Source organism: Arthrobacter sp. B055-34 (genome assembly GCF_059090425.1).
The window spans coordinates 1-56,137 of sequence record NZ_JBNHFQ010000003.1 but is presented as its reverse complement, the minus strand read 5'-3'; the positions used below and the strand labels follow the sequence as shown (position 1 = coordinate 56,137).

Genomic DNA, 56,137 nt, shown 5'->3' with positions numbered 1-56,137 from the left:
CCCGCATCGATAAGGACTTGTGTGCTGATCCGAAGACGCTGCACGGGTGCGGGGACAAACAGATCGGCGCGATGGCGAAGCAGGCCGCGCTGCGGCTGGACCCCCTGTCGGTGGTCCGCCGGGCGGCGAAAGCCGAAACCGAGCGCCATGTCTCCTGCCGTCCGGCGCCGGACACCATGGCCCAGGTGTCCTGCCTTGTGCCGGCGGGGCAGGGCGTGGCCGTCCTCGCCGCCCTGACGAAGGAAGCCGACCGGTTGAAGGCGCAGGGCGATGAACGCTCCCGGGGACAGCTCATGGCCGACATCTTCGTGGAACGCGTCACCGGCCAGCCCGCGCAGAACCCCGCGAAAATCGAAGTCCAGCTGGTCATGACCGACCGCACCCTGTTCCAAGGCGACTCCGAACCGGCCCACCTGAGCGGGTACGGCATCGTCCCCGCGCAATGGGCCCGGGACCTGCTCCGCACCGGCGACACCGACCACGAGGTCGAGGGAACGGGCGGCAACGCGGACGGGACCGGCATCGACGGCGGCCCCACTAACGGCACCGCAACGAAGCTCAAAGCGACAGACGAACCAGTACCGGCCAACGGTGCCGGTGCTGGCACCGGAGACACCGGAAAGGCAGGGGACAGCGACGCCGGCAAGACAGGAGAAGCCGGCACGGCGACCGGGCCCCCTGGCTTCAAACGAAACGCCCCCGGCGATTCGGAAGAGGTGGAAGTGTGGGTGCGCCGGCTGTACACCGCGCCGGGCACCGGGCAGTTGCTCGGAATGGATTCGCGGGCGCGGTTGATGCCCGCCGGAATGCAGCGGGTCATCCAGGCCAGGGACCAGCTCTGCCGTACCCCGTGGTGCGACGCGCCGATCCGCCACCACGACCACGTCGTGCCCTGGCGCGACGCCGGAGAGACCAGCGAGATCAACGGGCAAGGCCTATGTGAAGCGTGCAACCTCGCGAAAGAAGCCGACGGCTGGCACGCCCAAACCATCCCCGGACCACGGCACACCGTCGAAACGACAACGCCGACCGGGCACACCTACCAATCCACCGCACCGGCACTGCCCGGCACACCACCGGCAACAGAGCAACCGGACGAGACACTCGAGTCGGTGTCAATCTTCGAACAGGCACTCGGCCGCATCGACTTCCTCTACCGCCCCGCCGCCTGATAGTCGTGACATCCGAAGCTACCAAGGTGAAGGTGTTCACACTGATACTTACCAGGTAAGGAACGGCATCAGTGGCCTGCGCCAGTCAACTCATTCGGAACATGCGGTAGCTTTGCGCTCTCAATCACGACGCCTGATTCCAGATCGGCTACATGGATGGACGAGCTGCCCGGCTCTGTCACATACGGTGTGTGGCCCTGGACTGCCAAAGTGGCCCGCGGCTGCTGCCATTCCACCGGCTCCTCCCATTCGTCAATCACAGAGATACAGGCGGTGACGGCTCCGCTAGATGGATCGATAACGTGGAGTGATCCATCCGTACCCAGTACTAAGGCTTCGCCGTGCGGACCCTGGCCGAGCGATCTGAAGGAGTAGCTCGTGCCCAGCTCGACCAGGTCCACGGTGTTGTTGCTGGTATCGATCAGGGCGATCCGCTCGGGCCGTTCCAGTTCAGCGTCGGGGTCCGTTTTGTAATCCGCAAGCACGACGGCGGACTCCTCCGAGTCCTTCTGGTTCCCCATCCGGCCGTAGGCATCCGGACTGTCCACCTTGGTGATCTTGCCGTCCCGGTAGACCAAGGCGCCGTCCTCGCACCCAACGGTGACCGCTTCGTCTGCAGCCGCTGCCTCGCCGTGCACGCCGGGGCATTGCTCGTTGCGGGTAATCTCGCGGCGATCCTTATCCAGCAGCGCAAGTCCCGAGCGGGAAGTGCTGTTGCCTGCAGTCAGCAACATGTTGCCGTTTTTCAGTTCGACGGCGACACCGTGATGAGCTTCGGCAGCGGTGTAGGTGTCGGTTCTCGGCTGCCCGTCGGCAAGCTGGGCAGAGTCGAAGGATTCGATGACTCCCGAGCCGTCGCTGAACAGGACAGTCCGTCCGGCATGGCTGACCACATGGCCCGGTTCGTCCGCCACGAACTGGATGTCCGTCAACGAGGGCGTTGTGGCGTAATGATGTGCATAGTCACCGTGGGCCTCGCTCCAACTGCCGGTGTCAAGGACTTTGAAGGCGCTGCCCGTCGCGATCAGGACGTGCCGGCCGTCCCCGGCCGGACTGAGCCGGTTGAAGCCGTCCAGCTCCACAGTTTCCAGCAGTTCAAGGCTTGCGCCGTCGAGAACCATGACGCCGCCGTCGTACGTCAGGGTCAACCGCGGTGTTGCCTCACCCAGTTCGACGACGTCGGACTTCGGGATGGGGTCAGCAGCAGGGGAGTCGGCAGGACCCGGTCCTGCGGCGGCTGCCCCACAGGAGGTCAGGAGTGTGAGGGCAAGAGGTGCGGTGAGCCAAGTGAGCCAACGGGAAGGTGGTGTCAGTGAATGCATGCATTGAAGTTAAAATTAAATGAGAATCATTTGCGTTAGGGGGAATTGCAGCTTGGTTTGGGCTTGAGAACAGAAAGTGGCGCACTAGGTCTAACGTTTCAACAGATTTGGCCGCATAATGTCGTTGGGGGAGCGGCAGCGACGTCGTGGACCCCCATTCGGAACGAATCATGGGGGTACATCATTAAGGGTCTCAGCCTTTTCCGGCCACGTCTGGCTGGACGAGTTGCCGTAGCAACACTTGCATCGTTGGCGCTGCTGGCCTCTGGCTTGCCGGCGCAAGCCTCGGGCCTGCCGGAAGTGCCCGGCGCGTCCGCGACGCAGCGGCCGGCCGGTGAAGTGAGGGCAACGGACACCGCTACGCCGTCGACGACGTCTCCGTCGTCAGCATCGGAACCGGTTGGGTCCTCCTCCGGGGTGCCGTCGGACGCCTCGGCTGATCCCACGTCGGAGGATGCAGGGACGGCGGCGGGGACTGAAACGCCAGGGGAGACGACGACGGGCGGGACCGAAGCGCCCGCGGGATCGACTGTGCCGACCGAAACTGCGGATCCAATGGAAACCAGTGTCCCGGTCGAGCCCTCCACGCCAGCGGAAACTTCCGCTCCGGCTGAAACGCAGACGCCCGATGGGCGGTTGACTCCCGATCGCGGCCAAACGGACCAGGCGGAATCTACGGAGGAGGCAGCCGAGGCCGAAGCGGCCGCCGAGGAGGCTATCGCTGCGAAGGCCGATGAGCTGAAACTCGTGCCGCACAACGACCTTAATTGCGCCCTGGTCGGCGAGGGTTGTGTGCAGACCTTCACGTCCGCCGAGCGTCCCACGGAGCGCATTGCCATCTACTGGAGCCCGCAAACCGGGGCGCACAGCGTGGATCTGTTGCACTACATCGGCAAAAAGTACCGGAGCGAAAAGTACGAAGCAGGCAAGTACGGTTACCCCACTTCGGACGCGCCGGATTCCAACGCAGCCGGAACTGTTTCCCAGACGTTCGAGCACGGGTCGATCGACAATTCCTACGTCGCCAGCGGCCAGGAGGCCATCACGGCCAAGGCCGCGGCGATGAACTACACGCAGGCCGCGAACGACTTCAACTGCCTGTTGGCAAGCGATGGCTGCGTGCGTACATACAAGTCGGGCGCCAAACTCGTCGCGATCTACTGGACCGCCGCCACCGGCGCACACACCGTGGACCTGACCCACGCCGTCGGCAAGGCCTACCGCAGCGCGGGGTGGGAAGAGGGCAAGTACGGCTATCCGACGTCGGACATGTCCGGCGTGCCGAACACCAAGGTTTCGGTGCAGTCCTTCGAGGGCGGCAAAATCGTCGATACGTCAACCCACTATGCCGCTGGCAGGAAGGCGCTGGCGGACCGGGCCTCGAAACTGAAGCTCACCGCGGTCAACGGCTACGCCTGCGAACTACGCGGATACGGCTGCGTGCGTACGTACAAACCGGCCGGCAGCAGCAAGCGCATCGCGATCTACTGGACCCAGGCCACCGGTGCGCGGACCGTGGAACTGACCCACGCCGTCGGAAAAGCGTACCGGGCGTCCGGCTACGAGAAGGGCAAGTACGGCTACCCGACCTCGGATCTGAGCGTGAATTCGAGGACCTTGGTGGCAACGCAGAGTTTCCAGAAGGGCAAGATTGTCCACACGCCGGCGCATGTAACGGCCGGCCGGAAGGCCCTGGATGCCCGGGCCAAGCAACTAAGTTACACGGCGGTCAACGACTATAACTGTCGCCTGGCCGGCAACGGCTGCGTGCGCACCTATAAGCCCTCGCTCTCGAGCAAGCGGCGCATGGCTATCTACTGGACCGCCAAGACCGGTGCCCGCGCCGTCGAACTGACCCACGCCGTCGGTAAGAAATTCACGGCGGCCAAATACGAGCGCGGCGTCCTGGGTTACCCCACCGGGGACATGAAGTGCGGGCTGAAATCCAGGGGCTGCGTGCAGGTCTTCCAGAAGGGGCAGATCGCGTACTCGCCGGCCACCGGAGCCCGGACGCTCACCTCCCAGATCAACTCCAGCTGGAAGGCGCGCAGCAGCCAGAACGGGACGCTGGGCTACCCGCTGCAGGACGCCGTGACGCGCAGCGGTAAAACCACGCAGGTCTTCCAAGGCGGCTCGCTGATCGCGGCGAAGGTCGGCGCCAGCTACCTGCCGAAGAACGAGTGCTGGGCCATCGGCGCGCACAAGACCCGCTACTACCACGGCTGGGCCAACCGCGTCTCGTTCACCATCTCGGAGAAGTACGGCACGTACAAGGCCAGCTTCATCAACTGCGTGCGGATCGGCTCTGTCTACAAGCAGGAATGGAAAACGTCCAGGGCCACGGTAGGTCTCAAGGGCTTCAAGAAGCCCGGCGTCGCTTCTGGTCACACGATGTACCGCTGGTCGCCGCAGGGCAGCTTCACCGTCACGGATGCGTTCGGTGAAGGCAACCCGGGCACCGGGCTCAACTACCAGAAGCTGAACCCCCGGTCGCAGTGGTCCGGCACGCCGGGCAGCGGGTACAACAAGTACTTCGAGTCCTCCTTCAACCGCTGGCCGGACGAGCAGATGTGGCAGATCATGCGCGCTCCCACCGGCGACTACCGCCAGGGCGCGGTGATCGACTACAACCGCGGGCCGGGGCAGAAGATCAAGCAGGGGGCAGGTTTCGCCATCTTCCTGCACGCGAATGCGGTTCCCACTTACGGCTGCATCGCGCTGGATCTGTCCAACGTAACGAGATACCTGAAGACGGCGGACAAGGGCGACCGGATTGTGATGGGCGTCCGGGCCGACATCTTCAAATAGGCCCGCAGGCAGTATCCCGCCGGTTCGGCCAGTAGCAGATGACGGGCGCCGACAAGGGGCTTTGGGCCATTGTGCGCGCATTCGTTATGGTTTTGTGAGCTAACGACGGCGGCGCCCCACCTAAGTGGAACGCCGCCGTCGTTATGACCCTCCCCAAGGAAAAACAGGATAAAGACAGTGTCGAAACTTAAAGCATTAATGTCCCTCGCTCTTGGCGCCTCCGTGGCGGCCGCGGCCGTTGTGGGGCCCGCACCGGCCGCCCTGGCCGCTGTGCAGCCGAACCAAGGTGCCGGCGTCGTTGTTCCGCAGGCCGCGGGCGACAGGCTCAACACCGCGAACAAGCAGCAGATCATCGACGTGTTCAACGGGATCAACAAGTTCCGGGCGAGCAAGGGCCTCAAGCCGGTCAAGTTCAATGCCACTGTCTCCGAGCTGTCCGAGGACTGGTCGGACAAGATGGCCAGTACCGGCGACTTCAAGCACAACCCCGGCTACACCCAAGATCCCCGCGTTGCAGACCGCTGGTCCAATGCCGGCGAAATCATCGCCTACCGGACGGATACCAGGGGCCAGGGGCTGGTGGACCAGTGGATCGGCTCTCCCGGCCACAACCGGATCATGAGCGACCCGGCGTACGACACGATCGGCGTGGGTATTTCCATCAAGAAGGACGCGAACGGGCGCGTGAAGATGTACGGCACGGTGAACTTCTTCAAGTTCCGTACGCCTCCGGCCGGGCAGTACAACACGGCCTCGGCGTTCTTCGGCTCCACCGCGCCCTCGCCGGCGCCCGCCCCGGCTCCTGCCGTTGTTTCTGCTCCGGCGGGAGCGTCCATCCAGTCCGCCGGGGACGTCGTGGCAGTGGACCAGGCAGGCGTGCTGTGGAACTACGGGACCGGCAAGAACAACGCGAGTTCCTCCGCGTGGAAGATTGGTTCCGGCTTTGGCAACGCGAAGGAAGTCCACGTCACAGACTGGAACGCGGACAAGACGATGGACATCGTGGCCCAGTGGGAGAGCGGCAAGCTCAGCGTCTACCCGGGCAGGCCCGGCGGCGGTTTCTCCAGCGCCATCACCATCGGCGCCAGCGGCTGGGCCGGCTACGAGGTCACGGTCGGGAAGTGGAAGAAAACGGACCGCTACTCCTCCGTGGTCGCCAAGAGCGGTTCGGGCATTCTATACCACTACCCGAACCTCTCCGGCGGCAAACTCTCCGCACGGAGCCAGGTGGACACCGGCTGGAAATCCCTGACTATCAACCAGCTCGACTGGGACAAGGACGGAAACGCCGACATCGTGGCCCGCACGTCGGCCGGACAGCTGAAGCTCTACCGCACCAACGGCAACGGGAAGTTTGTTGCGGAGAGCCGCAGGATCATCGGCAACGGCGGGTGGAACTCGATGACCGCGCTGACCTCGATCCGCGGGTACAACGGTCCGGGAACCCAGGGGCTGCTGGCCCGCTCCACTGCCGGCGTCCTCTATTACTACCAGGCGAATGATTCCAGATGGGCCGGCCGGGTCACCGTGGGGACCGGTTGGAACGGCATGGAGCTCGCCGGCCACTGATATGGAGGCTTCTCCTGCCTGCCGTGCCTTCCCTCTACTCAGCCAGCGTGAGGACGCCTAGGGTTGAGTCATGGAAGACGTTGTACTTGTGGGCTATGACGGATCGCCGCCCAGCAGCCGCGCCTTGGACTGGGCCATCGACGAGGCCAGGCTCCGCGGTTGGCCGCTGCGGCTGGTGACTGCGTTCTCGCCGGCCCAGAACATTGCCGATCCTATGGTGGAGGGCAAATACGTCGAGCTTGAGACCCGCCGGGGCGAGTCCATGCTGCAGGAAGCCCTCGAGCGGGCCAAGAACCACGGCGTGACGGTGGAGTCCCGCGTGGTGGCGGGGAATCCCGGCGGCGTGCTCGTGGACCTCTCGAAGTCCGCCGCCCTGGCGGTGGTCGGCAAGCGGGGCCGCGGCGGGTTCGCCGGCCGGCTGATGGGCAGTGTTTCCTCGGGGCTGGCGGCGCACTCGAAATGCCCCACCGTGGTGATTCCCGAAGCGGCCGATGCAGGCCGGAACGCCGGAGGCACTGCAGCGGAGCGCAGCGAAGTACCTGCCCGCAGGACGGAGACGGCACCGGTTCCATGGCTGGTATCGGCCCCGGATGGCATGAGCGCCGAGGGCGTGCACCCCGACGACGAGAGCCAGTCCTGGAGCTACTCAGGCCAGATTGTCATGGCCATGGATGCCCTCGGAACGAAGAATCCGGCCCTTTGGGCTGCGGCGGAAGCGGCGCAGTTCCATGCCAAGGCGCTGACCCTGGTTTCCACCCGCGCGCCGTACTACAGGGACTCGGTCTGGCTGGACCATGCCGAAGGCGCCAGCCGGTTCCGACAGGAAGTCGCCCATGACCTGGACACTGTCCTGGCGGAAGTCCGCTCCCGGTATCCCGACGTCAAGGCCAGCTGGCAGTTCTACATCGCCAAGCCTGCAGAGATCCTGGTCCAAGCCACGCAGACCGCGGATCTGCTGGTGCTCGGAACCCGCGGATACGGCGGCTTTCCCGGGCTGCTGCTGGGGTCCGTCAGCCAGGCCGTCCTTCAGCACGGAGCTTCGCCCATGATGGTGGTACCGAGGTCCAGACAGCAGCCGGAGCAGCAGTAGGCCTGCTCTGGCGAGGACGGCGTGTAGGATATACATGTGTTTGCATGTAAGGATGGGCAGGGAAAGGGCGTTGGGCAATGAGTAACCTAGAGCCGCATCCGCAGGAAATGCTCTGCGGGAACGAGGCCGAAGTGGGCGTAGCCCGGTCGCGCGTGGAACTGCTGGAGCCGCGCGAGGTGCCGCTCGGCGGCCCGCGCGCCATGAACGTCCGGCGCACTTTGCCGCAGCGGCAGCGTTCCCTGATCGGGGCCTGGTGCTTTGTAGACCACTACGGTCCGGACGAGGTGTCCGAAACCGGCGGCATGCGCGTTCCGCCGCACCCGCACACCGGCCTGCAGACGGTGAGCTGGCTCTTCACCGGCGAGATTGAACACCGCGACAGCGCTGGATTCCACGCGTTTGTCCGCCCCGGGGAACTGAATCTGATGACGGCGGGCCGGGGTATCTGCCACTCCGAGGTTTCCACTGCCGAAACAACGGTCCTGCACGGCGCCCAGCTCTGGGTGGCGCTGCCGGATCATGCCCGTTTCACCGATCCCGGATTCGACCACTACGCGCCGGAGCCGGTCAGCACCGATGCCTACGAGCTGCGCGTCTTTATGGGGTCGCTCGCCGGCAGCGTATCTCCGGTGGCACTTCACTCGCCGCTGCTCGGAGCGGAACTTCTGCTCAAGCCGGGGCAGAGCGCCGTCTTCGACGTCGAGGAATCCTTCGAATACGGCGTCCTGGTAGACAGCGGTACCGTCCGCTTCAACGGGGCCACGGCCACCGCCGACCAGCTGGCCTACCTGCCCACCGGGCACCGGGAAATCGAGCTGACCTCGGAGACGGACGAGCCCGTCCGGCTGCTGCTGATCGGCGGCGAGCCGATGGGCGAAGCAATCGTCATGTGGTGGAACTTCGTCGGACGCGACCACGACGAGGTCGTCGAATTCCGCGCCAACTGGCAGGCCGAGATCGGCGCCGAACCGCATCCGGCCGCAGCCGTGGCAACCAATCAGTTCGGCACGGTGGTGGGCAACACTCTGGCTCCGCTTCCCGCCCCGACGCTGCCCAATGCGCGCATCCGCCCGCGCCGCTAGCAGCAACGCCAGCCCTGCCCTCCGGGCGCGCCACTTATCCATCGAGGAGAGGAACACATGTCCAACGAAACTGCCGCCGAGGCCCGGGAGATCACCGTGGTCCACGCGCCCGAGCGCCACCGCTATGAACTGCGCGACGGCGATGCCACCATCGGCTTTACCATCTACCGGCGGCTGCAGCCCGGACAGGACCAGGTGGTGTTCGTGCACACCGAAGTCGACGATGCCTATGCTGGCCAGGGGCTGGGCTCGAAGCTGGCACGTTTCGCCCTCGACGACGTGAAATCCAGCGGCCGCCGGATCCTCCCTCTCTGCCCCTACATCGCCGCGTTCGTTCGTAAACACCACGAGTACGACGACGTCGTGGACGTCCCCGCGCAGGGCGAGGCTGAAACCGAGGAGGCCCGGTGGAGCAAGTGACACGGGAGCGGATTTTCATCGACAAGCAGCACCCGGCGGCCTACCGGGCGCTGAACGGTCTGGGGCTCAAGGCCCGCGAAGCTGCGGATGCTGCCGGGATCGACCGTATGGTCACGGAACTAATCAACATCCGGGTTTCCCAGATCAACGGTTGTGCCTACTGTCTGAACATGCACGTCACGGATGCCTTGGCCAACGGGGAAACCATCCAGCGGATCGTGGTCCTGCCGGCGTGGCGGGATACCCAGCTGTTCACCGCCCAGGAACAGGGCGCCCTGGCCCTCGCCGAATCGCTGACCGAACTGCCGGACCATGAGAGTCAGGACCGGGCCTACGCCTTTGCGCGCAAATGCCTCACCGAGGATCAGCTCTCCGCTGTCAGCTGGATCACGCTGACCATGAATGCCTTCAACCGGCTCTCCATCGTCAGTGAGCACCCGGTGCGGCCTGCCAAGTTCTGAGCAACTGCCGGTCCTCCCTCCGACGCGGCAGGCCATGGAAGCAATGCCTCCCGCTCCAGCCGAAAAGGCACTGGCCGCCTCGGGCTCACCGTGCCATCGCGGCGGAGAACGTCGAGACGGCGCTGACCGGCAGGGACTCGGCCGCGACAAAACCGTCGGGCCGGACCAGGTAGAAATACCCCGGCTGCAGCTTCGTGTTGCCGTTCAGCGGCAGGACCTGGACGTCCAGACCCAGCGCGGAGCGGACGTGGTGGACGGCGACGTCGTCGATCCCGCCGTAGGCGTGGACCTGCCAGGTGAGCGAGCGGAGCGTCTCGAAGTTTGAACCGGTGTACGGCAGCCGGCGCCCGACCACCTTGCCGCGGCGGCCCTTGGCTGCCTGCTTGGCTTCATCGCTCATCCAGTAGTGGATCCGCACCTGGGACACGTACTCGAACAGGCGCGGAGCACCCCTGAGCCGGGGCAGGATGTTCGTCGCCACCGGTGCGAGCACGGGAAGGATCAGCCTGCGGAGGGTCCGGGGCACCGGACGGGCCGAGGTGATGATGCCGAACAGCCGGTCCGTGGTCGAGATCAGCCGTCGCGCAACGGGACGCCGTTCGGCCTCGTAGCGGTCGAGGTAGCGTTCCGACGCCCGGCCCTGCAATACGTCTGCGAGTTTGAAGGCAAGGTTGTGTGCATCCTGCAACCCGGTGTTCATTCCCTGGGCGCCAACTGGGGAGTGTACGTGTGCGGCGTCGCCGGCCAGGAACACCGGCCCGTCGCGGAAGACTGCCGCGGTGCGGTGGTGCACCTTATAGGTGGAATACCAGCGGGACGGTCCATAGCTGACGGAGTAGATCCGCTGCAGGCGCCGGCGTACCGTGTCCTCGGAGAGTTCGTCGCCGGCGATGTAGGAGTTCCGCACCGTGCCGATCAGCCGCACGTCGGAGTCGCCGCCCATCGGAAAACCGAGCAGGAAGTCCTCGGTGCCCGGCCGGATATTGACCGCATCAAGGGCGAGCCCCCGGACCTCGGTCGCATCCGAGACGTAGAAGGTGTGCGCGTTGGTGACTCCTACGAACGCGATGCCGCGCGCCGAACGCACCGTGGAGGAACCGCCGTCGGCACCCACGCAGTACCGTGCGCGGATCCGCACCACGCCGTCGTCGGTAGCCAGCGTTGCCGTCACCGGCAGTGAGTCGGACAGGTCCACGTCCAGGGCAGTCAGCCTGTGCTGCCAGAACACATCGGAGCCGAGCGCCTTGAGATTGTCCACCAGGAGCTGCTCGTTCCGGCTTTGCTCGAGGAAGGTGACGCCGGGATACGGTGTCACGCCGCGGCCCAGCCGCCCGATGGGAACCCGTCCCAGCTCGCGCGCTTCGTAGCCGAAGACCAGCTTTTGCGCGACGGTGCTCTCGGCGAGAACCTTGTCGATCACGCCGAGCTGGTGGTAGATCTCCATGCTTCTGGCCTGCAGGCCCAGGGCGCGGGACTCCCGCGTCGGCTCCGATTTGCCGTCGGCCACCAGCATGGGCACGCCGAGCTTGGCCAGCCAGTTGGCCAGCATCAGCCCGGTCGGTCCCGCGCCGACCACCAGGACATCGGTCTGGATCTCCCGCTCCGCCATGTCAGTCCGCACCCCGTAATCGAGCGATTTTTGCCCGGGCAGCGGCGCCGCCGGGTCCTCACCTCAGCGTGCGGTACCCAGCCGGAAACGGTCAAGGGGAGGGGCGGGTGACAGTTGCGGAACGATCGCATAACAGAGGGGCCGCAAGACGGATATAACGGCGCCGGAGGGGACTATGATGCTCTCATAACTCCGAGAGGATGGTGGCGTCATGAGCGATGCGCTGGATGTAGGGTCCACGGCAGCCACGGCGGATAAAGGAATGTACCGGCAGTTGCTGGAGGAGAAGATCGCCGAGGCCCGCCTGCAGATCGAGCGGCTGACGGCTGACATTCACGAGGCGACACTGGCCGCGCACGACATTCCGGCCGACGACGAGCACGACCCGGAGGGTTCCACGCTCACGCTCGAACGCGCGCGCGAGGTTGCGCTGCTCGACGGCACCGAGAAGTCGCTCGCCGAACTGCTGGAAGCCGAGGACCGCCTCGAGAAGGGCACCTACGGCACGTGCGAGAACTGCGGGCGCGAGATACCGCGCGAGCGGCTCGAAGTCCGGCCTGAAGCGCGGTTCTGCGTGCAGTGCGCCAGCGCCCGACGACGGTAAAGACCGCCGCCAAGCCTGGGCTTGCTTATACGTCGGTGTCCGGATCGTCCCTCAGTCCGCGCTGGGCACGATCGGCCTCATCGGAGGCTTCCTCAGGCAGTGGATCTGCTGCCGGCGGCACCTGGCCCGGCGCGTAGTCCTGCAGCCGCGCGGCCACGCGCTCCTGTTCAGCGGCGGCCTGCAGATCGTCGTCGTCCACGGTTTCGGGCATTTTGCCGTGGCCGGTCCGTGTCGACTGGGGCAACGCGTCTTCCTGCGGGTCGATGACGTCGTCGAGGTTGGAGGAGTTTTCTTCGCGTGGGGTAGACATGGTCGCTCCTTCGCTTGGGGGTCTTTCCACCCTATGAGCCCTGCCGGCCGGCTGCAATGGGGCGGTCCAGATCCGGGCGGCTCGCAGGCGCTCAGGCGCGCTGTAGTTGACCACAACAATGCGGCGGGCCGCTGTGCACTCGCCCACTGACGTTCCCCGTTCGTCCTTATAGCCTCAGGAAGGCAGCTATCCGCCATCCAGATAAATAAGGATCGAACGTCAATGACGACAACTGTTTTATCACCGCACCCCTCAAGCAATTCCGGCCAGGACCCGGCCGCGGCCGGCACAGACGCGGGCCCTTGGGAGAGCGCACAAAGTCAGCTGGCCTCGGCCGTCCGCACCCTCGGCTACAGTTCCGGGCTGCACCAGATGCTGGCCCGGCCGCGCCGCGAGCTCTCTGTCAGCATCCCGTTGCGCAGGGACGATGGCAGCGTGGAAATCCTCACCGGTTACCGCGTCCAGCACAACTTCTCCCGCGGGCCGGCCAAGGGCGGTCTTCGTTACAGCCCGGAGGTTTCGCTTGACGAGGTCCGGGCGCTGGCGATGTGGATGACCTGGAAGTGCGCCCTCCTTGACGTGCCCTACGGCGGGGCCAAGGGCGGGATCACGATTGATCCGCGCAACTACTCGCAGCAGGAACTTGAGCGCGTGACGCGCCGGTACACCAGCGAAATCCTGCCGGTGATCGGCCCCGAAAAGGACATCCCGGCTCCGGACATCGGAACCGACGAACAGACCATGGCGTGGATGATGGACACCTACTCCGTCAACGTCGGCTACACGGTGCCCGGCGTGGTGACCGGCAAGCCGGTCAGCGTGGGCGGCTCCCTTGGCCGGGCCAGCGCGACCTCCCGCGGTGTGATCCACGTGGCCTTGGCCGCCCTCCGGCAGGCTGGCATCGCCCCGGCCGGGAGCACCGCCGCCGTGCAGGGCTTCGGCAAGGTTGGTGCCGGTGCCGCGGAATTCCTCGCCGAAGCCGGCGTCGCCGTCGTCGCTGTTGGAGACCAGTACGGCGCGATTTACAACGCAGCCGGGCTGGAGATCAAAGCGCTCACCGAGCATGTCCGCGAAACGGGCAGCGTGGTCGGATTCATGGGCTCTGAGGCCATCGGCTCCGAAGAATTGCTCGAACTGGAGGTCGACCTGCTGGTGCCGGCCGCCGTCGAAGGTGTCCTGCATGGCGGGAATGCCGGGCGGGTACGGGCAAAGGTCATCGTGGAAGGCGCCAACGGACCCACCACGGCTGCCGCGGATGCTGTTTTCCGCGAGAACGGCGTGCTGGTAGTGCCCGATATCCTTGCGAATGCCGGTGGCGTGATCGTGTCCTACTTCGAGTGGGTGCAGGGCAACCAGGCCTACTGGTGGACCGCGGCCGAGGTCGAGGAGCGGCTGGAACAGCGTATGCTCGCCGCGTGGGAGAACGTGCTGGCCGTTGCGGCCCGGCGTGGCCTCAGCTTGCGCGAGGCGGCAACCGTGACCGCTGTTGAGCGCGTGGCGGAAGCCCACCTCACCCGCGGACTCTACCCCTAAGCCCGGAGTCTAAGCCCGGAGCCTAGGCACAGGTACAGCAAAGGGTGCTGCCGCAGATTGCGGCAGCACCCTTTTATCGAGGTGAGTGCGCAGGAACTACTCCGGCACCACCAGGGCCGGCGAATCCTGCTCAAGCGTCTCGCCGCGGAAGAATCCCGGGTTCCGCCGGTAGAACAGCAGCATCGCCACCAGGCCCAGCGCGATGATGCCCACGCCGATGATGAACACCAGCCCGATCCCGAAGACCTCCGAGCCGCTGCCGAATGCCGGATCCCAGCTGTCCACCGCCGTCTGGAGGAAGACGACCACCAGTGCCAGACCGCCGAGCAGCGGGAACAGGAACCGGAACAGGAAGCTGCGCGCGTTCACGAACGCAGTCCGGCGGAAATACCAGACGCAGGCCAGCGCGGTCAGTCCGTAGTAGAAGCAGATCATCAGGCCCAGCGCCATGATCGTGTCGTTGAGGACGTTGTCGCTGACAAAGCGCATCAGCGTGTAGAAGCCCGCCGATACGGCACCGGCCACCACAGTGGCGTACACCGGCGACTGGAAACGCGGGTTGATCCTCGCGAACCGCTCCGGCAGGGCCTTGTAGTAGCCCATGGCCAGCAAGCTGCGGGCGGGGGAGATCATGGTGGACTGCAGCGAGGACGCGCAGCTGGAGAGCACGGCCAGCGAGAGCAGGATGGCGAAGGGTCCCATGACCGGGCCGGCGATGGCCGTGAAGACGTTCTCGGAGATGTCCGGATTGTTCAGCCCCAGTCCGGTGTCCCCGATGCCGGCGAACATGATGGTCGCAACGGAGCCCAGCAGGTAGATGACCAGAACGGCGACGGCGGTAACCGCGGCGGCGATGCCGGAGGTTCGCTTGCCGTTGGTGGTTTCCTCGTTCATGGTCAGGCAGACGTCCCAGCCCCAGAAGGCGAAGATGGACAGCGACAGGCCGGCGGCGAAGGCGGAGAAGCTCTCGATGCCGAACGGGTTGAACCACTCCCAGTCGAACGCCAGCGGCTGCGCCTCCGGGACGGTGCCGATCTTGGCCAGCGCGCCGAGCACAAACCAGGCCAGCACGCCCAGCTGGAAGATCACCAGTACGTACTGCACGGTCTTGGTGGTCTTCATGCCGCGGCACGAAACCCACACCGCCAGCGCCACAAACACCAGGCAGGTCAGCACGTTGACTACCTTGTTCGCGGCCAGATCGGCAATGGCCTGGGAACCGGTGAGCTGGGAGAGGAAGAGGTAGAAGAAGTCCACCGCCACGCCGGCCAGGTTGGAGAGCACAATGATGTTCGCGGCGAGCAGCCCCCAGCCGCCCATCCAGCCCACAAACGGTCCGAACGCCTTGGTCACCCAGGTGAACGTGGTGCCGCTGTCCGGCGAGTCCGCATTCAGCTCGCGGTAGCCCAGCGCCACCAGGAACATCGGCACGAAACCAACAATGAAGATGGCCGGCAGATAGGTGCCGATGGCCTGCACAGTGGGACCCAGCGTGGAGGTCAGCACGTAGGCCGGGGCGATGGTGGAAATACCAATAACGACGACGGCGAGCAGGCCGAGCTGTCCGCTGGCGAGCCCCTTGCCGGTCCGGGCCGCCGGGGCGGTGCGTGTTGTCTGGCTCATGTCATGGCCTTTCGGGAAGTGCGGGGCTGCTGCTGCGTGATGCAGTGGATGCCGCCGCCGCGGGCAAAGAGTTCGCGGGCATCCACGCCGACAACGCGGCGGCCGGGATAGACGTCGGCGAGAATGGCCAGCGCCTTTTCATCCGACGGGTCCGCGAAGGTGCAGGCGATGACGCCGCCGTTGACCACCAGATGGTTGACGTAGCTGTAGTCCACGAAGTCCTCGTCGTCCCGCAGCGTTTCCGGCGCGGGCACCTCGACGATGTTCCAGCTCCGGCCGGCGGCATCGGTGGTGCCGTGGAGGAACGCGATGATCTCGCGGCTGACCTCATAGTCCGGATGCTCCGGGTTGTTCTGCGCGTGGACCAGCAGCGTCCCGGGGGAGGGGATCGCGGCCACGATGTCCACATGGCCGCGCGTGCCGTAGCGCTGGGAATCGCGGGTCAGCCCGCGCGGCAGCCAGATGACCTTGGTGGCGCCGATGGTACGGGCCAGCTCGGCCTCGATCTGCGCCTTGGTGGCCCCGGGATTCCGGCCCGGGTCCAGCTGGACGGTCTCGGTGACCAGGACGGTGCCTTCGCCGTCCACTTGGATCCCGCCGCCCTCGTTGACCAGCGCGGAGGAAATACGTTCGACGCCGGCCAGTTCGGCCACGCGGGCGGCGATCTTTTCGTCCTTGTCCCAGCTGGCCCAGTCCTGCTGGCCCCAGCCATTGAACACCCAGTCGACCGCAGCCAGCCCGCCGTCGTCGTTCGTGACGAAGGTGGGGCCGATGTCCCTCATCCACGCGTCGTTCAGCGGGGCCGAGACCGTTTCGACGGCGGGGGAGAGGTAGTCCCGCGCGGTGGCGGTGTCGGCCGGGTCCACCACCATGGTGACCGGTTCAAACTCGGCGGCGGCGTTGGCAACGGCCGCCCAGGTGGAGCGGGCGGCATGGGCCTGTTCCTCGGTGTCGCCCAGCGTGTAGCCGCCGGGCGGGAACGCCATCCAGATGCGGGACTGTTCGGCCGTTTCGGCGGGCATCTTCCAGGCCATGGTCAGGCCACCGTTCCTGCGGTGGCTGCTGCCACGGATCCTGCTGCCGGCTGCGCCGAGCCAGGCGTGCCGAAGGGCTGGTCCGGACGGACCGGTTCCGTCAGCCGGGCGTAGGTGTCCGGGCGGCGGGTGGTCAGGAACGGGAAGAGCGTCAGCCAGTCCTTGCGCTGGTCCAGGTCGAGGTCCGCCACCAGCACGGCCGACTCGTCCCGCGGAGCCTGCACCAGAATGCGGCCGTAGGGATCGGAGATGAAGGAGGAGCCGTAGAAGGTGTTGGTGCCCTCGTTGCCCCAGCGGTTCGGGGCCACCATGAACAGGCCGTTGGCGATGCCGTTGCCCACGATGACCTGCTGCCAGAGCGGCTGGGTGTCGAAGTCCGGGTGGTCCGGCTCCGAGCCGATGGCCGTCGGGTAGACCAAGAGTTCCGCGCCGCCGAGGGAGTACATCCGCGCGAGTTCGGGGAACCACTCGTCCCAGCAGGTCGGCATGCCCAGCCGGAGACCGCCCAGTTCCGCCGGCTCGTGCACTGTGTAGGCGTCCTCGCCGGCGGGCCCCTGGCGGAAATACTTGTCTTCGTAGTAGCCGGCAGTGACCGGAATGTGGAGTTTGTGGGTGGTGGCCAGCAGCTCACCCTGCGGCGAGACCAGGATCGCGGTGTTCAGGCCGAGCTCGTCGGCCGGGTCATCGGCGCGCTGGTACAGCGAGGCGTGCACGCACACGTTGTTGGCGCGGGCAGCCTCGGCGGCGAAGGTGAAGGTGGGGCCGGTCAGGAGGTCTTCGGCCAGTTCCGCGGCGCGGCCTTCGGGCAACTTGTCCGCCGGGTACTTGGACAACGTGAGTTCAGGCAGGAAAACGACGGCGGCGCCGAGGGCTGCCGCACGCGCGATCCCTTCGGCGAGCTCGGCTTTTGTCTGCTCCGGGTCGGCATGCCAGCGGTGCTGGACCAGGCCGACGCGCAGCGGAGTGCGGTCGCTCCGCTCGGTACGGGCAAAGGAGACAGGCGGATCCAGTTGAGTCAGTTCAATCATTGGGAGAAACACTTCCGTGGGATGCGGGTCACATCAAATGAATTTGATTCATTTATTATGCAGGTGTGAGCCGCCCAACACAAGAGCAAAATGAATCCCGTTCGTTATTCATCTGGCCGCGGATCAAATAGCATGGGTCAGCCCTTGCCGCGGAAGACGGTGTTTTGCCAGTCCTTGTGGGCTGTCTTGTCACGGCTGAGCATGACGTGTTTGGTGTTGGTGTAGTCCTCGAGCGAGTAGGCGGACATGTCTTTGCCGAAGCCGGACGCCTTGTAGCCGCCGTGGGGCATTTCGGAGACGATCGGGATGTGGTCGTTGATCCAGACGCAGCCGGCCTGGATTTCGGCGCTGGCGCGCAGGGAGCGGTTCAGGTCGTTGGTCCAGGCGGAGGCGGCGAGGCCGTACGGGGTGTCGTTGGCCAGGGCGAGGGCTTCGTCGTCGCTGTCGAAGGGCAGCGCGGTGAGCACGGGACCGAAGACCTCCTCCTGCACGATTTCGGAATCCTGCGCGGCACCGGCCACGAGCGTGGGTCGGTAGTAGGCGCCGGCGGCAAGGTCGCCGCCGGGCGCGTGGCCGCCGGCGAGGATGGTGGCGCCGTCGGCGCGGGCGCGGTCGACGAAGCCGGCGACCTTGTCGCGGTGGGCGTGGCTGATCAGCGAGCCGAGGTCCGTGGCGTCGTCGGTGGGGTCGCCGAGGATCACCTGGTCCATGAGTTCGGCGACGCGGGCGGTGAAGGCGTCGAAGAGCGGGCGCTGGATGTAGGCGCGGGTGGCGGCGGTGCAGTCCTGGCCGGCGTTGATGATAGCTGCGGCGACGGCGCCGTGGGCGGCGGCTTCGACGTCGGCGTCGTCGAAGACCACGAACGGGGCCTTGCCGCCGAGTTCCAGGTGCACGCGTTTGGCGGTTTCGCTGGCCAGGGCCATGATCTTGCGTCCGACGGCGGTGGAGCCAGTGAAGGAGGTCATGGCCACATCGGGGTGCCTGACCAGGTGTTCGCCGGCCACGGCTCCGGTGCCGGTAACGATGTTGATCACGCCGTCCGGGATGCCCGCGGCGGTGGCGGCTTCGGCGAAGAGCAGGGCGGTGCCGGGGGTGAGTTCGGAGGGTTTGAGCACGATGGTGTTGCCGGCGGCGATGGCGGGCAGGATTTTCCAGCCGGCCATCTGGAAGGGGTAGTTCCAGGGGGCGATGGAGCCGATCACGCCGACAGGTTCGCGGCGGATCAGCGACGTGCCGCCCGCGCCGTATTCGCCGGCGGCCAGGCCCTGCAACTGCCGGGCGGCGCCGGCGAAGAAGGAGACGTTGTCGATGGTGCCCGGGACGTCGAACTCCGTGGCCAGGCGGATGGCCTTGCCGGTCTGGGCAGTTTCGACGGCCGCTATTTCCTCCGCGCGGCGGCCCAGCTCGGCGGCGAGGGCGAGCAGGGCGTCGGAGCGCTCGGCCGGGGTGCAGCGCGACCACGTGCCGAAGGCGCGCGTGGCGGCGGCGACCGCGTCGTCGACGTCGTTCGTAGTCGCGTAGCGGATGGTCTCGGCGGGCTCGCCGGTGGCGGGGTTGATCCGTTTGGCCTCGTCGCCGCGGCCTTCGCGGTACCGGCCGTCAATAAACTGGTGCATTGGTCCTCCTGGTGCAGGGAAGCTGGTGAGGGCGGGGGTGTAGTGGTGGAGTTGGTGGGCGTGGGCCGTGGCGGTGGCGCGGGTCAGGAATCGAAGCCCATTCCGACGGCGTCCATCAGTTTCAGCCAATGGCCGCGCCTGCCTTGGCGGCGGTCCGCGCGGATCATGGCGGCCGTGGTGATTTTGACGCCGAGCCAGGCGAGCGGCTCGGGCGGGAACGGGAGCGGCTTCTTGGCCACCAACTGCAGCCGGGTGCGTTCTGTCGGTCTGCCGGCGAGCAGGTCCAGCAGCACATTCGCCCCGAAACGGGTGGCGCCCACACCCAGCCCCGTGTAACCGGCGGCGTAGGCAACCCGGCCGGCGTATGCCGTCGTAAAGAAGGAGAAGAAGCGGCTGCACGTGTCGATGGCGCCGCCCCACTTGTGCGTGAACTTCACCGACTCCAGCTGCGGGAACGTGGCGTAGAAGTGGGTGGCCAGGCGGGCGAAGGTCTCCTCGCGCTGGTCGTATTCGGCCTTCACTCGCCGGCCGTAGTGGTAGACCGCGTCGTAGCCGCCGAAGAGGATGCGCTGGTGCCCCTGCGGGTCGGTGGCCAGCCGGTAGTAGTGGAAGCGGTTGTTCAGATCGCTCAGTCCCTGCCGGTTGTGCCAGCCGATGGCCCGCAGCTGTTCGGGCGTCAGCGGTTCGGTCATCAGGACGTAGTCGTAGACCGGCACGGTGTGCAGCCGCGTGCGCTTGAGCAGGGAGGGGAACACATTGGTGGCCAGCGCGACCTTCGCCGAGGTGACCGTGCCGCCGTCGGTAGTTAACCGGACCGGACCACTGCCACCTTTCGCGGCACTGATCCCGCGGACCGGTGTGTGCTCGTAAATTTCGACGCCGGAGGCCAGGCAGGCGCGCTGCAATCCCCACGCAAGGCGGGCCGGGTGGAGCATGGCCGTGCTCTTCTTGTCCCAGAGGCCGGCGCGGTAGAGCGGGGAGTTCAGTTCCTTGCGGACGGCGTCCCGGTCCAGGAACACCACGTCCGGATCCTTGCCCTCGTCCTCGCGCAGCCATTCCACCTGGTGGTCCTCGGTGGCGACGCTGAGCGTGCCCGTCCATTCGAAGCCGCAGTCGATTCCGTACTTCTCCACGGCGTCAGCGATCTGCTGCAGGTTCTCCAGGCCGAGTTCCTGAAGGCGTGCGGTTTCCTGTGGCAGGTGCTTCTCGCCGTTGGCCTCGCCGTGCGTCAGGCTGGCCTCGCAGAAACCGCCGTTGCGCCCGGATGCCGCCCAGCCGATCCGCTTGCCTTCCAACAGCACCACGCGCCGGTCCGGGTCCCGTTCCTTGGCCATCAGCGCCGTCCACAACCCGGTATAGCCGCCGCCGACGACGGCCAGATCCGTGGCGGTATCCCCGTCCAGCGGCGGGAGCGGGTCCGGCCGGGCCGGATCGTCGAGCCAGTACGGAGTGGTGGAAGCACCGGCCAGCGCCGCTTGGATTCGGGATTGCGAGATGCAGTGTTCGGCGTCGTCGTAGGTGGTGGGCCGGCTCATGCCTTCGCCTCCTGTGGCTGTCCGGTGTAGACCGGGACGCCCGCGAGCATGGTGAAGTCCGTGCCGACGGTGTGCAGCTCGCCCGGGTCCAGCCGGAAGGGATCCGCGTTCAGCACCACAAGATCGGCGGCCTTGCCCACCGCGATGGCACCGCCGTCGTCGTTGCGGTTCAGCCACGCCGAGCCGGCTGTGTAGGACGAGAGGGCGGTCTGCAGGGAAATGGCCTGTTCCGGCAGCAGGGGCGGTGCGTCCGGGTAGGCGGGGTAGGTGCGGTTCACTGCCACATGGATGGCCTGCCAAGGATCGGGCGTGGACACCGGCCAGTCCGAGCCCATGGCCATGGTGGCCCCGGCGGCCAGCAGCGAGCCGAAGGGATACTGCCAGGCGGCGCGTTCCGCACCGATGAGCGGCACGGTCAGCTGCAGCATCTGGTCGTCGTTGCACGCCCAGAGCGCCTGGGCGTTGACGGTCACGTCGAGGGCGGCGAAACGGGCGATGTCCTCCGGGTGGATGATCTGCAGGTGCGCCATGTGGTGGCGTCCGCGGGTGTGCGGGTTGCTGCGGCGTGCGTGCTCGACGGCGTCGAGGCCGTCCCGGACGGCGCGGTCGCCGATCACGTGCAGGTGCAGGTCGAATCCGGCCGCATCCAGGGCAACCGCGGTCTCGGTCAGCACGTCCTTGGGCAGGTACAGCAGCCCCCGGTCGTCCCCGTCCGCGTCCTGGTCCGCGGCGCCGTGGCCGGCGCTGTCGCCGCTGCCATCCCAGCCGTCCGGGTTTCCGCAGCGGCAGGGACGCAGATAGGGATCCAGCATTGCGGCTGTGCGGTTCTCGGGCACACCGTCCACCATGATCTTGGCGCTCGTGGTGACGAATCCGGCGGCACTGTTGGCCCGGCGTCGTTCTTCGAAGTCGGCAAGCAGTTCGGCGATGTTGTCCGAAGTGGTGGTGCGCGGCACCCAGAGCGCACCGGTTGCCCTGCCGGTCAGCAGGCCGCGGCCGGCCAGAGTGCGGTAGGCACTGCTGGCGTCCGGGTAGCCCGCGTAGCTGCCGAGGATCGCTTCCTGCCAGCCGGTCACGCCGACCGAATGCAGGTAGCGCTGGGCCTCCAGCAGACCGCCGCAGAGATCCTCGTCCGTCAGCGGCGGGAGGTACTTGTTGACCAGGTCCATCGCGCCCTCGTGCAGCGTACCGGTAGGGAAGCCGTCCGTGCCGCGTTCGGTCCAGCCGTCCGCTGGGTCCGGCGTTGCCGCATCCACCCCGGCGAGTTCCAGCGCGCGGGTATTGACCCAGGCACTGTGGTGGTCAGCGTTGATGAGGTAGACCGGCCGGTCCGGCACGATTCCGTCCAGCAGCTCGCGCGTGGGGTAGCCGCCCGGGAAGTCCGCCTTGTGCCAGCCGCCGCCGGTGATCCAAGGCTTCTCGGTTGAGGCAGCGTAGGTGCCGACGCAGGCCAGAACGGCGTCCAGCCCGGAGATGTCGGAGAGATCGCAGCCGAGCCGCTCGACGCCGCCATAGACGGCGTGGACATGCGTGTCCGTGAAGCCAGGCGTGAGGAGCCGGCCGGCGAGGTCTACCGTTTCCGCTGTGGTTCCGGCAGCTTCGCGCACCTGTGCTTCCGTGCCTGCCGCGGTGATCCGGCCGTCGGTGACCGCTACCGCAGTCGCCGTCGGATGGACCTGCTGCCCGTCGAAGATCCGACCGGAGTGGAAGATCCAGTCTGCGCTCACAATGCCTGCTTTCCTGATGCTGCTGTTGATGGGTGTCTCTTATCGAACTGAAAGCAGGCCGAATTGTCAACGGTGTTGACTTCACGATTAGAGTGGGGTCAAAACCGGCCGGCGAAAGGTGAAGGGATGGCGGCGGCAGAAACCGGGATCCAGCGGGAGCGTGCCAAGGGGCTCTCGCGCGAGGTCATCGTCGACGCCTGCCTCCGGCTGGCCGACGAGGAGGGCAGCTCGGCATTGACCTTCCGCCGCATCGGGCGGCTGCTCGGCGCGGATCCGACCGCGCTCTACCGGCACTTCAAGGACAAGGACGAACTGCTGCTGGCCGTCGCAGACCGGCTGATCGGCGAGGCCCTGAAGGACTTCGAACCGGCGCCGTCCTGGCGGGTCACCATCAAGGAGCTCGTGGTGCGCGGCCGCCGGGCCTACCTGGCCCATCCGCAGGTGGCGGCGCTCGCGGCCGTGCGGGTGACCCGGCAGGAGTCGGAGATGCAGTTCGTCGAGACCATGCTCGCCACATTCCGGCGGGCCGGCTTCGGGGTGGAGGACGCCGTGCGGACCTACCGGGCCTGCGCCGACTTCATGCTCGCCTGGACCGGATTCGATGCCGCCCTGAAGTCGCTGGGGGAGAAGTCCGAGGCGGACAACCGGGCGTGGGCCGAGGCCTATGCCCAGGCTCCGGCCGAACGCTTTCCGAACGCAACGGCCTCGGCGGCGGCGATGGCCGGCATCAGCGACGAGGACAACTTCGACTTCGCGCTCGAACTGCTGCTCGATGGCATCGAGGCCCGGCTCCACGCTTGCGGAGTTGCCCGGCCTGACGCTTCGCCGGCCGCTCCACCGGCCAACCGAAAGGAACCGCAACCATGACCGTCAACGGAAACGTCTCGTTCTGGTACGCCGCGGAGGGCATCCCCGCGCCGCGCCCCGCCTTGGCTCAAAGCACGACGGCGGACATTGCCATCGTGGGCGCCGGCTATACCGGGTTGTGGACCGCCTACTACCTGAAGCAAGCGCGGCCCGAGCTGGACGTGGTGGTGTTGGAGAGCCGTTTCTCCGGCTTCGGCGCCTCCGGGCGGAATGGCGGCTGGCTGACCAACAGCATCACCGGCGGCCGGGACCAGTACGTCAAGACCCATGGCCGCGCCGTCGTCGGGCGCTTCCAGCAGTTGCTCAACGAGACGGTGGACGAAGTCATCGCCGTGGCCGGTGCTGAGGGAATCGACGCGCACGTCTACAAGGGCGGGGAGCTCAACGTGGCGCGCAACCATGCCCAGCTTGAACGCCTGCGGGCCTGGGCCCGGGAAGAAGCACTCTGGCCGGAGGCCGGGACGCAGCTGCTCTCTGCCGGCGGGACCGCGGAGCGTGTGAAGATTGCCGGTGCCCTCGGCGGGCTGTGGCAGCCGCACTGCGCGCGGATCCATCCGGCGAAGCTCGCGCGCGGACTGGCGGCCGCCGTCGAACGTTTGGGAGTCAGGCTTTACGAAGGCACCACCGTGACGGAAATAGCGCCGGGTCTGGCCCGGACCGCGCACGGAGATGTCACGGCCAGGTACGTACTCCGGGCCACCGAGGGATTCAGCGCGAATTTGAAGGGCGCGCACCGGGACTGGCTGCCGATGAACTCGTCCATGATCGCTACCGGACCGCTGCCCGAGGCGGTCTGGGCGGAAATCGGCTGGGAGCACCGGGACACCGTGGGCGACATGGCGCACGCCTACATGTATGCCCAGCGCACCGCGGACGGCCGGATCGCGCTCGGCGGCAGGGGAGTGCCGTACCGCTTCGGCTCCCGAACGGACACCGACGGCGCCACGCAGCAGCGGACCATCAAATTGCTGTCCGCGATCCTGCACGACATGTTCCCGGCCGCCCGGGATGCCGCCGTCGACCATGCCTGGGCGGGTGTGCTGGGCGTGCCCCGGGACTGGAAGGCCACCGTGGGCCTCGACCCGGCGACTGGACTCGGCTGGGCCGGTGGCTACGTGGGCACCGGCGTCGCGGCCACCAACCTCGCGGCCCGCACCCTGCGCGACCTGATCCTGGAACCGGACAGCGAGCTGACCACCATGCCGTGGGTCAACCGCAAGGTCCGGCGCTGGGAAATCGAACCGTTGCGCTGGATCGCCGTGCAGGCCATGTACAAGGCGTACTACGCCGCTGACAAGGCGGAGAACCGCAGGCAAGGGCCGACATCGTTTATCGCCAAAGCGGCGGACAAAAGTCTCCGGGCGCTAAGCCAGCGAGTTGACGGGCGACTCCCGCTGGTAGGGTCAAGCCATGACCGAGGGCCTGGGGAAGTTCATGGACGATTTCGCCGCGCTGGTGCAGTTGGCGCAGGCGCGGCAGCAGCGGTTTCCCCGGGGCGAGCAGCTGCTGGACACACTGTCGGAGCACCTCGGGCTGCCTGGGAATGAAGTCCCGGTGGTGGTGGAGGAAATTTCCGCACACCGCTTTGCGGATGTGGACATCCTGCTCGCCGAGCTGGCCGGGCAGGATCCGGAACAGCGGCTGGTCGGCATCGGCGGCGGGGACCAGCGCCACCACTCTTCCCTGAGCGACATGCTGCAGCAGGCCCAGATGTTCCCGCAGTTTCCGCTCGCCCAGCCGGACTACACCAACCTTGCCATCGGCCCCAGCGAGCAGCGCCAGGTGGTGGCCCTGGGGATCCGCCTGATCACCCGTTCCGGTGTTCCCCTCGCCGTGCTGCAGCGGGAAGCAAGCCCCCGTTTCGGCCGGCCGACCGCTCTGTTGGAGGTCCTGTCGCCCGAACCGGGCGCGGCCGCGGAGTTCCTGTCCGTGCTGCGCACCCAGTTGCAGACGCGCAGCGTCCTTAAGGGCCAGGTGGTCTCGCTGACCATGGACGAGTACGGCTCCAGCGGCGCCGGCGTGACCTTCCACGAACGGCCCTCGCTCACGGCCTCGGACGTCATCCTGCCGGAGGGCCTGCTCGAGAAAGTATCAGATCACGCCGTCGGCATGGCTGAGCACCGGGAGCAGCTCGAGGCGCTCGGCCAGCACCTCAAACGGGGCATCCTGCTCTACGGTCCACCCGGTACCGGCAAGACCCACACGGTGCGCTACCTGCTGGGCCGTAGCAATGGAACGACGGCGATCATCCTCTCCGGCGGCTCGCTGGCTTATATCGCCGAGGCGGCCAGAATGGCCCGGGCACTGCAACCGTCGATGGTCATTCTGGAGGACTGCGATCTCATCGCCGAAGACCGCAGTTTTGGCCACGGCCCGCAGCCACTGCTATTCGAAGTGCTGGACGCCATGGACGGGCTCGACGACGACGCGGACGTGGCCTTTATCCTCACCACGAACCGGGTGGACATGCTCGAGCGTGCCCTGGCGCAGCGGCCGGGCCGGGTGGACCTGGCCGTGGAGATTCCCCTGCCGGAAGTTCATGAACGCGCGGCGCTGCTGAAACTTTATGCACGGGAAATCGCCTTCAGCACGGAGGCCATCAGCGTGACCGCGGAACGGACCGCGGGGACAACCGCCTCTTTGGCCAAGGAACTTGTCCGCCGCGCTGTTGTCGCCGCGGCGCTCACGGGAGCCGACGTGACCGACGAGCACCTGTTCTCCGCCGTCGACGACCTGATGGCGGACAGCGCGGTGCTCACCCGCAGCCTGCTCGGCAGCGGCGGAAACCGGCATGGGCTGGACATCGCGGAATGACGGAGAACCGGCTGGGGGAGCGGGTCCGCTCTGACCGCGCTGTTCTCAGGGCGGGAACAGTCGCGCTCGCCGTCCTGCTCGTAGGCTGCGCATCCTCGCCGACGACCACTTACCAGGCGGAGAGCCGTCAGCAGATCACCGTTGACTGGGCGGAGTACCCCGGCCACGCCTACACCGCTGCCGAAGATGTGCTGCAGGCTCCGCCGGCCGAAGAGCTGGAGGCCGTTTCAACGAAGCTGCTCGGCGAGATCGAGGCGCGGCTGACGGGCGAGTTCGGGCTCGCCTGGGAGGACGGACCGGACGACGGCGAGAAATTCTTCGCGCAGGAGGGCAACGGCTACGGCGGCGATTCGCTCTACGTCTCCTTCAACTCGCTGACGCGCGAAAGCCTGGCCGTCCCCGAAGATCCCCGGGGCTGGCACCGGGCCGTGGACATTGTCTCCGAGGTGACCGAGTCGTACGGCCTCGGCAAGCTTGAACTGGGGAACCTGGATCCTGACCTTGCCGAAGAGACAGCCGAGCGCCTCGGCTCGGCTGAGCTGGAAGAACAGTGGCAGTGGTTCGGCGACGCCTACGGCCAATCCCAGTGGGTGGGCCTCACGCTGACCGATGTTCAGCGGGACCCGACCGGCGAGGCCGCCGAGGAGATGAAGGGCAGCATCGAGTACGGCTGGAATCCGCGTTCCATCACCATTTCCTATGGCGCTACCACGATCCGCAATGAAGACCGGGAAAAGTTCCTGGCGGCGCTGGAACCGTTCGAGGGCCTGAACCGCCCGGAAGCGACCACCTCCGACTGACCGGGGATCTCTGACTGACTGGCCAACGACGACGGCGAGCGGCAAATGTTGCCGCACACCGCCGTCGTAAATCCTGGCTAGAGGTGGTTCAGCCCCTCGACCAGGACGGAGCGCAGGATCTGCTCGATCTGGTCGAACTCGGGTTGCCCGATGGTCAGCGGCGGGGCGAGCTGGACCACGGGGTCGCCGCGGTCATCGGCGCGGCAGTAGAGGCCGGCATCGAGCAGCGCATTGGAGAGGAAACCGCGGAGCAAGTGTTCGGATTCCTCGGCGTTGAACGTCTCCTTGGTGGCCTTGTCCTTGACCAGCTCGATGCCGTAGAAGTAGCCCTCGCCGCGGACGTCGCCGACGATCGGCAGGTCCAGCAGTTTCTCGAGCGTGGCGCGGAAGGCCGGGGCGTTCTGCTTCACGTTGGCGTTGAGCCCCTCGCGTTCGAAGATGTCCAGGTTGGCCATGGCGACGGCGGCGGAAACCGGATGCCCGCCGAAGGTATAACCGTGGTAGAACGTGGTGTCACCGTGCTTGAACGGCTCGAACAGCTTGTCCGAGGCGATCATGGCGCCGATGGGGGAGTACCCGCTGGTCAGGCCCTTGGCGCAGGTGATCATGTCCGGAATGTAGCCGAAGTCGTCGCAGGCGAACATCGAACCGATCCGGCCGAACGCGCAGATGACCTCGTCCGAGACCAGCAGGACATCGTACTCGTCGCAGATTTCGCGCACGCGCTGGAAGTAACCCGGGGGCGGTGGGAAGCAGCCGCCGGAATTTTGCACCGGCTCCAGGAAGACCGCGGCAACCGTATCCGGGCCCTCGAATTCGATCGCCTCGCCGATCCGGTCCGCGGCCCAGCGGCCGAAGGCCTCCGGATCTTCCAAGCCCGACGGCGCCCGGTACTGATTTGTGTTCGGCACCCGGAAGGCGCCGGGCACCAATGGTTCGAAGGGTGCCTTCATATCCGGGATGCCGGTGATGGACAGGGCGCCCTGCGGGGTGCCGTGGTAGGCGACGGCGCGGGAGATGACCTTGGTTTTGTTCGGCTTGCCCTTGAGTTTGAAGTACTGCTTGGCCAGCTTCCACGCCGTTTCCACTGCCTCGCCGCCGCCGGTAGTGAAGAAGACCCGGTTCAGGTCGCCCGGAGCGTAGTGCGCCAGCCGCTCCGAGAGATCGATGGCCGCCGGGTGGGCATAGGACCACAGCGGCATGAAGGCGAGTTCCTTCGCCTGCCGGGCAGCGGCCTGCGCCAGTTCTTCACGGCCGTGGCCGACCTGGACCACGAAGAGACCGGACAACCCGTCGATGTATTCGTTGCCCTGGTCGTCGAAGATCAGGTGCCCCTCGCCCCGGCTGATCACCGGGACCGAGCCACCACCGGCCAGATTCGAGTGGCGGGCCATGTGCATCCAGAGGTGGTCGCGCGCGGCTTGCTGGCGGTCGGTGCCGCGGGGTGTTGTATAGGTGCGGGTGGTGGATGTTTGAGTCATCGTGTTCCCCAGTTGTAGGCCTGCTTCCGCAGGGACAGATACATCAATGTTTCGGTGTTCAGGACACCGGGAATGCTGCGGATCTGGTTGACCAGCAGCAGCAGATCGTTGTCGTTTTCGCAGATGATTTCGGCGAGGATGTCGAAGGTGCCGGCGGTAGCCACGCAATAGTCCACTTTGTCCAGGGCGGCCACCTGGTCGGACACCTTCAGCACGTCATTGTTGGCCTTGATGCCCAGCATGGCTTGGCGGGAAAATCCCATCTGCATGGGGTCCGTGACCGCGACAATCTGGACGATACCGCTGTCTATCAGCTTCTGCACCCGCTGGCGGACCGCGGCTTCCGAGAGTCCAACGGCTTTGCCGATGGCAGCGTAGGAGCGCCGGCCGTCTTCCTGCAGTTGTTCGATGATGGCCTTGGACACCGTGTCCACCGGGCCGTGGGCGTGCCCGCTGCCCGTGTGCGTCGATCCGTTGTTGTTCGCAGTGCTCTCGGGCTGGGCCGTCAAAATATCACCACCTCCGGCGGGGGATGCGCCGGGTGGGGACCGGCCGCGTGAATGTTTATGCCATTGAAGCCGCTGGCCGGTCGGCGCGCAAGCCCCTTGGCTACGAAATAAGTTGAGAAAAGAGAATTTGGTGCAGGGATCCGTCGGACAACGAAAAATTTACAACTGAATCCCTTGTCCGGCGCCGCGGGGTCTGGCATGATCTTCGTCACAGTGTCCATCACCTCAGGGAGCCTCACATGCCAAACCGCCTGCCCGACGATCCCCGACTCCGCCGCTTGGTCGGCGCGCAGCTGTCCCGCCGGAACATCCTGATGGGCGCGGGTGGCTTAAGCCTCGCCGGACTGCTGGCCGCGTGCGGCACCGGCGGTACCGGCACGGCGTCGAACGGCCAAGCCGGAGAGGCGGCGGCGGCGGAAGATCTTTCGGCGTCGGAAAAGGAGGTCAATTGGGCCAACTGGACGCTCTACCTCGACTATGACGACAAGTCCCAGAGCTATCCGTCCCTGGAAGCCTTCACCGCCGCCACCGGGATCGCGGCGAACTATTCCGAAGACATTGACGGCAACGACACTTACTTCGGGAAGGTCCAGGCGCAGTTGGCGGCCGGCCAGGACATTGGGCAGGACATCATCACCTTGACGGACTGGATGGCGGCGCGGTTGATCCGCCTCGGCTACACGCAGGAACTGGATCATGCCAACATTCCGAACGCTGCTAACTTGCTCCAGACCCTGAAGAACGTCGACTTCGACCCCGGCCGGAAGAACTCGCTGACCTGGCAGTCCGGATTCGCCGGCATCGCCTGGAACAAGGAAGCAGTGCCCGGTGGCCTCAAGACTGTCTCCGATCTGTGGAAGCCGGAGCTCAAGGGCCGCGTGGAGGTGCTGGATGAGATGCGCGACACGATGGGCCTGATGATGCTGGAGAACGGCGTCGACATTTCCGCTGACTGGGGTGCGGATGAATTCTCGAACGCACTGGATGACCTGACGAAGCGGATTTCGGACGGCCAGATCCGCCAGGTGAAGGGCAACTCCTACAAGGAGGATCTGATCTCCGGCGACGCACTTGCCGTGATCTGCTGGTCCGGCGACATCACGCAGTTGAACTTCGAGAACGGCGACAAGTGGGAGTTCGCCCTCCCCGATGCAGGCGGGACGCTGTGGTCGGACAACCTGATGGTTCCCATCGGAGCGACGCACAAAGCGAATGCGGAAGCCCTGATGGACTTCTACTACGACCCGGAGAATGCGGCGACGGTGGCAGCCTACGTGAACTACATCTGCCCGGTCCAAGGCGCCCGGGAAGCGATGGAGAAGATCGATCCGGAACTGGTGGAGAACCCCCTGATCTTCCCCAGCGACGACTATCTGGCGAAGGCACATGTGTTCCGCTCGCTCAGCGCTGACGAGGAAACCGACTTCACCAACCGATTCCAGAAAGCGATCGGCAACTAATGACGATGGTTCAGACCAAACCGGAAAAGCACGACGCCGGCGCCGAGAACCAGGGTGCCGACCTGCGGCTCGCTGCCATCACCAAACGGTTCGGCGGCTTCCTGGCCGTGGACAACCTGGATCTGGAAATCCCGGCCGGATCCTTCTTCGCGCTGCTGGGCCCGTCCGGTTGCGGAAAGACCACCACCCTGCGGATGATCGCGGGCCTGGAGCAGCCGACGTCGGGAAGCCTCAGCATCGGCGGCAAAGGCATCACCGGAACCAGCGCCCATGAGCGGCCGGTCAACACGGTGTTCCAGAACTATGCGCTCTTTCCGCACATGAGCGTGCTGGACAACGTGGCTTTCGGGCTCAAGCGCCGGAAAATCCGGGACCACCAGGCCAGGGCCAAACAGGCATTGGAGCTGGTCGAACTGGCGCACCTTTCGGCCCGGCGGCCGGCGCAGCTGTCCGGCGGGCAGCAGCAACGGGTCGCCCTGGCCCGGGCGATCGTGAACGAGCCCGCGCTGCTCCTGCTGGATGAACCGCTGGGGGCGCTGGACATGAAGCTGCGCCGGCAGATGCAGGTGGAGCTGAAACGGATCCAGACCGATGTCGGCCTGACCTTTGTCCATGTCACCCACGACCAGGAGGAGGCCATGACCATGGCGGACACCGTGGCAGTGATGAACCAGGGCCAGGTGGAGCAGCTGGGCGCGCCGCGCGAGCTCTACGAACTGCCGCGGACCGCTTTTGTGGCGAACTTCCTCGGCAAGTCCAACCTGGTGGCGGGTGAAATTATCGAGGACCGCGGCGACGCCGTCGTTATTAATGCCGGCGGAAACCGGTTGGCCGTGCGCAAGGACCGCTCCACCACGCACCACGGCAAGGCGCTGATCGGGATCCGGCCGGAGAAGCTGCGGATGATGTGGCCCGCCGAAGCTCCCGCCGACGGGTCGAACATCCTGCGGGGCCGCGTACTGGACTCTTCCTTCACCGGGGTCAGCACCGAGTACCTCGTGGAGGTGGCGGGGATCGGGCCGGTGGGTGTGTTCAGCCAGAATCACGGCCAGCAATTGGCGGCTCCCGGCGATGACGTTGTGCTGACCTGGGATACCGCGCATGCCTTCGGCCTGGACGGCGATGAAGACACCCAGGCCGGGGCCAGGGAAGCGGAAGCGGCGGCGACATGAGTTTGTTGACGGCCCCGCGCGGCACCAAGTCCAAGCCGGAGGAGACGCGCAGTGCGTCGGAGATCCGGGCGGACAAGCGCCGCGGACGAGTGGGCTATCTGCTGATCCTGCCCGGCTTCATCTTCATGCTGCTCTTCTTCGTGCTGCCGGTTTTCTCCCTGCTGGCCACCTCGCTCTACACCAAGCCTCCCGGCGCGGATATCGGCCAGTTTGCGCCGGCGCTGCAGTTCAGCAACTACAGCGCAGTGCTAAGCAGCTATTGGCCGGAACTGGTCCGATCCTTCGCGTTTGCGCTGATTGCCACGGTGGCGGCGCTGGCGATCGGGTACCCCATGGCGTACCTGGTGGCAGTGCGGCTGCGCGGCAGGAAACTGCTCCAAGGCATCCTGCTGGTGCTGATTATCGCGCCGTTCTTTACCAGCTTCATCCTGCGGACCCAGGCCTGGAAGCAGATCCTGGCGGACGAGGGACCGGTGGTTGCGGTGCTGCGGGCAGTGGCTCTGCTGCCAGAGGACGGGCGGCTGACCGCCACGGCCTTCGCCGTCGTCTGCGGCCTGACCTATAACTTCCTGCCGTTCATGACGCTGCCGATCTACGCCAACCTGGAGCGGCTGGACACCCGGCTGATCGAAGCGGGCGGCGATCTGTATGCCAACTCCTTCACTACGTTCCGCACGGTCACGCTGCCGCTGTCGATGCCGGGCGTCATCGCCGGCACGCTGCTGACCTTCATCCCGGCCTCGGGCGACTACATCAACGCGGCGCTGCTGGGCAATAACCAGAACACCACCATGATCGGGCAGGTCATCGATTCGAGGTTCTTCCGCGTGGTGGACTACCCGGGCGCCTCGGCCCTGTCCTTCGTGCTGATGCTGGCCATCCTGTTCCTGGTGATCCTGTATGTCCGCCGTTTCGGTACCAAAGAGCTGCTCTAAGGAGGCCTCATGAGAAGAAGAATCAGCCCATGGCTGGTACCGGTTTTCGGCGGACTGGCCTTCCTGTTCCTGCTGGTCCCCATTGCCTACGTGTTCGCCTTTTCGTTCAACGACGCCGGCCGGACCAACCTCACCTGGCGCGGCTTCACGCTGGATAACTGGCGCAATCCCTGCGGTGCACCGGCGGTATGCGAGGCGCTGGCCAACAGCCTGCAGATCAGCTCGATTGTCACCATCATCGCCACCATCCTGGGCACGGCCATCGCCATTGGACTGGTGCGTTACCGGTTCAAGTTCAATGCCACGGCCAACATGCTGATCTTCCTGCCGCTGGCGACGCCGGAAGTGGTGCTCGGCGCATCACTGCTGGCCCAGTTCCTGAACATCGGTGTGGATCTGGGGGTGGGGACGATCATCATCGCCCACAGTATGTTCTGCATTTCCTTTGTGGTGGTTGCGGTGAAGGCCCGTGTGGCTAGTCTGGACCCCAAGCTGGAGGAAGCCGCGGCGGACCTGTACGCGTCGCCGATTCAGGCCTTCTGGCGGGTCACTTTCCCGCTGCTGCTGCCGGGCATCGTGGCGGCGGCGCTGCTGGCCTTCGCCATGAGTTTCGACGACTTCATCATCACCAACTTCAACTCAGGCAACGTGGACACGTTCCCGAAGTTCATCTACGTCGCCGCAACCCGTGGCATTCCGGCACAGGCGAACGTGATCGGTTCGGCCATGTTCATCATCGCGCTGCTGATTGTGATCGGCGGGCAGATCCTGTCCAACCGGCGGGCGAAGCTGCTGGCCGCCCGCTGAGTTACCCGGCGGTGCTGGCGGCGTCAGCCCATTCCCGACGCTGGGCGTCCAGCCCGGAGATGAGACCGTCGAGCCCCAGTCGGAAGGCCGCGTCGGCGGGAGCTCCGTCCGCCGGCAGCTGGCGCGCCCGCACAGCGGAGGTGAAGTGCGGGCTGGAATCGGCCAGCTCCCCGGTTTCGAAAATGTCCTCCGGGGCGGCCACGTCGAAGGCGGAGCCGAAGATGAAGGACTCCAGTGCAACGATCGCCGGGACCACCAAAGGCTCGGGCCAGCCGGCGTCGAGAAAGCCGCGGGTGAGTTCCTCGTACATCTGCAGGGTGCGCGGTGCGCCGGTTACTGGCAGCACGGCGATGACCGGAATCAGCGGGGAGTGCTGGGTGAAAACGTCGCGGTAGGACCAGGCCCAGTTGCGCACTGCCTCGGGCCAGGGCAGCGTGCCGAAGCCGCTGACGTCCACGCGGTTTATCAGATGGTCCTGCAGGAGCAGGAGGACATCGTGCTTGGACTTCACGTGGTTGTACAGCGCAGACGGCGCAACGCCCAGGCGCCGGGCAAGGGCTGACATGGTCAGGGCGTCATAGCCGCTGGCCTCGATCAGCTTCAGGGCCGCCGACGTGATGAGCTCCTTGGACAGGACCTTCTGTGCCGGGCGTCCGGCAGAGCGGTGCGTCCCCGATGCTGAAACCGCGATGGCGGGCCTCCTTGTGGCTCGTTTCCTCAACGGCCCGTACGGGCCGCTAAAAATATCCTACGTTCCGCTTCCCATCCGTCCGGCCACCGGTTACAGTTAAAGTAAATGAACGTTATTCATTTATGTCGGACACACACGGGAGTGAAAGAGTGAACACCATGGAACGCGACGTCGTCATTATCGGCGCAGGGCCCTCCGGGCTGACGGCCGCCTGGGAGCTGAAGAAGGCCGGTCTGAGCGTTGCCGTGCTGGAAGCCCGCGACCGCGTCGGCGGCCGCACCTGGACGGACACCATCGACGGGGCAATGCTGGAAATCGGCGGCCAGTGGGTCTCGCCGGACCAGACTGCGCTGCTGGGGCTGCTGGACGAACTCGGCCTGGAAACGTTCCCGCGCTACCGCCACGGTGAATCCATTTACATTGGTCCGGACGCTAAGCGGAAGCGCTACACGGGCGAGCTGTTCCCGGTCAGCGAGCGGACGCAGGCCGAAATGAACCGCCTGATCGGCATCCTGGACACGCTCGCCGCGGAGGCCGGTCCCGACGCGCCGTGGACCCACCCGATGGCGCGCGAACTGGACACCATTTCCTTCCACCACTGGCTCCGCAAGCAGTCCAGCGACGAGGACGCCTGCAACAACATCGGCCTCTTCATCGCCGGCGGCATGCTGACCAAGCCCGCGCACTCCTTCTCCGCGCTGCAGGCCGTGCTGATGGCCGCCTCCGCCGGATCCTTCAGCAACCTGGTCGATGACAACTTCATCCTGGACAAGCGCGTCATCGGCGGCATGCAGCAGGTGTCGGAACGCCTCGCCGCAAAGCTGGGGGACGACGTCGTGCTCAACAGCCCGGTGCGCACGCTGCGGTGGGCGGGGCAGGCGCCGGACGCCGCCACCGCCATCGCTGCCGCGGATTCAATGCACGACGGCGTGACCGCCATTTCGGATTCCGTCACGGTGCGTGCCCGCTTCGCCATCATGGCTGTGCCGCCGAACCTGTACTCGCGGGTCTCCTTTGAGCCGCCGCTGCCGCGCCGCCAGCACCAGATGCACCAGCACCAGTCGCTGGGCCTGGTCATCAAGATCCATGCCGTCTATGAGACGCCGTTCTGGCGTGAAGACGGCCTCTCCGGCACCTGTTTCAGCCCGGCCTCCGTGGTGCAGGAAGTCTACGACAACACGAACTACCAGGATCCGCGCGGCACCTTGGTCGGCTTCATCTCCGATGAAAAGGCCGATGCCATGTTCGAGCTCAGCGCGGAGGACCGCAAGGCCGCTGTGCTGGGTGCGGTGGCGGAATACCTTGGTCCGAAGGCGCTGGATCCCGTGGTCTACTACGAATCCGACTGGGGTTCGGAGGAATGGACCCGCGGAGCCTATGCGGCCAGCTACGACCTGGGCGGGCTGCACCGTTACGGCAAAGACCAGCTCACGCCGGTCGGCCCGATCTACTGGTCCTGCTCGGATTTGGCGGCCGAGGGCTACCAGCATGTGGACGGGGCCGTGAGGATGGGACAGCAAACCGCCGCCCGGATTCTCGGCGCCGCTGCCGGTGCCGGGGAGCCTGCCGGGACCGCGCGCCACGGGGCGTGAGCAGCATGCGCAGGTACGTCGTCGGTTACACGGCCACCGAGAACGGGAGGGACGCGGTCAATCTGGCCGTGGCCCTGGCCCGCAGCCAGCAGGCCTCGCTGGACCTGGTCATGGTCCAATCGCCGGACTCGCCCTATGCCGGCACCTACCCGCCGTCGGACCGGGGCTACGAACGGATTCTTGCGGAGCAGCTCGATCAGTGGCTGGCAGAGGGCTTGGCGCTGGTGCCCCATGACGTGACAGCGAAGGCCCATGTGCTCCAGGCCGAGTCAACCGCCGAGGGCCTGATCGAGGCCGCGCGCGAGTTCTCCGCCGCGGTGATCGTGGTGGGCGCCGCCCGCAGAAGTCTGCTGCGCCGGTTCAGCATCGGGAGCGTCGCCTCGGCGCTGCTGCACGCCGCCGACGTGCCGGTGGCACTGGCGCCCAAGGGCTACCAGCGGCAGGAACCGATCACGCGCCTGACCTGCGGGATCGGAACCAGGCCCGGCGCCGACGACGTTCTGCAGGCAGCGGTAGGGGCGGCATCGTGGCGGTCGCTGCCGTTGCGGCTGGTGTCCCTGGTGGCCTTGGACCCGGATAATCCGGAAGCCGTCCGGGCCGCGGAAGCGAACATGGCCGAGCGTTTTGCCGCGGCTGCAGCACAGCTCCCGGGCAAGGTGACCCGGACCGTTGCCCCCGGCAAGACCATCGAGGATGCCATCGAAGGACTGGACTGGGACGAGGGCGAGCTGATGATGATCGGCTCCAGCCGGCTGGCCCGGAACAACCGCCTGTTCCTGGGGGCCACGGCCAACAAGGTGCTCCGGGCACTGCCGGTGCCGATGGTCGTCGTGCCGCGCAACTACCGGTCGGACCGGGCTGCACTGGCGGACACAAACAAGGATGGCTAGCCATGAGTGAATCTACCGGCACCCGTAGGGCATCCGGGCTGAGCCGCAAGGGCCTGCAGGGCGGCTCGGTCGGGCTGCTTGGCGCCGTCGTTATTGGGGTTTCCTGCATCGCCCCGGCCTACACGTTGACCGCATCGCTGGGCCCTACCATTGCCGAGGTGGGGGTGCAGTTGCCGGCGATTTTCCTGGTCGGCTTCATCCCGATGCTCCTGGTGGCGCTGGGCTACCGGGAACTGAACAACGCGATGCCGGATTCCGGCACCTCGTTCACGTGGGCCACCCGCGCCTTCGGGCCGTGGGTGGGCTGGATGGGCGGCTGGGGGCTGGTCGCGGCGACGATCATCGTGCTCTCGAACCTGGCCGCCGTTGCGGTGGAGTTCTTCTACCTGATGCTGGCGCAGGTCACCGGGAATGCTTCGCTGGCTGCGCTGGCCGAGAACGTTCCGCTGAACATCGCCACCACCCTGGTGTTCATCGCGCTGGCGTGCTGGGTGTCGTACCGCGGCATGGAAACCACCAAGAAGCTGCAGTACATCCTGGTCGGCTTCCAGTTGCTGGTGCTCGCCTGGTTCGCCGTCGCTGCCTTTGTCCATGTGGGCAACGGGACGGCCTTCGACGCATCGGCCATCAGCGCCGAGTGGTTCAATCCGTTCGCGGTGGATTCGTTCTCGACCTTCGCGGCCGGCGTCTCGCTGTCCATCTTCATCTACTGGGGCTGGGACGTCACCCTGACCATGAACGAGGAGACCAAGGACCCGGAGAAAACCCCTGGCCGCGCCGCTGCCGCCACCATTTTCGTGATCGTGGTGCTCTACATGCTCATGGCGCTGGCCGTGCTGAGCTACGCCGGGATCGGAACCGAGGGTCTCGGCGCCGGCAACCCGGAGAACCAGGAAAGCATCTTTGCCGCCCTGGCGGGACCGGTGATGGGACCGTTTGCCATCCTGATGTCACTCGCCGTGCTGAGCAGCTCGGCGGCGTCCCTGCAGTCGACGTTCGTATCCCCGGCGCGCACCATGCTCGCCATGGGCCACTACCGCGCACTGCCGGCGAGCTACGGGCGGATCAGCCCGCGCTTCAAGTCCCCGGGCTACGCCACGGTGGCCGCGGCCATCGCTTCCGGTGCTTTCTACACGGTCACGCGGGTGCTGTCCGAGAACGCGCTCTGGGACACCATCACGGCGCTGGGCATGATGATCTGCTTCTACTACGGCGTCACCGCGCTGGCCTGCGTCTGGTACTTCCGGGCCGAAGCATTCGCCGGCGCCCGGAACTTTTTCTTCAAGTTCCTCTCGCCGCTGCTCGGCGGGATCATCCTGCTGGTGATGTTCTTCCAGACCGCCAAGGACTCGCTGGATCCGGCCTACGGCTCCGGCTCATCGGTGGGCGGCGTCGGTCTGGTCTTCATCCTCGGCTGCGGCGTGATCCTGCTCGGCGCGGTCCTGATGTTCGTGATGTACAAGCGGCACCCGGGCTTCTTCCGGGGCGAGACGCTGCGCCGTGGAACCGCCGCCGATGACGTCGACGCCTGACCGCCGGGACAACCGCAAACAAGACAACGACGGCGGCGCCTCCTTGGGCTCGATTGCTCAGCGTACGTCCGCCCATCCACCCACAATGGCGCAGGCCATCGGTTCGACGTGATTAAGCTGGCCGTATGAGTAGTTCTCCTTCAGGACGTTTCGAACGGATTGTGCTGATCTACAACCCGGATGCCGTCAAGTTCCCGTTCTACCTGGCCGAGCAGCTGCGCGAGGACCTGGCCCTGCGGCTGCCCGCTGTACCGGTCCAGCTGCGGCACACGAAGTCGGCCGGCCATGCCCGTGAACTGGCGCGCGCCGCAGCCGGGGAGGGCCGGCCGCTGATCGTCTCCATCAGTGGCGACGGCGGCTTCAATGAAGTGGTCAACGGCGTCATGGACGTCCCGGAAACGCAGGCCGTCTGCGCCGTCATGGCCGGCGGCAATGCCAACGACCACCGCCGCAGCACCCGCACACAGGCCCTGATCGAGGCGATCGTGGACGGCGAGGTCAGGCAGCTCGATCTGCTCAGGCTGCGCGTTGGCGATGGGCCACAGGCATGGTCGCGCTACGCCCACTCCTATATCGGGTTCGGCCTGACGCCGCTGATGGCCATCGGTATCGAAGGGGGCCAGAAGGGCGTCATCAAGGAGCTGATCTCCGTAGCACGCACGGTTGCCGGACTGCGGCCCTTCGAAATTGCCCGGGCCGACGGCGCCCGGGCCAGGCTGGACAGCCTGGTGCTGGCCAACATCCCGGAGATGGCCAAGTACGGCCGGGTGAGCGAAGCCGGCGATCCAGCGGACGGAAGATTCGAAGTGGTGATGCTGCCGCACGCCAGTAAATGGCGCATTGCGCTCATGACCCTCCGCGCCGTCACGGTGGGCCTGGGCGAACAGCCCAGCGTCAGCAGCTACGCCTTCACTACAACGGAAAGCATCCCGGTCCAGACCGACGGCGAAGTCATGACCGTCGGCGCCGAAACGGATGTGGTCGTGGAGTCGGTGCCCAGGGCCTTGACCGTCATCGGCTGAGGCTAGCCGGGTGTTCGTTCAGCGGGTCTGATTCCGCTTCCGCTTCCGGTCCTTGTGCGCAACGGCCCGAAGCTGGATGATGCGGGCGGCACCGGCAATGGCGGTCAAGAGTCCGCCGCCCACTGCCGCAATAAACAGGGCCAGACCCAGATTGACTCTGCCTTCCAAGGCGAAGTAGCGCAGCGTGACCTGGTCCTGGTTCTGGGCGATGAAGATGATCAGCAGCACCAGCAGAATCAGGCCCGCTACCGTGGCGGTCCAGATCATGCCGGCCCGGGTTATGCGGGGCTTCTCCTCAACGTCCCTATCCGCCGGCTCGGGCCGCTTGGGCTCTTCCGTCCCGGCCCTGCCCTTCTCTTTCCCCTTCGGCGCCACTGCGCCGCCGGAAGCACCGGGAACAGTGCCGCGGCCGGAAGTGCCTGAAGCGCCGGGCTTGCCGGGTTCCTCGTGCCCCGGCTCGTCACGGGCGGGATCGTTATCGGGCGTGCGCGGATCGGAGGCCATGGTTTCTCTCTTCTCTTGGCAGCAGTCTCGTGGCAAAGGGCCGGTTGCCCTTCAGCATAGGCCCGCCCGCACTCCCGCGTCAGGACCGGCAGGCAGGTCGGCAGCGTTAATCTGAAGGAGACGGCACGGCTCGGAACGCCGGGATCATCCCAGCGCTCCCTGCCAAAGGTGAGCGCAGGCCAGCGCTATGACGTGTTGCTACAACCCCATTGAAGCTTGAGCGCCGTCGCTGGAGTAGCGGAGCAAAACAACGCCGTTGCCGAACGCCCGTGTCTCCTCGAGCCTGAGGTCCATCCGGATATCGGGGGACTCGAACAGTGGCCGCCCCTGCCCCAGAACTACGGGGTGGACGCGGATTTGAAACTCGTCGATCAGGCCAAGCCGTATGAAAGTGGAGGCCAAATTGGCGCCGCTCAGGGCGACGTCGCCCCGGAGTTGAGCTTTCAGATCCGATATTTGTTCAGGCACGACGTCGTGAATCACCGTGGTGTTCCAGTCGGCCTGCGTGAGGGTCCGCGAAAAGACGAACTTGGGCATCTTGCGCCAGATTCCGGCGAACTCAACGAGTTCAGCCGAGAGGTCCGGATCCTGGTCGGCTGTGGCCCAGTAATCGGCCAACAGCTGATGGGTGACGCGCCCGAACATGAAGGCTGCCATCGTCCGGAACTGCTCGTTCAAGTGGCGGTGAAGTTCTTCATCCACCAGCTGCCAGCTGATGCCTCGGTCGAGCCCCTCGAAGAACCCGTCCAAAGACACCGACTGCACAAGGATGATCTTGCCCATTCGAATACCTCCAGTGGGAGCGAAAGGGGGCTTGGCCGCCGTCGTACCTTCCAGTGAAGCACTCCGGGATCCGGCGGAACAGGACCTGAGGCTTGGCAACACGCACTGGGGCGCCGCACACCAGCACGTCATGGACCTGAGCCCGGAGACATTAGGCTAATGCCATGTCCTCGACCGAGTCCTCCAGTGGTAACAGAATGCTTGAGCGGATTGCCGCGATCCTGGATGCTGTGGACGGCACCGCAGCTTCTGCCAGCGAACTCGCCCGCAGAACCGGACTTTCGGTTTCAACGTCCCACCGGTTGGCGCTGTCCATGGTTGAATACGGCTTCCTGCGCCGCAACGAAAGCGGTGGATTCCAGCTGGGCCATCGCTTTGTCCGTACCGCACTGGAGAATGCAGCGCTGCCGGTCTTGACCGAACTACGCGATGCCACGGGGGAGACCGCCCAGCTCTGGATCCGCCGCGGCGATGAGCGTATTTGCCAGCTCAGCGTTGACAGCGAGCATGAGCTGAAGGCGACCCTGCCGGAAGGCTCCCGCCTGACGCTGCCGGCTGGATCGAGCGGACGCCTCCTGGCGAGGGAGTCGGAGGCGCTGGAGGAACTGGCCGAAAACGGCTGGGTCGAATCCTCCGGGAGAAGAACGCCCGGTCTTGGCTCCGTGAGTGCACCGGTGCTGTCACGAAACCAGATGATTGCCACGATCTGCCTCGCCATGCCGCTGAGCCGGGTCAAAGAATCGCCCGGTTCGGACTTCGGGACCGCGGTTGTGCAGGCTGCCCGCCGGGTTGAAGCGGACCTTGCACAAGCCCAGGAACAGTAACCCGCGCACCAGCCGTTCGTCAGTACGCAGCAGCCCCCTGGAAATTTTTCTTCAGGGGGCTTGTGTGTGGCGCCGATCACTTGCTACGCTCTTCCCGCCAGGCAGTAGTTCTTTCCCGCGTAATGGGAATGTGGGCCGGTGAGTTCGAAGAACCGGTTAGTCGAAGAAAGCAGGCATTGTGACTGAAAATCTGCGGATCGAGGGCAACTCCCTCCCGCTCGAAGGCATTCGGGTACTGGAGCTGGGCAGCTTTATTGCCGCTCCTTTTGCGGCCCGGCTATTCGGTGATTTCGGCGCCGAAGTTATCAAGATCGAACGCCCCAACGGCGGAGACGAACTGCGCGACTGGCGCAAGACCCGCGGCGAGACCTCCATGCTGTTCCGCACTCTCGGACGGAACAAGAAGTCCGTGACCTTGGACTTGCGTTCCGAAGCAGGGCAGGAGGCCGTCAAGAAGATCGCGGCGCAGTGCGACGTGGTCATCGAAAACTTCCGGCCGGGAACGCTGGAAAAGTGGGGACTGGGACCGGACGTGCTCACCGCGCTCAATCCGGACGTGGTGATGGTACGGATTTCCGGCTATGGCCAGACCGGCCCCTACAAGGACCGGGCCGGTTTCGGCAGCTCGGCCGAATCCTTTGCCGGCCTGCGCTACATCACCGGCGAGCCGGACCGGCCGGCTGGCCGCGCCGCGGCCAGCATGGGGGATACCGTTGCCGGGCTCTACGGCGTGATCGGCGCGCTGATGCTGATGCTGCAGAAGGCCAAAGGCGTCCGCCACAGCGGTCCGCAGACAGTTGACGTCGCACTCTATGAAGGTGTCTTCAGCCTGCTCGAATCCCTCGTGCCGGACTACGACGCGTACGGAATGGTGCGCAAGCGGACCGGCGGAGCGCTACCCGGCGTGGTTCCGACCGGTTCCTATCTGTGCGGCGACGGCCTCGAGGTGGTCATTGGCGGCAATTCAAACTCAGTCTTTATCCGGCTCATGAAGGCGATGGGACGCGAAGACCTCGCCGCGGACGAATCCCTGCTGACTACCGAGGCGCGCGGCGCGCGGGAAGCGGAGCTCAACGGAGCCATCTCTGCCTGGACCGGAAGCCATACCCTCGCCGAAGCCCTGGACCTCCTCGACGCCGCAGGCGTGCCGGCTGGGCCCGTCTACGACGCACCCAGCATCGCCGAAGACAAGCACTACCTCGCGCGCGACATGATCCAGACCCATGAGGTAGTCATCGAAGACGAACCCGAACTCATCCGCTTCCCCGGCGTTGTCCCGAAAATCCCGGGTCATGAAGGCCGCGTCCGGTGGGTCGGGCCGGAACTCGGCCAGCACACCGAGGAGGTCCTGCGCGACCTCGCCGCTCTGACCCCGGAACAGATCGCGGACTTCACTCTCCAGGAGGTGAAGTAGATGAAGGTGCAGATCACCGACGTCTTCCTGCGCGACGGACTGCAGGACGAAAACGTCATCGTTTCTACCGAAGACAAGCTCGAAGTCGCCCAGGCCCTGGCCGCCGCAGGCTTCACCCGGATGGAGGTAGCCTCCTTCGTGAATCCGAAGAAGGTCCCGCAAATGGGCGACGCCGCGCAGATCCTTGCGGCGCTGCCCGCCTCCACTCCGGTCACCTACACGTCGCTGGTGCTCAACGGCCGAGGCATCCAGCGGGCGGTCGACGCCGGTGCCGCCGATATCCAGGTGGTCACCTCCGCGAGCCAGGCACACAGCAGCGCGAACGCCGGTCAGAGCATCGAGGCAGCCCTCGCAAGCCTGGGGGAGGAAGTCGCACGCTTCCCGCAGATCAACTTCTTCGCCGGCATATCAACTGCCTTCACCTGCCCGTTCGAAGGCGAAATCGATCCGGCCTACCTGCTCCGGGTAGTCCGTGCCTTCAAGGACATGGGCATCACCAACGTGGGTCTGGCGGACACGCTGGGCACCACCCCGACCGCCCGGGTCGTGTCGAGCCTGGCCCATGTCCGGGACGCCGAACCGGATCTGGCCTACTACCTGCACCTGCACAACGCGCACGGACAGGCACTGGCAACCGTCAGCGCCGCCGTCGATGCCGGAATCACGAATTTCGACAGCGCCCTCGGCGGCTTCGGCGGATGCCCTTTCGCCCCCGGAGCCCACGGCAACATCGCCACCGAAGAACTCGTTAGGCACCTCCACGCATCGGGCCACGAAACTGGAATCGACGAAGCCCTGCTTGGGGACGCCGTCCGGCTGGCCCGCGAGGTGGTCACCGGTCGCCGGCCCTGGATGCCGAACCTGCGCGCTAAACGTGAGAGCGCGCGGCGCCGCACGACAACCGGCGGCCCCGCATAGACGGCAGTACCACGGCCCGCCTGCCGGGAGCCGCACGCTAACCTATCAGAAGGCCCTGCCCCCGCGCAGAGCCATGCCCAGATCACGGGAGACAACGATGTCAGTTACACCCCGCACCACAGAAACCGAAACAGCAGACCCCGGGACCGGTGCCGCCGGCAACCCGGAGGCCAAGAGCTTCCGCAGAAACCCTCGCGGAACCGCATCGCCGGTATGCCCGCCGCCTACTTCGCTGTTCTGGCAGCCATCCTGCTGGTCGCCGCCTTCACGGGCATCCTGCCGGATACGATGGTGGTCGGGTTCGCCGTGAGCATCGTGCTCGGCGGCGCGCTGGCATGGATCGGCGGACTGGTCCCGGTGATCCGGGACTACGGGCTGCCCACGATTCTGTGCACCTTTATTCCGGCCACGCTCATGTTCGCCGGTGTCATGCCGGAGCCGGTGGTCACGGTGGTGCAGAACTTCCTGGGCGGCTACGGCTTCCTGGACTTCTTCGTCGTGGCGGTCATCGCCGGGACCATCCTGGGTATGCCACGCACCCTGCTGATCAAAGCGGGGCCGCGGTTCGCGGTGCCGCTGCTGGGCTGCATTGTCTTCACCTTCCTGATCGTCGGTGCCATCGGCTTCGTTACCGGGTACGGTTTCATCCAGGCCATCCTGTTCATCGCAGCCCCCGTCATGGCCGGCGGCCTCGGCGTCGGCGCGCTGCCGATGTCCGAGATGTATGCCGCGCAGACCGGTAGCGACGCCTCCGTCTTCATGGGCGATTTGATGTCCGCCGTCGTGATCGCCAACATCGTCTGCATCCTGGTCGCCGGCATCTACAACGGCGTGGGCCGCAACGGCAAGCAGCTCTTCGTCGGCTTCAACGGCCACGGCGAACTCATGCGGATCAAGGGCAAGAAGTCCGAGCTGACCATGCCGCCGAAGAAGAGCTCCGCCAACTTCATGGCCCTCGGGCAGGGCATTGCCATCGCCGGTGTCCTGCTGGTGGCCGGCACCTTGCTGAACGCCTGGATCCCGTTCCTGCACGAATACGCCTGGACCATCGTCGCTGCCGCCGTCGTCAAGATCCTCGGCCTGCTGCCGCGCGAGATGGAAGAAGCCAGCTCCGAATGGGGCGAAATGCTCACCACCTACTTCGTTCCGGCGCTTCTGGTGGGCGTCAGCATCACCTACATCAACATCGAAGAAGTCCTGGTGTCCCTGAGCGATCCGATGTTCATCATCCTGACCGCAGTGGCCGTGCTGACCTCCGGTCTGGTGGCCGGCACCCTGGGCTGGCTGGTCAAGTTCAACTTCGTTGAAGCCTCCATCACCCCGGGCCTCGTCATGGCCGACACCGGCGGCAGCGGCGATGTCTCGGTGCTTAGCGCCGCCGACCGGATGCATATGATGCCCTTCGCTGCGATGACCACCCGGCTGGGTGGCGCGGTGACGCTGTTCCTGACCTCCCTGCTGGTACCACTGCTGGCGACTGCCGGATAGCCAGGAACGTCAAGACATACCCTTCAGACCGTGCCGCGGACCAGATATCCGCGGCACGGACTGGCCTCAACCATCGGCCAAAGGAGCCCCGTGTCCAATTCAGCCAACATCTTGAGCATTGACGGCAAGAGTCCGCGCATCCATCCCTCCGCCTGGGCAGCGCCGACGGCCACCATAATTGGCGACGCGACGCTCGCTGAGGGAGCGAGCATATTCTACGGCGCGGTAGTCCGTGCCGATACGGAGAGCATCACCATCGGAACGGGCAGCAACATCCAGGACAACGTGGTTATCCACGCCGATCCAGGCTTCCCCGCCAGTATCGGCGCCGATGTGAGCGTGGGCCACGGTGCGGTACTGCACGGCTGCGAGGTCCAGGACGGGACGCTGATCGGCATGAATGCCACCGTGCTCAACGGGGCCGTAATCGGCGCGGGTTCGCTCGTCGCCGCCGGCGCCCTCGTGCTTGAAGGAGCGGTTATCCCGCCGCGTTCGCTGGTCGCCGGCGTTCCGGCAAAGGCAAGGCGGGAGCTGACCGACGAGGAGCAGGCCGGCTGCCTCGCCAACGCCACTAACTATGCGGCGCTCTCGAGGCGGCACGCGGACGTGACTGGGAACCTCGCCGGCATCCCCGCTGGCTAAGCCGGCTCCGATCCGATCCGTCCGTTCCGTTCAGGAGCGCCCGACTGCGTTATTCCGGCACGCTGCCACGCCGTTCGGTACAGTGGCACCAACGCAAGGAGGACCGCCATGTCAGACGAACCGGAATTCACCGCCGCCTCGGTCGCGGAGCTGGCCCAGGAACACGGACTGGATATCGATTCCACCAGCGTCACGTTCAATGAGGCCGGCCTGGATTACCTGGTGGCGTTCGCCGTCGCCAGGGGCAACAAGCACTGGATCCTGCGGATTCCGCGCCGGCCGGACGTCTCCGCCAAGATCGCCGACGAAGCGAAAATCCTCAAGCTGGTCAAAGGTAAACTCTCCGCCGCAGTGCCTGACTGGCGGATCCGCAGCCGCTCGCTGATCGCCTATCCGGCGCTGCCAGGGGAGCCCGGCCTGACGGTGGAGGACGGCCAGCCCGTCTGGCATTTCGACCGCGAATCGCCAACCTACTGTGCCTCGCTGGGTCGGCTCATCGCCCAGCTCCACCGGATCGACGCCGAGCAGGCCCACGCCGCGGGCATTCCCACGCTGACCCCGGAAGAAGTACGCGAGGAATGGCGCACCAACCTGGCCAAGGTGGAGGCCGAATTCCAGATCGCCGATGCCCTGCTGGAACGCTGGAACGCCTGGCTGGCCGAGGACAGCTACTGGCCGGACTTCACCGTCTTCACCCACGGGGAGCTCTACCCGGCGCACCTGCTGCTGGACGAGAACGCCGAAATCCGTTCCGTCCTCGACTGGACCACGGCCAAGGTGGCGGATCCGGCGCTGGACTTCATGTTCCAGCACATGGTTTCCACCCCGGAGGCCTTCGAGCTCACCGTCCGCAGTTATCTTGACGACGGCGGACGCGTACCGCCGCGGCTGGCCGACCAATGCGCCGAGCTGATGGCCGCCGCACCGATCAGCTACGGCGTGTACGCGATGACAACCGGGAATCCCGACCATCAGGCGGCGGCTGCCGCGCAGTTGAACCCGGCGGACTAACGGTGGGTTGGGCTCGGCCCCGCGGCACTGCGGAGAACTGCCGGCAGCGGAACGGCGAAGAACAGCCGCGGGTCCTGCAGCAAGGCGGGATAGTGAAAATCCGTCCGGCTGATTTCCCCGCTGAGCACCAACGTCCGCGCGAGCGTGTCCGCCGCCCCGGTGATTGGACCGAGCGTACCGGTAGCGAAGCGCAAGCCGCCGTCGAGCGGTAAGGCGACCGGGTCGCCGTCGTTCGCTTCGTTGAGCAGCGCATCCAACTGCCTGGCCTTCTTCCCCCGCAAGGGCACCCCGGCGGGCGTCAAAGCAGGAAGACTAACGACGGCGGTGCCCGGCTTTTCGCCTTGCCCGCCTTGGGTACGGGCTATCCACAAGCGCGGACCGGTGACTTCAGCGGGGACCAGCTCGGTGGCCGGCTCGGGCCAGATATAGGGGAGCGCATCGGAGGTGCCGGGGAAGCGGGGCCCGTAGAACTCCGAATCCTTCTGGATCAGGTTGGAACGATGGGCGCTGTGGAAATCTTCATCGCCAAGCCAGGGTGGAGGTTTCGGAGTCGCGCTTTCTGCTTCCGGTGCGAACTCGAGGATGGGGCCGCGGGTGGCGTCAGCGTGGCCGCGGGCCAGCCATTCGTCCGTCATGGCCAAGCCGTAACGGACCAGCGCCGGCGCATGCCCCATCCACATCCGCACTGCCGGATGCCGCTGCCAGCCGTAATCAGGAACAGTCAAGGCGCGCAGGATCTGCAGCGTCTCCACCCGCTGCTTGCCCAGGCGCGGCCCGTCGAGAACGGCCGCGCTGGCAGCGAAGTCAGGAAACGGCAGGAACGTCTGCATGTTCAGATCGTAACGTTCCAGCAGGAGTCCGATCAGGCATCGGCGCTACTTGCGGCCCTTGCGTTTCAGCAGCGGTTTTGACGTGCAAGACTTCGCTTGCGCCTTTTTGCCCGGGGCGTTCTTGCTGGGACCACTTTTTCCGGGGGCACTTTTGCCCTTGGCACTCTTGCCAGCCGGGGACGAGCCGGCAGGTCGAGCCGGGGACGGGGCCGAGGGCTTGGCGGCAGCAGGGGCGTCGGTTGCCGAAGAAGCCGCCGGGTTCGTTGGCTCTGGCTCGGGCGCAACCTTCTGCCCGTGTTCTTGATCGGCCGCAGGTGCAGCCTGGTCTGCGGAAGGCGTGCGCTCACCGGCCGGGTTGCCGTTCCGCTGCGGGTTGCCAGCGGCGGGTGCGGCCGGTGCCACGGGTGGCAGTTGCGAGGCGGGAGCGTCCATGGAAGAAACCAACTTGGTGATCTGACCTGTGAAGTCCGGGATGGAGGAATCCCACATCGTGGCCGGCGTCGGCTGTTCTGTGCTGTCGTCCTGCCCGTCGAAGAACACCTCTCGGTAACCCAACCTCTGAACGATCATCCAGACCGCGATCGCGACCATGAGCAGCGTCAACATGACGAATGCGCCTGTCCCGTAGATCCGGACGAGTACGCCCACGGGGGAGATCGTGCCCTGCAGGGCATGGTCCGCCAGCCAGACCACAAGCCAAAAGGTGGCCGTGACAGCCAGGATTCCCAGCGGCAGGCCAAGGCTGGCCTCGGAGGCACGGCGCCGCCAGTTATCCAGAGCAAGGAGCAATCGAGTCATAGGGCTGGTTTTGAACTCCTGTATGTTCCTGGTGGGGGCGGGGACGCTCACTTGGTGTTTCCTTCGGGGACTGGTTCGAAACCGGTTTCTTGGTGGTCAGCGAGTTCCTGGACGAAGCGGTCCAGCATACGCGCAAGTGTTTCACGGTCCTTCGCGGACCAGGTGGCCAGGACCTCGTCAAAGAGGTCGGCTCCGGCCGCACCGATCTGGCGCTGCATCTCGCGGCCTTCTTCGCTGGTGCTGACCAGGGTTGCCCGGGCGTCGCCAGGATCTGACTGGCGGTCCACGAGCCCCTTATCATCGAGCCGCCGGATCTGCGGGGTCATGGTGGATTTATCGACGCCGTGCTGGACGGCAAGCTCGGAGACGCGGACGGGACCGTTTTTGCTGATGTAGTCCAGCAGCGCCACATCGTTGGGGGACATGTCTGAAGCGGCGGGGCCAAACAGTTCCTTACGGACCTGCGAACGCGCAGCCCAACGGATCAATTGGGTGACGCTGGACCGCACTTTGTCGCCCGCGGTTGGGTCGGTGTCAGCCTGACTTCCGGCCCCTTGAATCTTTTGCACATGATGAGGATACGTCCTAAAGTTTGATTGTGCCAATCAAACTAAATCCGGGAGCAAAGTCGACAAGTTCAGGCGTCGCGCACCCTATGGCTGGCTCTCGGGTTTACACTGTAAGTTGAACCGATAAGTATACTTAGTGGTAGTTGGACCAGATTTATTTGGGGGTTGGCGTAGCAAAGTCCAGATTGATCTTCTGTAAGGAAGTGAGAGTGGTAATGCCCAATCATAAAGAGCGCTACCGGCCCATCGGCAGGGATGACGAAGTCTCTGATCCTTGGTGTTCCGTCTGCGCCACAGACGACTATTTGATTATTGAAGAGGCCGAGCCCGCGGAAGAGCAGGATCTCAGCGGGCATCCGTTGTGGAACATCAGCTATTCATGTGCCGAGTGTGAGAGCTTCTACGGGCATCAGACCCGGAAGCCATGGCTGGGCTCGACCGATGAGGCCGGCTGGCTGGTGGCCATCGATACCGCCTACATTCATTGCGGCGAACCGATGCGGCCGTTTGATTCCGCCCACCGGCCCATCTACGATCCGGTGCTCAACCATGATCCCGAGGCGGACGCGCTGCCGCATGTCGAACTGGACACGTTGGTGCTCCGTTGCGCCTGCGGATTCCAGATTGCGGTCCCGGCGGACAGCTATTCGGAAGGCAACTGAGCCGGCAGGAATGCTAAGAGCCGCACCGGCATCCGGTGTGGCTCTTTACACTAGGCGATGGTCACGCGTTCCACGGTCAATGGGGAGGTGGCTGTGGTGTCGGAGGCGGGTGCTGCCACAGGTGACCAGGAGAGCGTGATCTGGATGCCGTCCGCCAGTTCGCTGATCCTCAAGCGCAGATCCTCGTCGTAGAGGTTCCTGCGGTGGGTGGCAAGGCCGTCATCCTCTGCCTGGCGCAACAGCTTGGAGACCGCCAGCGCCATGGCTCGGCCCCAGTCGTACGGATGCTTGCTGTTGGCTTTGGCTGTCGCCGAGTACCTTTTCTCACGCATGGCAGATGTCCTAACGGTCCTGGGGATGGGCGTATTGGAAGGCCTGATGGTTCGTCCGCCCGGACGCAGAGTCAGAGGGGACATGCGTTATTCAGTTGCTAAGGGTGCTGATTTGGTCATTCAGTGTAACGCCGAACGAAAGCATTCGTCCATCATGCGAACAGGCGGCAGCGAAACCGGGTTTGTAACGTCCTGACACGTGGCTCCCCACGGCCGGGGGAGAGCGGTAGCGTCCCTGTATGACCGTTACCGTAGTTGCAGGAAACCCGAAACCGGCCTCCCGGACCCTTGCCGCGGCCCGGCTCCTGGCCGAGCAGATCACCGGAGCCCCGGTGGATGATGCCATCGACGTCATCACTTTGGGCCCAGGCCTGCTGGGGTGGGGCGACGACGCCGTCGCGGCGGCCGTGAGAACGGTCCAGTCCAGTGATCTGGTGATTTTCGCATCGCCGACCTTCAAGGCCACTTACACAGGAGTGCTCAAACTCTTCCTTGACCAGTTCGCTACCGGCGACGGGCTCAAAGGCGTTGTCGCCATACCGTTGATGCTCGGCGCCGGCCCGGCCCACGCGCTGGCCCCGGAACTGCTGCTCAAGCCGGTACTCGTTGAGCTCGGCGCCACGGTTCCCGTGCAGGGTTTGTACCTCAACGAGAAGTCCTGGGAAGACCCGGAAAGCTCGCGCGAATGGCTGGACCGGTGGACACTGGTGATCCAGTCGCTGCTCTGAGCTAGCCGGCGACTTGCTCCGCCTCGAAGCCGAGCAGCAACTCTGGGTCAAGCTCGATGGCTTCGCCGTTGATGACGTGGGCATGGGCTTCGCCCCGCAGAAGTCCCATGGTCACCCTGATGAGCGTGCCGTGCGCGACGACGATGATGCGCTGATCTGGATTCGCGTTAACCAGTTCCTGCAGCGTGGTAATGCTGCGGGCCGCCACTTCGGCTTCCGGCTCGGAAACGAGGAGCACCTTGTCGATCTCGGTCCGGTCCATGCCCAGCAGGACGGTGCCTTCGGCGTCGCGGAAGTCCCGTTCGATCAGTCCTGGCAGAGTGCCGGAAATCGACAGCCCAACGTGCTTGCCGATGATCTCCGCGGTTTCGCGGGCGCGGCGCAAAGGTGATGAAACCAGAAGGTTCCATTCCTCCGTCGCCAGCTTCGCGCCGGCGTCGTTAGCCTGCCTGCGGCCCAACTCATTCAGCGGGATGTCCGTATGCCCCTGAAGCCGTCCCGCCGAATTCCAGTCGGTCTCACCGTGTCGCACCAGTGCCAGCACTTAGGCCTCCTCATGTCCAGTTGTCTGCATCAATCCTGCCCCAATGCGGTGCCAATAGGAAACGACGACGGGGCCGGGCCCGCGAGCGACGCGCGGCGGTCCGCGGCTTCCGGCCTGGCAGCAGAGGCGGTTGAAAAGCCGAGGCACGGGAGATGAAGCCAGGGTAAACGGTTCATGAGAGCACTCTCATCGGTACATCATGTCCCTTTCATATGGGCCGCGTTTAGTCATTACTGGCAGCAAAACCCCGACTAAGGAGAAGACCATGACACTCGTCGCCCACCCCAGCGAAGCCCTTTCCCCCACCATCAGCACCGGAAGCATCGCCAGGACAGCAGTAGCCGTGGATCCCCAGCGGCTGCAGCGGGCCAAGAAGGCCTACACCACCCGTTTCCTGGCGGACCGGCTGGCACTCGATCCCGCCGGGTACGAACTGCTGGACACAACCCCGGCCGCCGGCGACGTGGTGCTGGCCAAGGTAGTGGAGATCGGGAACCACACGAAACTGGAAAGCCCGGCTTCGCGCCGCCAAGCCATGTTCCCCGGTGACGAAATCCTGGTCGCCTTCGGGAACCGCTACGCGCCGGACCAGTTCCTCGCCGTCGTGCCGGATGATCTGGGCGAATGCAGCCTGGTGGCCGGCGGGGGACTCGCCGCCCGGGTCCTTGAGCAGCACGCGGACATCGACAAGGCCACGACCATCCAGCCGATCGGCCTGCTCGCCAAGGACGGCGTGGCGGTCAACCTGCAGGACCTGGCACCGCACACGGTTAACCATGCAACGGAGCTGCCCGGCCGGCCGCCGGTGATTGCGGTGCTGGGTACCTCGATGAATTCCGGTAAGTCGACAACGCTGGGTTGCCTGGTCAACGGGCTGGATGCAGCGGGCCTGCGGGTTTCGGCGGGCAAGGCGACCGGGACCGGCTCCGGCAACGATCCGCGCCTCTTCACTGACGCGGGCGCCCGCTTGGTGCTGGACTTCAGCGACTTCGGCTTCCCAACCACTTATCTGCTGGACTACGAAACCGTGCGCGGCCTGCTGACCAGCCTCATCGACACCCTGACCACGTCCGAGACCGATGTGATCGTGTTGGAGATTGCCGACGGCGTCTACCAGGGCGAAACGAGCAGGCTGCTCCATGACCCGGTTTTCCACGCTGCCGTCGGCCACGTGGTGTTCGCCGCCGCAGATGCATTGGGTGCCACGGCGGGCATCGGCGTCCTGCAGGATGCCGGAGTTTCCGTGCCGGCGGTCTCGGGCCTGCTCACCGCCTCGCCGCTTGCCGCCCGGGAAGCCGCCGGGGTCATCACCACCCGCGTGATCAACACCTACGATCTGTGCAACCCGGCAACGGCCCTGGAACTGTTGCCCGCACGCAAATAAGGCAGGTGCGAAGTATGCCTAGCAAGAAACTTCCGCCTGGCCTGCCCCGGCTGCTCAGTGGCCGCCGGCGTGGTTTGATGGCGCTGCTGGTCAGTACCGGCCTGGCCATGGCGGCGGTGACCGGTGCCAGTGCGCTGCTGATGATGTGGCTGCTCGACGAAGCCCCAGCAGGTGCCGGGAACATCGTCCCCCTCGTCGCCGGACTGGCCGCGGCCGCGCTGGCCATCGGCGGCCTGCGGGCTCTCGAACGGGTGCTGGGCGAGATGCTCGGCCAGGACTACATCCATCAGATCCGCAAAGGCCTGGTGAAATCCGCGCTCGCCACCGACCGGGGTCCGTCGCCGGGCGTGACCATCGCTCGCAGCACCAACGACCTCTCCAGCGTGCGCAACTGGATCGCAATGGGAATCGCGCCGCTGGCCGTGGGCATCCCGCTCATTTTGGGCACGGCGGTGGCGCTGTGGCTGCTCGCGCCGGGACTTGCCCTCGCCGTCGTCGTTCCTTTGGCTGTTCTGGCCGCGGGCCTGGCGATGCTGGCCAGGCCGGCCTTTGAACGGGCGCGTGCCCTGCGGCGGCAACGCGGGCGGCTCGCGGCCCGGCTCGCCGATACGGTCATGGCAGCCGGCACTATCCGCGCCGCGGGAGGCGAAGCGCGCGAGGTCAAACAGGTGGACAAGGCCGGCCGCAACGTGGTCGACGCGGCGGTGCAGCGCGCCGCCGCTTCCGGTTCCATCCGTGGTGCCGCCGCAGCCGCGGCCTCGCTGGGCACCGCTGCCGTCGCCGCCGTGGGCAGCTGGCAGGCCATTCCGACGGCGACTGTCGCCGCCGCGCTGACCATCGTCGGCATGATCGCGGCCCCGATTACTGACATGGGCCGCGCCGTCGAATACCGGCAGAACTTCAAGGCCGCACGCCGAATTCTCGGTCCCGCCCTCGCCGTTTCGGCACCGGAAGGAAACGAACGACGACGGCGGATAGCCGCCTCCGCCGGCCACGCCACTGCTGTGGGTGTGAGTGCGGTAGGCGCGAATGAAGTGGCTTCAAACGGGGAGGCGTTGAACGGGGAGCCGCTGGCCGGCGAGGATGCGGGCTCGCTCCTGGTAGCGGGCTTGTCCGAATGCCGGAACTGCCCCGTCCCGGAGCTTCGGGCCTGGCCGGGTCAGCGGGTGCACATCCGCTCCGCGGATCCAGCAGTGGAGACCAGGTTGCTGGAAACGTTGATCGGTGTGCGCAGGGATCCCGATGCGTTTACTCAGGTCGACGGCCTGTCGCTGCTGGACAGCGGTGGACGGGACCGGCGGCGGCTGGTCGGCTATGCCGCTGCCGGAGCGTACCTGGAGCGGGGATCGATTGCCCGCAGCGTGCGCTACCGCAGGCCTGACCTGAACGCGGCGGAAGGATCGGCCGCGTTGGAACAGGTGGGGCTGGCCGGAGCTATTGCACGGCTGGAGCGGGGCGAGCAGACCATGCTCAAACGCGGCGGCGAGCCTCTGTCCACTTCGGAGCGGGCACGGCTGGTGCTGGCCCGGGCGATGCTGGGGGAGCCTCCGGTGCTGGTGGTCAACCGGCTGGACGCGGACCTGGACCGGGACGGGAGGCAGATGCTGGCATCGGTGGTACGCGACTATCCCGGAGTAGTGCTGTTCGCCTCGGATGATCCGGACGCGCTCGCCGCCGGATTCATCGAATGGTCCGTCGACTGCCCGCACGCCGGGCTGGACCTGACCTGGGTAGCCGCGCGCCCCGTCGTCGTTCATGATGCTTACTGACCTCGGTTATCGACGGTCTGATTAGCTCAGTGAGTGGGGGCCGCGAGGCGCTGGCCAGCGTTCATCCACGGCTGCTGTCTCTTGGCGTCTGCACCTATTGACCTCTGCCGCGGCCAGCAACAGAGTGGTAACTACGGGCGATGGCCTGTCCCGGGCCACCTTGCATCCAATTCCCCTAAGAAGGTAAGACCATGACAGATGCAGCCAATCGGCCACCAGCAGAAGGCGATGACCGGTCCATCCTGACCAACCGGCAAGGGCATCAGGTTTACGACAACCAGAACCAGCGGACGGTTGGCCCACGCGGTCCGGCCACCCTGGAGAACTACCAGTTCCTCGACTACCGCCATATGCAGGGCTTTGGCGTCAATACCTACAAGTGGTGCAACCAGGCCGGCGAAACAGTTTTGGTGAAGTACACGTGGCAGCCGCACCAGGGAGTGAAGAGCCTGACGGAAGCGGACGCGGCGAACATCCAGGCCAACGACACCGGCCACGCTTCCAAAGACCTGTTCGAGGCGATCGAGCGCGGCGACTTCCCGAAATGGGATCTCTACGTGCAGATGATGGGCGACGACGAGCATCCGGAACTCGACTGGGACCCCTTGGATGACACGAAGACCTGGCCGGAACAGGACTTCGAGCCCAAACTCGTCGGCACCATGACGCTGAACGAGAACGTCTCCGACCACCACAACGAGAACGAGCAGATCGCCTTCGGCACCGGCGTGCTGGTGGACGGGCTGGATTTCTCCGACGACAAAATGCTCGTCGGCCGTACCTTCAGCTACAGCGACACCCAGCGCTATCGGGTGGGGCCGAACTACCTGCAGCTGCCAGTGAATTCGCCTCGACGGGTACAGGTAGCCACGAACCAGACCGGCGGGCAGATGTCCTACGGGCGCGATCTCGGCGTGGGGCAGAACGCGCACGTCAACTATGAACCCTCCATCACGGGTGGCCTGCGCGAGGGGCACTACCAGACGGAGGACATTGAGGGCCCGGAGCTCACCGGCCGGCTGACCCGTGCCCGCATCCCGCGCACCAACGATTATGAGCAGGCAGGCCAGCGCTACCAACTGCTCGAAGACTGGGAACAGGATGACCTCGTCACCAACTTCACCACGTTGATTGCGCAGGCGGACCGGAAGGTCCAGGAGCGCATGCTCTGGCACTTCTACATGGTCGACGACGAGCTCGGCTCCCGCGTGGGCGAGGGTCTGGGCATCAGCCTGGAGGATGTGAAGGACCTTGGGCCGTTGCAGTCGCAGACTCTCGCGGATGCCGAGGTGTCGCGGATGAAGAACTTGGGCAAGAACGGTCCGCGGAAAGTCGAAGGGCTCACCATGACGCATTGCGTGCCGAGCGAGCACGTCGTCGTCGCTCCCTGACCTGGAACCTTGACTAACGACAGCGGCGTCTGACCGTTGGGTGAGGCGCCGCCTCTACATTGAGAAGCGTTAGAACGGTGGTGGGGTGTAGAGATCCGGTGGTGGTGGTTCGGCTGGTGGGCGGATGGACCAACTGTTTTCCGGCGTGCTGGTCCATTCGTGGCCGGTACGCGATTTCCAAACGGTGCTGCCGTCGGCATATTGGGTGACTTTCCAACCGCCGGCGTGCTTAGCAGCGTGCTCGGGTTTACAAAGCGCCTTGAGATTTTCCAGCACGGTTTTGCCGCCGTCTTCCCAAGCGATGGTGTGATCAATTTCGCAGAATTTCGCTTCGACGCGGCAGCCGGGGCCGCTGCAGTGCCCGTCGCGTAACCGGACGAGTCGTTTCAGCCATTCGGGCGGGTGCCGCAGGTCTTTCGCGGCCGCGATCG

General features: G+C 65.7%; 52 protein-coding genes (1 of these 52 cut by a window edge). 32 read left to right on the top strand and 20 right to left on the bottom strand.

Going from position 1 to position 56,137, the window contains the following annotated elements; all coding sequences use genetic code 11:
- Positions 1 to 1,172, top strand: the 3' portion of a protein-coding gene (locus tag AC5RWO_RS06150) for an HNH endonuclease (protein ID WP_498730185.1). The gene continues 457 nt to the left of window position 1, outside the view; 1,172 of the gene's 1,629 nt are visible here — the last part of the coding sequence; its start codon lies beyond the left edge, outside the window; its stop codon occupies positions 1,170 to 1,172.
- Positions 1,173 to 1,240: 68 nt separating this feature from the next.
- Here AC5RWO_RS06150 and aztD read toward each other — a convergent pair whose 3' ends face one another.
- Positions 1,241 to 2,494, bottom strand: a complete 1,254-nt coding sequence (gene aztD / locus AC5RWO_RS06145) for a zinc metallochaperone AztD (protein WP_498730183.1) — start codon at positions 2,492 to 2,494, stop codon at positions 1,241 to 1,243.
- A 531-nt stretch (positions 2,495 to 3,025) separates the two neighbouring features.
- On the opposite strand from aztD, the gene AC5RWO_RS06140 reads away from it, so the two are divergent.
- The 6 genes from AC5RWO_RS06140 to AC5RWO_RS06115 all read left to right on the top strand — a co-directional run bounded on the left by AC5RWO_RS06140 (position 3,026) and on the right by AC5RWO_RS06115 (position 9,924).
- Positions 3,026 to 5,302, top strand: coding sequence for a hypothetical protein (locus AC5RWO_RS06140; RefSeq protein WP_498730182.1), 2,277 nt, complete (start codon positions 3,026 to 3,028; stop codon positions 5,300 to 5,302).
- Between the two features lie 177 nt (positions 5,303 to 5,479).
- A complete protein-coding gene (locus AC5RWO_RS06135; protein ID WP_498730181.1) occupies positions 5,480 to 6,871 on the top strand; it encodes a CAP domain-containing protein in 1,392 nt (463 codons plus the stop codon).
- Between the two features lie 70 nt (positions 6,872 to 6,941).
- Positions 6,942 to 7,961 (top strand): universal stress protein, encoded by a 1,020-nt coding sequence (locus AC5RWO_RS06130; RefSeq protein WP_498730179.1) that lies wholly within the window; start codon positions 6,942 to 6,944, stop codon positions 7,959 to 7,961.
- 77 nt (positions 7,962 to 8,038) lie between these two features.
- Entirely contained in the window at positions 8,039 to 9,043 is a 1,005-nt protein-coding gene (locus AC5RWO_RS06125) for a pirin family protein (protein WP_498730177.1), read from the top strand.
- A gap of 57 nt (positions 9,044 to 9,100) precedes the next feature.
- A complete protein-coding gene (locus AC5RWO_RS06120; protein WP_498730175.1) occupies positions 9,101 to 9,463 on the top strand; it encodes a GNAT family N-acetyltransferase in 363 nt (120 codons plus the stop codon).
- Positions 9,451 to 9,924 carry a carboxymuconolactone decarboxylase family protein gene (locus AC5RWO_RS06115; RefSeq protein WP_498730173.1) on the top strand — a complete coding sequence of 158 codons (474 nt, stop codon included), beginning with the start codon at positions 9,451 to 9,453 and terminating at the stop codon, positions 9,922 to 9,924. The genes AC5RWO_RS06120 and AC5RWO_RS06115 overlap by 13 nt, the downstream gene beginning before the upstream one ends.
- Positions 9,925 to 10,009: 85 nt before the next feature.
- Here the strand turns inward: AC5RWO_RS06115 and AC5RWO_RS06110 are convergent, their stop codons facing one another.
- Positions 10,010 to 11,533: an FAD-dependent monooxygenase gene (locus tag AC5RWO_RS06110; protein WP_498730172.1), complete on the bottom strand. Its 1,524-nt coding sequence runs from the start codon at positions 11,531 to 11,533 to the stop codon at positions 10,010 to 10,012.
- A 211-nt stretch (positions 11,534 to 11,744) separates the two neighbouring features.
- On the opposite strand from AC5RWO_RS06110, the gene AC5RWO_RS06105 reads away from it, so the two are divergent.
- A complete protein-coding gene (locus AC5RWO_RS06105) occupies positions 11,745 to 12,137 on the top strand; it encodes a TraR/DksA family transcriptional regulator (protein WP_139005136.1) in 393 nt (130 codons plus the stop codon).
- Between the two features lie 25 nt (positions 12,138 to 12,162).
- Here AC5RWO_RS06105 and AC5RWO_RS06100 read toward each other — a convergent pair whose 3' ends face one another.
- Positions 12,163 to 12,447: a hypothetical protein gene (locus tag AC5RWO_RS06100; protein WP_498730171.1), complete on the bottom strand. Its 285-nt coding sequence runs from the start codon at positions 12,445 to 12,447 to the stop codon at positions 12,163 to 12,165.
- Positions 12,448 to 12,669: 222 nt separating this feature from the next.
- Here AC5RWO_RS06100 and AC5RWO_RS06095 point away from each other — a divergent pair, with 222 nt between their 5' ends.
- Entirely contained in the window at positions 12,670 to 13,980 is a 1,311-nt protein-coding gene (locus AC5RWO_RS06095; RefSeq protein WP_498730170.1) for a Glu/Leu/Phe/Val family dehydrogenase, read from the top strand.
- A 96-nt stretch (positions 13,981 to 14,076) separates the two neighbouring features.
- Here AC5RWO_RS06095 and AC5RWO_RS06090 read toward each other — a convergent pair whose 3' ends face one another.
- From AC5RWO_RS06090 to AC5RWO_RS06065, 6 genes are all read right to left on the bottom strand, one after another.
- Entirely contained in the window at positions 14,077 to 15,603 is a 1,527-nt protein-coding gene (locus AC5RWO_RS06090; RefSeq protein ID WP_498730168.1) for an APC family permease, read from the bottom strand.
- Positions 15,600 to 16,637, bottom strand: a complete 1,038-nt coding sequence (locus AC5RWO_RS06085; RefSeq protein ID WP_498730166.1) for an agmatine deiminase family protein — start codon at positions 16,635 to 16,637, stop codon at positions 15,600 to 15,602. The genes AC5RWO_RS06090 and AC5RWO_RS06085 overlap by 4 nt, the downstream gene beginning before the upstream one ends.
- Positions 16,638 to 16,639: 2 nt before the next feature.
- Entirely contained in the window at positions 16,640 to 17,665 is a 1,026-nt protein-coding gene (locus tag AC5RWO_RS06080) for a nitrilase-related carbon-nitrogen hydrolase (protein WP_498730165.1), read from the bottom strand.
- 137 nt (positions 17,666 to 17,802) lie between these two features.
- Positions 17,803 to 19,281: a gamma-aminobutyraldehyde dehydrogenase gene (locus AC5RWO_RS06075; RefSeq protein WP_498730164.1), complete on the bottom strand. Its 1,479-nt coding sequence runs from the start codon at positions 19,279 to 19,281 to the stop codon at positions 17,803 to 17,805.
- Positions 19,282 to 19,364: 83 nt separating this feature from the next.
- Positions 19,365 to 20,816 carry an NAD(P)/FAD-dependent oxidoreductase gene (locus AC5RWO_RS06070; RefSeq protein WP_498730162.1) on the bottom strand — a complete coding sequence of 484 codons (1,452 nt, stop codon included), beginning with the start codon at positions 20,814 to 20,816 and terminating at the stop codon, positions 19,365 to 19,367.
- The gene (locus AC5RWO_RS06065) at positions 20,813 to 22,543 is read right to left on the bottom strand and encodes an amidohydrolase (protein WP_498730161.1); all 1,731 of its coding nucleotides are present in this window, start codon (positions 22,541 to 22,543) and stop codon (positions 20,813 to 20,815) included. Before AC5RWO_RS06065 ends, AC5RWO_RS06070 begins: the two co-directional genes overlap by 4 nt.
- Positions 22,544 to 22,669: 126 nt before the next feature.
- On the opposite strand from AC5RWO_RS06065, the gene AC5RWO_RS06060 reads away from it, so the two are divergent.
- From AC5RWO_RS06060 to AC5RWO_RS06045, 4 genes are read left to right on the top strand one after another with little or no spacing between them, the layout of a single operon-like run.
- Positions 22,670 to 23,410 carry a TetR/AcrR family transcriptional regulator C-terminal domain-containing protein gene (locus AC5RWO_RS06060; protein WP_498730159.1) on the top strand — a complete coding sequence of 247 codons (741 nt, stop codon included), beginning with the start codon at positions 22,670 to 22,672 and terminating at the stop codon, positions 23,408 to 23,410.
- Positions 23,407 to 24,957 (top strand): NAD(P)/FAD-dependent oxidoreductase, encoded by a 1,551-nt coding sequence (locus tag AC5RWO_RS06055; RefSeq protein ID WP_498730158.1) that lies wholly within the window; start codon positions 23,407 to 23,409, stop codon positions 24,955 to 24,957. The genes AC5RWO_RS06060 and AC5RWO_RS06055 overlap by 4 nt, the downstream gene beginning before the upstream one ends.
- A complete protein-coding gene (locus tag AC5RWO_RS06050) occupies positions 24,845 to 26,224 on the top strand; it encodes an AAA family ATPase (RefSeq protein ID WP_498730897.1) in 1,380 nt (459 codons plus the stop codon). Before AC5RWO_RS06055 ends, AC5RWO_RS06050 begins: the two co-directional genes overlap by 113 nt.
- A complete protein-coding gene (locus AC5RWO_RS06045; protein ID WP_498730157.1) occupies positions 26,221 to 27,024 on the top strand; it encodes a hypothetical protein in 804 nt (267 codons plus the stop codon). The genes AC5RWO_RS06050 and AC5RWO_RS06045 overlap by 4 nt, the downstream gene beginning before the upstream one ends.
- A 77-nt stretch (positions 27,025 to 27,101) precedes the next feature.
- Here AC5RWO_RS06045 and AC5RWO_RS06040 read toward each other — a convergent pair whose 3' ends face one another.
- Both AC5RWO_RS06040 and AC5RWO_RS06035 read right to left on the bottom strand, forming a co-directional pair.
- Entirely contained in the window at positions 27,102 to 28,505 is a 1,404-nt protein-coding gene (locus AC5RWO_RS06040) for an aspartate aminotransferase family protein (protein ID WP_498730155.1), read from the bottom strand.
- Positions 28,502 to 28,939, bottom strand: a complete 438-nt coding sequence (locus AC5RWO_RS06035) for an Lrp/AsnC family transcriptional regulator (protein ID WP_498730896.1) — start codon at positions 28,937 to 28,939, stop codon at positions 28,502 to 28,504. Before AC5RWO_RS06035 ends, AC5RWO_RS06040 begins: the two co-directional genes overlap by 4 nt.
- A gap of 314 nt (positions 28,940 to 29,253) precedes the next feature.
- Between AC5RWO_RS06035 and AC5RWO_RS06030 the strand changes: the two genes are divergently transcribed.
- From AC5RWO_RS06030 to AC5RWO_RS06015, 4 genes are read left to right on the top strand one after another with little or no spacing between them, the layout of a single operon-like run.
- The gene (locus AC5RWO_RS06030; RefSeq protein WP_498730153.1) at positions 29,254 to 30,474 is read left to right on the top strand and encodes an ABC transporter substrate-binding protein; all 1,221 of its coding nucleotides are present in this window, start codon (positions 29,254 to 29,256) and stop codon (positions 30,472 to 30,474) included.
- Between the two features lie 5 nt (positions 30,475 to 30,479).
- The gene (locus AC5RWO_RS06025) at positions 30,480 to 31,646 is read left to right on the top strand and encodes an ABC transporter ATP-binding protein (protein WP_498730894.1); all 1,167 of its coding nucleotides are present in this window, start codon (positions 30,480 to 30,482) and stop codon (positions 31,644 to 31,646) included.
- A complete protein-coding gene (locus AC5RWO_RS06020; protein WP_498730151.1) occupies positions 31,643 to 32,581 on the top strand; it encodes an ABC transporter permease in 939 nt (312 codons plus the stop codon). Before AC5RWO_RS06025 ends, AC5RWO_RS06020 begins: the two co-directional genes overlap by 4 nt.
- A 9-nt stretch (positions 32,582 to 32,590) precedes the next feature.
- Complete coding sequence (locus AC5RWO_RS06015) at positions 32,591 to 33,388, top strand: ABC transporter permease (RefSeq protein ID WP_498730149.1); 798 nt, start codon at positions 32,591 to 32,593, stop codon at positions 33,386 to 33,388.
- A 1-nt stretch (position 33,389) separates the two neighbouring features.
- On the opposite strand, the gene AC5RWO_RS06010 is transcribed toward AC5RWO_RS06015, so the two are convergent.
- Complete coding sequence (locus AC5RWO_RS06010) at positions 33,390 to 34,109, bottom strand: TetR/AcrR family transcriptional regulator (protein ID WP_498730147.1); 720 nt, start codon at positions 34,107 to 34,109, stop codon at positions 33,390 to 33,392.
- A 119-nt stretch (positions 34,110 to 34,228) separates the two neighbouring features.
- Here AC5RWO_RS06010 and AC5RWO_RS06005 point away from each other — a divergent pair, with 119 nt between their 5' ends.
- From AC5RWO_RS06005 to AC5RWO_RS05990, 4 genes are all read left to right on the top strand, one after another.
- On the top strand, positions 34,229 to 35,671 hold the full coding sequence (locus tag AC5RWO_RS06005; RefSeq protein ID WP_498730145.1) for a flavin monoamine oxidase family protein: 1,443 nt from the start codon (positions 34,229 to 34,231) through the stop codon (positions 35,669 to 35,671).
- A gap of 5 nt (positions 35,672 to 35,676) precedes the next feature.
- Positions 35,677 to 36,561, top strand: a complete 885-nt coding sequence (locus AC5RWO_RS06000) for a universal stress protein (protein ID WP_498730892.1) — start codon at positions 35,677 to 35,679, stop codon at positions 36,559 to 36,561.
- Positions 36,562 to 36,563: 2 nt separating this feature from the next.
- Complete coding sequence (locus tag AC5RWO_RS05995; RefSeq protein ID WP_498730144.1) at positions 36,564 to 38,093, top strand: APC family permease; 1,530 nt, start codon at positions 36,564 to 36,566, stop codon at positions 38,091 to 38,093.
- Positions 38,094 to 38,218: 125 nt separating this feature from the next.
- Entirely contained in the window at positions 38,219 to 39,115 is an 897-nt protein-coding gene (locus tag AC5RWO_RS05990) for a diacylglycerol/lipid kinase family protein (protein WP_498730142.1), read from the top strand.
- 18 nt (positions 39,116 to 39,133) lie between these two features.
- On the opposite strand, the gene AC5RWO_RS05985 is transcribed toward AC5RWO_RS05990, so the two are convergent.
- Both AC5RWO_RS05985 and AC5RWO_RS05980 read right to left on the bottom strand, forming a co-directional pair.
- Positions 39,134 to 39,619, bottom strand: a complete 486-nt coding sequence (locus AC5RWO_RS05985; protein ID WP_498730140.1) for a LapA family protein — start codon at positions 39,617 to 39,619, stop codon at positions 39,134 to 39,136.
- A gap of 198 nt (positions 39,620 to 39,817) precedes the next feature.
- Positions 39,818 to 40,402, bottom strand: coding sequence for a dihydrofolate reductase family protein (locus AC5RWO_RS05980; RefSeq protein ID WP_498730139.1), 585 nt, complete (start codon positions 40,400 to 40,402; stop codon positions 39,818 to 39,820).
- Positions 40,403 to 40,566: 164 nt separating this feature from the next.
- Between AC5RWO_RS05980 and AC5RWO_RS05975 the strand changes: the two genes are divergently transcribed.
- From AC5RWO_RS05975 to AC5RWO_RS05950, 6 genes are all read left to right on the top strand, one after another.
- Complete coding sequence (locus AC5RWO_RS05975) at positions 40,567 to 41,226, top strand: IclR family transcriptional regulator (protein WP_498730138.1); 660 nt, start codon at positions 40,567 to 40,569, stop codon at positions 41,224 to 41,226.
- 178 nt (positions 41,227 to 41,404) lie between these two features.
- Positions 41,405 to 42,640 carry a CaiB/BaiF CoA transferase family protein gene (locus tag AC5RWO_RS05970; protein ID WP_498730137.1) on the top strand — a complete coding sequence of 412 codons (1,236 nt, stop codon included), beginning with the start codon at positions 41,405 to 41,407 and terminating at the stop codon, positions 42,638 to 42,640.
- On the top strand, positions 42,641 to 43,558 hold the full coding sequence (locus tag AC5RWO_RS05965; RefSeq protein WP_498730136.1) for a hydroxymethylglutaryl-CoA lyase: 918 nt from the start codon (positions 42,641 to 42,643) through the stop codon (positions 43,556 to 43,558).
- A gap of 213 nt (positions 43,559 to 43,771) precedes the next feature.
- A complete protein-coding gene (locus AC5RWO_RS05960) occupies positions 43,772 to 45,046 on the top strand; it encodes a 2-hydroxycarboxylate transporter family protein (protein WP_498730134.1) in 1,275 nt (424 codons plus the stop codon).
- 90 nt (positions 45,047 to 45,136) lie between these two features.
- Entirely contained in the window at positions 45,137 to 45,688 is a 552-nt protein-coding gene (locus tag AC5RWO_RS05955; protein ID WP_498730133.1) for a gamma carbonic anhydrase family protein, read from the top strand.
- Between the two features lie 108 nt (positions 45,689 to 45,796).
- Positions 45,797 to 46,699 carry a macrolide 2'-phosphotransferase gene (locus tag AC5RWO_RS05950; RefSeq protein WP_498730131.1) on the top strand — a complete coding sequence of 301 codons (903 nt, stop codon included), beginning with the start codon at positions 45,797 to 45,799 and terminating at the stop codon, positions 46,697 to 46,699.
- Here AC5RWO_RS05950 and AC5RWO_RS05945 read toward each other — a convergent pair.
- Genes AC5RWO_RS05945 through AC5RWO_RS05935 form a run of 3 tightly spaced genes read right to left on the bottom strand, consistent with a single transcriptional unit; the run spans position 46,696 to position 48,752 of the window.
- Positions 46,696 to 47,529 carry an MSMEG_6728 family protein gene (locus AC5RWO_RS05945; RefSeq protein WP_498730129.1) on the bottom strand — a complete coding sequence of 278 codons (834 nt, stop codon included), beginning with the start codon at positions 47,527 to 47,529 and terminating at the stop codon, positions 46,696 to 46,698. The two genes, AC5RWO_RS05950 and AC5RWO_RS05945, sit on opposite strands and share 4 nt — an antisense overlap.
- 45 nt (positions 47,530 to 47,574) lie before the next feature.
- Positions 47,575 to 48,378 (bottom strand): hypothetical protein, encoded by an 804-nt coding sequence (locus AC5RWO_RS05940; RefSeq protein WP_498730128.1) that lies wholly within the window; start codon positions 48,376 to 48,378, stop codon positions 47,575 to 47,577.
- Positions 48,375 to 48,752, bottom strand: a complete 378-nt coding sequence (locus tag AC5RWO_RS05935; protein ID WP_498730126.1) for a MarR family winged helix-turn-helix transcriptional regulator — start codon at positions 48,750 to 48,752, stop codon at positions 48,375 to 48,377. Before AC5RWO_RS05935 ends, AC5RWO_RS05940 begins: the two co-directional genes overlap by 4 nt.
- A 359-nt stretch (positions 48,753 to 49,111) precedes the next feature.
- Between AC5RWO_RS05935 and AC5RWO_RS05930 the strand changes: the two genes are divergently transcribed.
- A complete protein-coding gene (locus tag AC5RWO_RS05930) occupies positions 49,112 to 49,558 on the top strand; it encodes a hypothetical protein (protein ID WP_498730124.1) in 447 nt (148 codons plus the stop codon).
- Between the two features lie 50 nt (positions 49,559 to 49,608).
- Here the strand turns inward: AC5RWO_RS05930 and AC5RWO_RS05925 are convergent, their stop codons facing one another.
- The gene (locus AC5RWO_RS05925) at positions 49,609 to 49,890 is read right to left on the bottom strand and encodes a hypothetical protein (RefSeq protein ID WP_498730123.1); all 282 of its coding nucleotides are present in this window, start codon (positions 49,888 to 49,890) and stop codon (positions 49,609 to 49,611) included.
- Positions 49,891 to 50,129: 239 nt separating this feature from the next.
- On the opposite strand from AC5RWO_RS05925, the gene AC5RWO_RS05920 reads away from it, so the two are divergent.
- Positions 50,130 to 50,618, top strand: coding sequence for an NADPH-dependent FMN reductase (locus tag AC5RWO_RS05920; protein ID WP_498730121.1), 489 nt, complete (start codon positions 50,130 to 50,132; stop codon positions 50,616 to 50,618).
- A 1-nt stretch (position 50,619) separates the two neighbouring features.
- Here AC5RWO_RS05920 and AC5RWO_RS05915 read toward each other — a convergent pair whose 3' ends face one another.
- Complete coding sequence (locus AC5RWO_RS05915) at positions 50,620 to 51,162, bottom strand: histidine phosphatase family protein (protein WP_498730119.1); 543 nt, start codon at positions 51,160 to 51,162, stop codon at positions 50,620 to 50,622.
- 265 nt (positions 51,163 to 51,427) lie between these two features.
- Here AC5RWO_RS05915 and AC5RWO_RS05910 point away from each other — a divergent pair, with 265 nt between their 5' ends.
- From AC5RWO_RS05910 to AC5RWO_RS05900, 3 genes are all read left to right on the top strand, one after another.
- Positions 51,428 to 52,546 carry a DUF1611 domain-containing protein gene (locus tag AC5RWO_RS05910; RefSeq protein ID WP_498730117.1) on the top strand — a complete coding sequence of 373 codons (1,119 nt, stop codon included), beginning with the start codon at positions 51,428 to 51,430 and terminating at the stop codon, positions 52,544 to 52,546.
- Positions 52,547 to 52,560: 14 nt separating this feature from the next.
- On the top strand, positions 52,561 to 54,315 hold the full coding sequence (locus AC5RWO_RS05905; protein WP_498730115.1) for an ABC transporter transmembrane domain-containing protein: 1,755 nt from the start codon (positions 52,561 to 52,563) through the stop codon (positions 54,313 to 54,315).
- A gap of 191 nt (positions 54,316 to 54,506) precedes the next feature.
- On the top strand, positions 54,507 to 55,706 hold the full coding sequence (locus AC5RWO_RS05900; RefSeq protein WP_498730113.1) for a catalase: 1,200 nt from the start codon (positions 54,507 to 54,509) through the stop codon (positions 55,704 to 55,706).
- Positions 55,707 to 55,775: 69 nt separating this feature from the next.
- Here AC5RWO_RS05900 and AC5RWO_RS05895 read toward each other — a convergent pair.
- Positions 55,776 to 56,137, bottom strand: a 362-nt coding sequence (locus AC5RWO_RS05895; protein WP_498730111.1) for an HNH endonuclease signature motif containing protein, incomplete at its 5' end; no start/stop codon positions are given.

Excerpts from the sequence above, each read along its gene's own strand:
- AC5RWO_RS06100 (WP_498730171.1), bottom strand. The coding sequence starts at position 12,447 with ATGTCTACCCCACGCGAAGAAAACTCCTCCAACCTCGACGACGTCATC.
- AC5RWO_RS06085 (WP_498730166.1), bottom strand. The coding sequence starts at position 16,637 with ATGGCCTGGAAGATGCCCGCCGAAACGGCCGAACAGTCCCGCATCTGG.
- AC5RWO_RS06060 (WP_498730159.1), top strand. The coding sequence starts at position 22,670 with ATGGCGGCGGCAGAAACCGGGATCCAGCGGGAGCGTGCCAAGGGGCTC.
- AC5RWO_RS06000 (WP_498730892.1), top strand. The coding sequence starts at position 35,677 with ATGCGCAGGTACGTCGTCGGTTACACGGCCACCGAGAACGGGAGGGAC.
- AC5RWO_RS06030 (WP_498730153.1), top strand. The coding sequence starts at position 29,254 with ATGCCAAACCGCCTGCCCGACGATCCCCGACTCCGCCGCTTGGTCGGC.
- AC5RWO_RS06020 (WP_498730151.1), top strand. The coding sequence starts at position 31,643 with ATGAGTTTGTTGACGGCCCCGCGCGGCACCAAGTCCAAGCCGGAGGAG.
- AC5RWO_RS05985 (WP_498730140.1), bottom strand. The coding sequence starts at position 39,619 with ATGGCCTCCGATCCGCGCACGCCCGATAACGATCCCGCCCGTGACGAG.
- AC5RWO_RS06125 (WP_498730177.1), top strand. The coding sequence starts at position 8,039 with ATGAGTAACCTAGAGCCGCATCCGCAGGAAATGCTCTGCGGGAACGAG.
- AC5RWO_RS05990 (WP_498730142.1), top strand. The coding sequence starts at position 38,219 with ATGAGTAGTTCTCCTTCAGGACGTTTCGAACGGATTGTGCTGATCTAC.
- AC5RWO_RS05905 (WP_498730115.1), top strand. The coding sequence starts at position 52,561 with ATGCCTAGCAAGAAACTTCCGCCTGGCCTGCCCCGGCTGCTCAGTGGC.
- AC5RWO_RS05925 (WP_498730123.1), bottom strand. The coding sequence starts at position 49,890 with ATGCGTGAGAAAAGGTACTCGGCGACAGCCAAAGCCAACAGCAAGCAT.
- AC5RWO_RS06015 (WP_498730149.1), top strand. The coding sequence starts at position 32,591 with ATGAGAAGAAGAATCAGCCCATGGCTGGTACCGGTTTTCGGCGGACTG.
- AC5RWO_RS05980 (WP_498730139.1), bottom strand. The coding sequence starts at position 40,402 with ATGGGCAAGATCATCCTTGTGCAGTCGGTGTCTTTGGACGGGTTCTTC.
- AC5RWO_RS06080 (WP_498730165.1), bottom strand. The coding sequence starts at position 17,665 with ATGATTGAACTGACTCAACTGGATCCGCCTGTCTCCTTTGCCCGTACC.
- AC5RWO_RS06120 (WP_498730175.1), top strand. The coding sequence starts at position 9,101 with ATGTCCAACGAAACTGCCGCCGAGGCCCGGGAGATCACCGTGGTCCAC.
- AC5RWO_RS05960 (WP_498730134.1), top strand. The coding sequence starts at position 43,772 with ATGCCCGCCGCCTACTTCGCTGTTCTGGCAGCCATCCTGCTGGTCGCC.
- AC5RWO_RS05910 (WP_498730117.1), top strand. The coding sequence starts at position 51,428 with ATGACACTCGTCGCCCACCCCAGCGAAGCCCTTTCCCCCACCATCAGC.
- AC5RWO_RS05945 (WP_498730129.1), bottom strand. The coding sequence starts at position 47,529 with ATGCAGACGTTCCTGCCGTTTCCTGACTTCGCTGCCAGCGCGGCCGTT.
- AC5RWO_RS05995 (WP_498730144.1), top strand. The coding sequence starts at position 36,564 with ATGAGTGAATCTACCGGCACCCGTAGGGCATCCGGGCTGAGCCGCAAG.
- AC5RWO_RS05965 (WP_498730136.1), top strand. The coding sequence starts at position 42,641 with ATGAAGGTGCAGATCACCGACGTCTTCCTGCGCGACGGACTGCAGGAC.
- aztD (WP_498730183.1), bottom strand. The coding sequence starts at position 2,494 with ATGCATTCACTGACACCACCTTCCCGTTGGCTCACTTGGCTCACCGCA.
- AC5RWO_RS06110 (WP_498730172.1), bottom strand. The coding sequence starts at position 11,533 with ATGGCGGAGCGGGAGATCCAGACCGATGTCCTGGTGGTCGGCGCGGGA.
- AC5RWO_RS05935 (WP_498730126.1), bottom strand. The coding sequence starts at position 48,752 with ATGTCCCCCAACGATGTGGCGCTGCTGGACTACATCAGCAAAAACGGT.
- AC5RWO_RS06025 (WP_498730894.1), top strand. The coding sequence starts at position 30,480 with ATGGTTCAGACCAAACCGGAAAAGCACGACGCCGGCGCCGAGAACCAG.
- AC5RWO_RS06130 (WP_498730179.1), top strand. The coding sequence starts at position 6,942 with ATGGAAGACGTTGTACTTGTGGGCTATGACGGATCGCCGCCCAGCAGC.
- AC5RWO_RS06075 (WP_498730164.1), bottom strand. The coding sequence starts at position 19,281 with ATGCACCAGTTTATTGACGGCCGGTACCGCGAAGGCCGCGGCGACGAG.
- AC5RWO_RS06050 (WP_498730897.1), top strand. The coding sequence starts at position 24,845 with ATGGACGATTTCGCCGCGCTGGTGCAGTTGGCGCAGGCGCGGCAGCAG.
- AC5RWO_RS06055 (WP_498730158.1), top strand. The coding sequence starts at position 23,407 with ATGACCGTCAACGGAAACGTCTCGTTCTGGTACGCCGCGGAGGGCATC.
- AC5RWO_RS06045 (WP_498730157.1), top strand. The coding sequence starts at position 26,221 with ATGACGGAGAACCGGCTGGGGGAGCGGGTCCGCTCTGACCGCGCTGTT.
- AC5RWO_RS05920 (WP_498730121.1), top strand. The coding sequence starts at position 50,130 with ATGACCGTTACCGTAGTTGCAGGAAACCCGAAACCGGCCTCCCGGACC.
- AC5RWO_RS06040 (WP_498730155.1), bottom strand. The coding sequence starts at position 28,505 with ATGACTCAAACATCCACCACCCGCACCTATACAACACCCCGCGGCACC.
- AC5RWO_RS05950 (WP_498730131.1), top strand. The coding sequence starts at position 45,797 with ATGTCAGACGAACCGGAATTCACCGCCGCCTCGGTCGCGGAGCTGGCC.
- AC5RWO_RS05975 (WP_498730138.1), top strand. The coding sequence starts at position 40,567 with ATGTCCTCGACCGAGTCCTCCAGTGGTAACAGAATGCTTGAGCGGATT.
- AC5RWO_RS06105 (WP_139005136.1), top strand. The coding sequence starts at position 11,745 with ATGAGCGATGCGCTGGATGTAGGGTCCACGGCAGCCACGGCGGATAAA.
- AC5RWO_RS06090 (WP_498730168.1), bottom strand. The coding sequence starts at position 15,603 with ATGAGCCAGACAACACGCACCGCCCCGGCGGCCCGGACCGGCAAGGGG.
- AC5RWO_RS05930 (WP_498730124.1), top strand. The coding sequence starts at position 49,112 with ATGCCCAATCATAAAGAGCGCTACCGGCCCATCGGCAGGGATGACGAA.
- AC5RWO_RS06070 (WP_498730162.1), bottom strand. The coding sequence starts at position 20,816 with ATGAGCCGGCCCACCACCTACGACGACGCCGAACACTGCATCTCGCAA.
- AC5RWO_RS05900 (WP_498730113.1), top strand. The coding sequence starts at position 54,507 with ATGACAGATGCAGCCAATCGGCCACCAGCAGAAGGCGATGACCGGTCC.
- AC5RWO_RS06095 (WP_498730170.1), top strand. The coding sequence starts at position 12,670 with ATGACGACAACTGTTTTATCACCGCACCCCTCAAGCAATTCCGGCCAG.